The sequence below is a fragment of the Paenibacillus sp. HB172176 genome (assembly GCF_011947265.1).
In the GTDB taxonomy this organism is placed as follows: Bacteria; Bacillota; Bacilli; order Paenibacillales; family Paenibacillaceae; genus Pristimantibacillus.
Genome location: NZ_JAATHD010000032.1, coordinates 1 through 55,669, shown reverse-complemented (window position 1 = coordinate 55,669; position 55,669 = coordinate 1). Strand labels below are relative to the sequence as shown.

General features: G+C 51.0%; 71 protein-coding genes and 1 other annotated feature (1 of these 72 cut by a window edge). Of the genes, 4 read left to right on the top strand and 67 right to left on the bottom strand.

The window, feature by feature from the left end; translation table 11 throughout:
* A protein-coding gene (gene pdaB, locus HFP08_RS26255) for a polysaccharide deacetylase family sporulation protein PdaB (RefSeq protein WP_168123600.1) crosses the window boundary here: on the top strand, positions 1-134 show its final stretch. The gene continues 697 nt to the left of window position 1, outside the view; only the last 134 of its 831 coding nucleotides appear in the window; its start codon lies off the left edge, out of view; its stop codon occupies positions 132-134.
* A 53-nt stretch (positions 135-187) separates the two neighbouring features.
* Here pdaB and HFP08_RS26250 read toward each other — a convergent pair whose 3' ends face one another.
* A complete protein-coding gene (locus HFP08_RS26250) occupies positions 188-811 on the bottom strand; it encodes a KinB-signaling pathway activation protein (RefSeq protein ID WP_240941891.1) in 624 nt (207 codons plus the stop codon).
* 187 nt (positions 812-998) lie between these two features.
* On the opposite strand from HFP08_RS26250, the gene gerD reads away from it, so the two are divergent.
* Positions 999-1,676, top strand: a complete 678-nt coding sequence (gene gerD / locus HFP08_RS26245; RefSeq protein WP_168123599.1) for a spore germination lipoprotein GerD — start codon at positions 999-1,001, stop codon at positions 1,674-1,676.
* A 129-nt stretch (positions 1,677-1,805) separates the two neighbouring features.
* Here gerD and HFP08_RS26240 read toward each other — a convergent pair whose 3' ends face one another.
* The 6 genes from HFP08_RS26240 to rplM all read right to left on the bottom strand — a co-directional run bounded on the left by HFP08_RS26240 (position 1,806) and on the right by rplM (position 6,993).
* Entirely contained in the window at positions 1,806-2,906 is a 1,101-nt protein-coding gene (locus HFP08_RS26240; protein ID WP_168123605.1) for an Mrp/NBP35 family ATP-binding protein, read from the bottom strand.
* A 215-nt stretch (positions 2,907-3,121) separates the two neighbouring features.
* Entirely contained in the window at positions 3,122-3,916 is a 795-nt protein-coding gene (gene cwlD, locus HFP08_RS26235) for an N-acetylmuramoyl-L-alanine amidase CwlD (RefSeq protein WP_168123598.1), read from the bottom strand.
* A gap of 132 nt (positions 3,917-4,048) precedes the next feature.
* Entirely contained in the window at positions 4,049-5,215 is a 1,167-nt protein-coding gene (gene sat, locus HFP08_RS26230; protein ID WP_168123597.1) for a sulfate adenylyltransferase, read from the bottom strand.
* Between the two features lie 40 nt (positions 5,216-5,255).
* A complete protein-coding gene (locus HFP08_RS26225; RefSeq protein WP_168123596.1) occupies positions 5,256-5,951 on the bottom strand; it encodes a phosphoadenylyl-sulfate reductase in 696 nt (231 codons plus the stop codon).
* A 191-nt stretch (positions 5,952-6,142) separates the two neighbouring features.
* Positions 6,143-6,535, bottom strand: a complete 393-nt coding sequence (gene rpsI, locus HFP08_RS26220; protein WP_168123595.1) for a 30S ribosomal protein S9 — start codon at positions 6,533-6,535, stop codon at positions 6,143-6,145.
* Between the two features lie 20 nt (positions 6,536-6,555).
* A complete protein-coding gene (gene rplM, locus HFP08_RS26215; protein ID WP_168123594.1) occupies positions 6,556-6,993 on the bottom strand; it encodes a 50S ribosomal protein L13 in 438 nt (145 codons plus the stop codon).
* A 323-nt stretch (positions 6,994-7,316) separates the two neighbouring features.
* Here rplM and HFP08_RS26210 point away from each other — a divergent pair, with 323 nt between their 5' ends.
* Positions 7,317-8,282, top strand: coding sequence for a DUF4097 family beta strand repeat-containing protein (locus tag HFP08_RS26210; RefSeq protein ID WP_168123593.1), 966 nt, complete (start codon positions 7,317-7,319; stop codon positions 8,280-8,282).
* Positions 8,283-8,349: 67 nt separating this feature from the next.
* On the opposite strand, the gene truA is transcribed toward HFP08_RS26210, so the two are convergent.
* The 57 genes from truA to HFP08_RS25925 form a co-directional block, all read right to left on the bottom strand.
* The gene (truA, locus tag HFP08_RS26205; protein WP_168123592.1) at positions 8,350-9,159 is read right to left on the bottom strand and encodes a tRNA pseudouridine(38-40) synthase TruA; all 810 of its coding nucleotides are present in this window, start codon (positions 9,157-9,159) and stop codon (positions 8,350-8,352) included.
* Positions 9,160-9,274: 115 nt separating this feature from the next.
* Positions 9,275-9,640, bottom strand: coding sequence for a 50S ribosomal protein L17 (gene rplQ, locus HFP08_RS26200; RefSeq protein ID WP_168123591.1), 366 nt, complete (start codon positions 9,638-9,640; stop codon positions 9,275-9,277).
* 40 nt (positions 9,641-9,680) lie between these two features.
* Positions 9,681-10,625: a DNA-directed RNA polymerase subunit alpha gene (locus HFP08_RS26195; protein ID WP_168123590.1), complete on the bottom strand. Its 945-nt coding sequence runs from the start codon at positions 10,623-10,625 to the stop codon at positions 9,681-9,683.
* A gap of 126 nt (positions 10,626-10,751) precedes the next feature.
* The gene (gene rpsK, locus HFP08_RS26190) at positions 10,752-11,147 is read right to left on the bottom strand and encodes a 30S ribosomal protein S11 (protein ID WP_168123589.1); all 396 of its coding nucleotides are present in this window, start codon (positions 11,145-11,147) and stop codon (positions 10,752-10,754) included.
* A 19-nt stretch (positions 11,148-11,166) separates the two neighbouring features.
* The gene (rpsM, locus tag HFP08_RS26185) at positions 11,167-11,535 is read right to left on the bottom strand and encodes a 30S ribosomal protein S13 (RefSeq protein WP_168123588.1); all 369 of its coding nucleotides are present in this window, start codon (positions 11,533-11,535) and stop codon (positions 11,167-11,169) included.
* A gap of 17 nt (positions 11,536-11,552) precedes the next feature.
* Positions 11,553-11,666, bottom strand: coding sequence for a 50S ribosomal protein L36 (gene rpmJ / locus HFP08_RS26180; protein WP_003333770.1), 114 nt, complete (start codon positions 11,664-11,666; stop codon positions 11,553-11,555).
* 44 nt (positions 11,667-11,710) lie between these two features.
* Complete coding sequence (gene infA / locus HFP08_RS26175; protein WP_015847200.1) at positions 11,711-11,926, bottom strand: translation initiation factor IF-1; 216 nt, start codon at positions 11,924-11,926, stop codon at positions 11,711-11,713.
* A 2-nt stretch (positions 11,927-11,928) separates the two neighbouring features.
* A complete protein-coding gene (locus tag HFP08_RS26170) occupies positions 11,929-12,210 on the bottom strand; it encodes a KOW domain-containing RNA-binding protein (RefSeq protein WP_168123604.1) in 282 nt (93 codons plus the stop codon).
* A 2-nt stretch (positions 12,211-12,212) separates the two neighbouring features.
* Positions 12,213-12,977 (bottom strand): type I methionyl aminopeptidase, encoded by a 765-nt coding sequence (map, locus tag HFP08_RS26165; protein WP_168123587.1) that lies wholly within the window; start codon positions 12,975-12,977, stop codon positions 12,213-12,215.
* The gene (locus tag HFP08_RS26160) at positions 12,977-13,627 is read right to left on the bottom strand and encodes an adenylate kinase (protein ID WP_168123586.1); all 651 of its coding nucleotides are present in this window, start codon (positions 13,625-13,627) and stop codon (positions 12,977-12,979) included. Before HFP08_RS26160 ends, map begins: the two co-directional genes overlap by 1 nt.
* Before the next feature lie 92 nt (positions 13,628-13,719).
* A complete protein-coding gene (gene secY, locus HFP08_RS26155) occupies positions 13,720-15,021 on the bottom strand; it encodes a preprotein translocase subunit SecY (RefSeq protein ID WP_168123585.1) in 1,302 nt (433 codons plus the stop codon).
* A complete protein-coding gene (gene rplO, locus HFP08_RS26150; RefSeq protein WP_168123584.1) occupies positions 15,022-15,462 on the bottom strand; it encodes a 50S ribosomal protein L15 in 441 nt (146 codons plus the stop codon). It lies immediately after the preceding gene.
* Between the two features lie 44 nt (positions 15,463-15,506).
* Entirely contained in the window at positions 15,507-15,686 is a 180-nt protein-coding gene (gene rpmD, locus HFP08_RS26145; RefSeq protein ID WP_168123583.1) for a 50S ribosomal protein L30, read from the bottom strand.
* Positions 15,687-15,699: 13 nt separating this feature from the next.
* Complete coding sequence (gene rpsE / locus HFP08_RS26140) at positions 15,700-16,197, bottom strand: 30S ribosomal protein S5 (RefSeq protein ID WP_168123582.1); 498 nt, start codon at positions 16,195-16,197, stop codon at positions 15,700-15,702.
* 26 nt (positions 16,198-16,223) lie between these two features.
* On the bottom strand, positions 16,224-16,592 hold the full coding sequence (gene rplR, locus HFP08_RS26135) for a 50S ribosomal protein L18 (RefSeq protein ID WP_168123581.1): 369 nt from the start codon (positions 16,590-16,592) through the stop codon (positions 16,224-16,226).
* Positions 16,593-16,653: 61 nt separating this feature from the next.
* Complete coding sequence (rplF, locus tag HFP08_RS26130) at positions 16,654-17,196, bottom strand: 50S ribosomal protein L6 (RefSeq protein WP_168123580.1); 543 nt, start codon at positions 17,194-17,196, stop codon at positions 16,654-16,656.
* Between the two features lie 31 nt (positions 17,197-17,227).
* Positions 17,228-17,626, bottom strand: coding sequence for a 30S ribosomal protein S8 (rpsH, locus tag HFP08_RS26125; protein ID WP_168123579.1), 399 nt, complete (start codon positions 17,624-17,626; stop codon positions 17,228-17,230).
* 31 nt (positions 17,627-17,657) lie between these two features.
* Positions 17,658-17,843, bottom strand: coding sequence for a type Z 30S ribosomal protein S14 (locus HFP08_RS26120; protein WP_013312154.1), 186 nt, complete (start codon positions 17,841-17,843; stop codon positions 17,658-17,660).
* Between the two features lie 26 nt (positions 17,844-17,869).
* Positions 17,870-18,412 carry a 50S ribosomal protein L5 gene (gene rplE / locus HFP08_RS26115; protein WP_168123578.1) on the bottom strand — a complete coding sequence of 181 codons (543 nt, stop codon included), beginning with the start codon at positions 18,410-18,412 and terminating at the stop codon, positions 17,870-17,872.
* A gap of 31 nt (positions 18,413-18,443) precedes the next feature.
* Positions 18,444-18,797, bottom strand: a complete 354-nt coding sequence (gene rplX, locus HFP08_RS26110; RefSeq protein WP_240941890.1) for a 50S ribosomal protein L24 — start codon at positions 18,795-18,797, stop codon at positions 18,444-18,446.
* Positions 18,798-18,849: 52 nt separating this feature from the next.
* The gene (gene rplN / locus HFP08_RS26105) at positions 18,850-19,218 is read right to left on the bottom strand and encodes a 50S ribosomal protein L14 (RefSeq protein ID WP_168123577.1); all 369 of its coding nucleotides are present in this window, start codon (positions 19,216-19,218) and stop codon (positions 18,850-18,852) included.
* A 50-nt stretch (positions 19,219-19,268) separates the two neighbouring features.
* Positions 19,269-19,532, bottom strand: coding sequence for a 30S ribosomal protein S17 (gene rpsQ / locus HFP08_RS26100; RefSeq protein ID WP_168123576.1), 264 nt, complete (start codon positions 19,530-19,532; stop codon positions 19,269-19,271).
* A 51-nt stretch (positions 19,533-19,583) separates the two neighbouring features.
* The gene (gene rpmC / locus HFP08_RS26095) at positions 19,584-19,784 is read right to left on the bottom strand and encodes a 50S ribosomal protein L29 (protein ID WP_168123575.1); all 201 of its coding nucleotides are present in this window, start codon (positions 19,782-19,784) and stop codon (positions 19,584-19,586) included.
* Positions 19,774-20,208: a 50S ribosomal protein L16 gene (gene rplP / locus HFP08_RS26090; protein ID WP_168123574.1), complete on the bottom strand. Its 435-nt coding sequence runs from the start codon at positions 20,206-20,208 to the stop codon at positions 19,774-19,776. The genes rpmC and rplP overlap by 11 nt, the downstream gene beginning before the upstream one ends.
* Positions 20,209-20,210: 2 nt before the next feature.
* A complete protein-coding gene (gene rpsC, locus HFP08_RS26085) occupies positions 20,211-20,876 on the bottom strand; it encodes a 30S ribosomal protein S3 (RefSeq protein WP_168123573.1) in 666 nt (221 codons plus the stop codon).
* A gap of 13 nt (positions 20,877-20,889) precedes the next feature.
* Complete coding sequence (gene rplV / locus HFP08_RS26080; RefSeq protein ID WP_168123572.1) at positions 20,890-21,225, bottom strand: 50S ribosomal protein L22; 336 nt, start codon at positions 21,223-21,225, stop codon at positions 20,890-20,892.
* 43 nt (positions 21,226-21,268) lie between these two features.
* Positions 21,269-21,550 (bottom strand): 30S ribosomal protein S19, encoded by a 282-nt coding sequence (gene rpsS, locus HFP08_RS26075; protein WP_168123571.1) that lies wholly within the window; start codon positions 21,548-21,550, stop codon positions 21,269-21,271.
* Between the two features lie 72 nt (positions 21,551-21,622).
* Complete coding sequence (gene rplB / locus HFP08_RS26070; RefSeq protein WP_168123570.1) at positions 21,623-22,453, bottom strand: 50S ribosomal protein L2; 831 nt, start codon at positions 22,451-22,453, stop codon at positions 21,623-21,625.
* A 17-nt stretch (positions 22,454-22,470) separates the two neighbouring features.
* The gene (rplW, locus tag HFP08_RS26065) at positions 22,471-22,764 is read right to left on the bottom strand and encodes a 50S ribosomal protein L23 (RefSeq protein ID WP_168123569.1); all 294 of its coding nucleotides are present in this window, start codon (positions 22,762-22,764) and stop codon (positions 22,471-22,473) included.
* Positions 22,764-23,387 (bottom strand): 50S ribosomal protein L4, encoded by a 624-nt coding sequence (rplD, locus tag HFP08_RS26060; protein ID WP_168123568.1) that lies wholly within the window; start codon positions 23,385-23,387, stop codon positions 22,764-22,766. Before rplD ends, rplW begins: the two co-directional genes overlap by 1 nt.
* Before the next feature lie 26 nt (positions 23,388-23,413).
* On the bottom strand, positions 23,414-24,037 hold the full coding sequence (gene rplC, locus HFP08_RS26055) for a 50S ribosomal protein L3 (RefSeq protein WP_168123567.1): 624 nt from the start codon (positions 24,035-24,037) through the stop codon (positions 23,414-23,416).
* A 40-nt stretch (positions 24,038-24,077) separates the two neighbouring features.
* Entirely contained in the window at positions 24,078-24,386 is a 309-nt protein-coding gene (gene rpsJ, locus HFP08_RS26050; RefSeq protein ID WP_005544556.1) for a 30S ribosomal protein S10, read from the bottom strand.
* Between the two features lie 285 nt (positions 24,387-24,671).
* Entirely contained in the window at positions 24,672-25,862 is a 1,191-nt protein-coding gene (tuf, locus tag HFP08_RS26045; RefSeq protein ID WP_168123566.1) for an elongation factor Tu, read from the bottom strand.
* A 127-nt stretch (positions 25,863-25,989) separates the two neighbouring features.
* Positions 25,990-28,065, bottom strand: a complete 2,076-nt coding sequence (fusA, locus tag HFP08_RS26040; protein WP_168123565.1) for an elongation factor G — start codon at positions 28,063-28,065, stop codon at positions 25,990-25,992.
* Positions 28,066-28,094: 29 nt separating this feature from the next.
* Positions 28,095-28,565, bottom strand: a complete 471-nt coding sequence (gene rpsG / locus HFP08_RS26035; protein ID WP_168123564.1) for a 30S ribosomal protein S7 — start codon at positions 28,563-28,565, stop codon at positions 28,095-28,097.
* 66 nt (positions 28,566-28,631) lie between these two features.
* A complete protein-coding gene (rpsL, locus tag HFP08_RS26030) occupies positions 28,632-29,054 on the bottom strand; it encodes a 30S ribosomal protein S12 (RefSeq protein ID WP_168123563.1) in 423 nt (140 codons plus the stop codon).
* Positions 29,055-29,347: 293 nt separating this feature from the next.
* The gene (gene rpoC / locus HFP08_RS26025; protein WP_168123562.1) at positions 29,348-32,974 is read right to left on the bottom strand and encodes a DNA-directed RNA polymerase subunit beta'; all 3,627 of its coding nucleotides are present in this window, start codon (positions 32,972-32,974) and stop codon (positions 29,348-29,350) included.
* Positions 32,975-33,073: 99 nt separating this feature from the next.
* Positions 33,074-36,619, bottom strand: a complete 3,546-nt coding sequence (gene rpoB / locus HFP08_RS26020; protein WP_168123561.1) for a DNA-directed RNA polymerase subunit beta — start codon at positions 36,617-36,619, stop codon at positions 33,074-33,076.
* 381 nt (positions 36,620-37,000) lie between these two features.
* Positions 37,001-37,600: a class I SAM-dependent methyltransferase gene (locus tag HFP08_RS26015; protein ID WP_168123560.1), complete on the bottom strand. Its 600-nt coding sequence runs from the start codon at positions 37,598-37,600 to the stop codon at positions 37,001-37,003.
* Positions 37,601-37,763: 163 nt separating this feature from the next.
* Positions 37,764-38,126, bottom strand: a complete 363-nt coding sequence (gene rplL / locus HFP08_RS26010; protein ID WP_168123559.1) for a 50S ribosomal protein L7/L12 — start codon at positions 38,124-38,126, stop codon at positions 37,764-37,766.
* Positions 38,127-38,210: 84 nt separating this feature from the next.
* Positions 38,211-38,714 (bottom strand): 50S ribosomal protein L10, encoded by a 504-nt coding sequence (gene rplJ, locus HFP08_RS26005; protein WP_168123558.1) that lies wholly within the window; start codon positions 38,712-38,714, stop codon positions 38,211-38,213.
* Between the two features lie 51 nt (positions 38,715-38,765).
* Positions 38,766-38,925, bottom strand: a sequence feature (ribosomal protein L10 leader region).
* Between the two features lie 20 nt (positions 38,926-38,945).
* Positions 38,946-39,638: a 50S ribosomal protein L1 gene (gene rplA, locus HFP08_RS26000; protein WP_168123557.1), complete on the bottom strand. Its 693-nt coding sequence runs from the start codon at positions 39,636-39,638 to the stop codon at positions 38,946-38,948.
* Positions 39,639-39,759: 121 nt separating this feature from the next.
* Positions 39,760-40,185 (bottom strand): 50S ribosomal protein L11, encoded by a 426-nt coding sequence (gene rplK / locus HFP08_RS25995; RefSeq protein WP_168123556.1) that lies wholly within the window; start codon positions 40,183-40,185, stop codon positions 39,760-39,762.
* 65 nt (positions 40,186-40,250) lie between these two features.
* Positions 40,251-40,784 (bottom strand): transcription termination/antitermination protein NusG, encoded by a 534-nt coding sequence (gene nusG, locus HFP08_RS25990; protein ID WP_168123555.1) that lies wholly within the window; start codon positions 40,782-40,784, stop codon positions 40,251-40,253.
* A 24-nt stretch (positions 40,785-40,808) separates the two neighbouring features.
* Positions 40,809-41,018, bottom strand: coding sequence for a preprotein translocase subunit SecE (secE, locus tag HFP08_RS25985; RefSeq protein ID WP_168123554.1), 210 nt, complete (start codon positions 41,016-41,018; stop codon positions 40,809-40,811).
* An 18-nt stretch (positions 41,019-41,036) separates the two neighbouring features.
* On the bottom strand, positions 41,037-41,186 hold the full coding sequence (gene rpmG / locus HFP08_RS25980; RefSeq protein ID WP_082967189.1) for a 50S ribosomal protein L33: 150 nt from the start codon (positions 41,184-41,186) through the stop codon (positions 41,037-41,039).
* Between the two features lie 302 nt (positions 41,187-41,488).
* The gene (sigH, locus tag HFP08_RS25975; RefSeq protein WP_168123553.1) at positions 41,489-42,142 is read right to left on the bottom strand and encodes an RNA polymerase sporulation sigma factor SigH; all 654 of its coding nucleotides are present in this window, start codon (positions 42,140-42,142) and stop codon (positions 41,489-41,491) included.
* Positions 42,143-42,378: 236 nt separating this feature from the next.
* Positions 42,379-42,903: an NYN domain-containing protein gene (locus HFP08_RS25970; RefSeq protein WP_168123552.1), complete on the bottom strand. Its 525-nt coding sequence runs from the start codon at positions 42,901-42,903 to the stop codon at positions 42,379-42,381.
* Between the two features lie 2 nt (positions 42,904-42,905).
* Positions 42,906-43,661, bottom strand: coding sequence for a 23S rRNA (guanosine(2251)-2'-O)-methyltransferase RlmB (gene rlmB / locus HFP08_RS25965; RefSeq protein ID WP_168123551.1), 756 nt, complete (start codon positions 43,659-43,661; stop codon positions 42,906-42,908).
* A gap of 4 nt (positions 43,662-43,665) precedes the next feature.
* Positions 43,666-44,136 (bottom strand): Mini-ribonuclease 3, encoded by a 471-nt coding sequence (locus tag HFP08_RS25960; protein ID WP_168123550.1) that lies wholly within the window; start codon positions 44,134-44,136, stop codon positions 43,666-43,668.
* A complete protein-coding gene (cysS, locus tag HFP08_RS25955; RefSeq protein WP_168123549.1) occupies positions 44,133-45,554 on the bottom strand; it encodes a cysteine--tRNA ligase in 1,422 nt (473 codons plus the stop codon). Before cysS ends, HFP08_RS25960 begins: the two co-directional genes overlap by 4 nt.
* The gene (gene cysE / locus HFP08_RS25950; RefSeq protein ID WP_168123548.1) at positions 45,551-46,210 is read right to left on the bottom strand and encodes a serine O-acetyltransferase; all 660 of its coding nucleotides are present in this window, start codon (positions 46,208-46,210) and stop codon (positions 45,551-45,553) included. The genes cysS and cysE overlap by 4 nt, the downstream gene beginning before the upstream one ends.
* Before the next feature lie 676 nt (positions 46,211-46,886).
* Positions 46,887-47,033 carry a hypothetical protein gene (locus tag HFP08_RS25945; RefSeq protein ID WP_168123547.1) on the bottom strand — a complete coding sequence of 49 codons (147 nt, stop codon included), beginning with the start codon at positions 47,031-47,033 and terminating at the stop codon, positions 46,887-46,889.
* Between the two features lie 531 nt (positions 47,034-47,564).
* Positions 47,565-49,025 (bottom strand): glutamate--tRNA ligase, encoded by a 1,461-nt coding sequence (gltX, locus tag HFP08_RS25940; RefSeq protein ID WP_168123546.1) that lies wholly within the window; start codon positions 49,023-49,025, stop codon positions 47,565-47,567.
* Positions 49,022-49,513, bottom strand: a complete 492-nt coding sequence (gene ispF / locus HFP08_RS25935; RefSeq protein WP_168123545.1) for a 2-C-methyl-D-erythritol 2,4-cyclodiphosphate synthase — start codon at positions 49,511-49,513, stop codon at positions 49,022-49,024. Before ispF ends, gltX begins: the two co-directional genes overlap by 4 nt.
* A complete protein-coding gene (gene ispD / locus HFP08_RS25930) occupies positions 49,510-50,217 on the bottom strand; it encodes a 2-C-methyl-D-erythritol 4-phosphate cytidylyltransferase (protein WP_168123544.1) in 708 nt (235 codons plus the stop codon). The genes ispF and ispD overlap by 4 nt, the downstream gene beginning before the upstream one ends.
* Positions 50,218-50,280: 63 nt before the next feature.
* Positions 50,281-51,378: a PIN/TRAM domain-containing protein gene (locus HFP08_RS25925; RefSeq protein ID WP_168123543.1), complete on the bottom strand. Its 1,098-nt coding sequence runs from the start codon at positions 51,376-51,378 to the stop codon at positions 50,281-50,283.
* Between the two features lie 178 nt (positions 51,379-51,556).
* On the opposite strand from HFP08_RS25925, the gene HFP08_RS25920 reads away from it, so the two are divergent.
* On the top strand, positions 51,557-51,952 hold the full coding sequence (locus tag HFP08_RS25920) for a nucleoside triphosphate pyrophosphohydrolase family protein (RefSeq protein ID WP_168123602.1): 396 nt from the start codon (positions 51,557-51,559) through the stop codon (positions 51,950-51,952).
* A gap of 152 nt (positions 51,953-52,104) precedes the next feature.
* Here the strand turns inward: HFP08_RS25920 and pssA are convergent, their stop codons facing one another.
* From pssA to radA, 3 genes are all read right to left on the bottom strand, one after another.
* The gene (pssA, locus tag HFP08_RS25915; protein ID WP_168123542.1) at positions 52,105-52,848 is read right to left on the bottom strand and encodes a CDP-diacylglycerol--serine O-phosphatidyltransferase; all 744 of its coding nucleotides are present in this window, start codon (positions 52,846-52,848) and stop codon (positions 52,105-52,107) included.
* A gap of 87 nt (positions 52,849-52,935) precedes the next feature.
* Complete coding sequence (gene disA, locus HFP08_RS25910; RefSeq protein WP_481856623.1) at positions 52,936-53,985, bottom strand: DNA integrity scanning diadenylate cyclase DisA; 1,050 nt, start codon at positions 53,983-53,985, stop codon at positions 52,936-52,938.
* Positions 53,986-54,023: 38 nt separating this feature from the next.
* Positions 54,024-55,391: a DNA repair protein RadA gene (gene radA, locus HFP08_RS25905; RefSeq protein ID WP_168123540.1), complete on the bottom strand. Its 1,368-nt coding sequence runs from the start codon at positions 55,389-55,391 to the stop codon at positions 54,024-54,026.
* Between the last annotated feature and the right edge of the window lie 278 nt (positions 55,392-55,669).

Below are 55,669 nucleotides of genomic sequence, written 5' to 3'. Positions count from 1 at the left end.
AATTCGTATCGGTATCGCAATTGATCTCCCAGACGGAATCGCAAGGAGAAGCGGTACAGGATAAAAATTCGATGGACGACTCCCAGCTAAGCGCTGCAGAAATGAGCGAGTTCGCAATGGCGCTGGGCGATTAACAATACGCGGTCCCACGCGAGCATCAGAATGACATACTTGCAAACCAGGCATGCTAACTGGCCGATTTCGCAGCGCCGACTGCGGAGTCGGCTTCTGTTTTTTTCAGCAGTCGATGCATCATCATATTTTGGTACGCATTGCACAGGAACAACGGCGTAACCATAAAGATGATCGCGGCAATATTGGTCTCGCCCTGAAGAGCCGGCCATGCCTCGATAAAGGTTACCACGTACATGAGAAATACAGTCGGCACAAACGCGCTCTTGTTGGTCTGCTTCACCTTGTACCAAGCAGCGATAAGCGATGCGGCAATCAAGATGAGCGGCAGCGCCCAGAAGAACCAATTATTCGTGCGATCTTCGTAGAGCACGTAACCTAAGCCGAACACGCAAAAGGCGGTTGTGTAGCCTTGCAAAGCGTTCCATAGGTATTTTTTGCGAAAAACGCTAAGGGCAATGTAATTCAAGGTAAGATAGGCGAAAAAGCCCATTTGGCTGAACGCGCCGATCATGAGTCCCGAAATGGCCATCATCGAAGCGTTGAAGCCTGTCGCTTCCATGCCCATGAACCCAAATTCTTGATCCGACAGCATCATGATGATGCCCGCTATGATACAGCTGATCGCTCCGACAGCCATTGTGCTCCAAAATAAAAAAAACCATTTGCGCAAAGTCACGGTATGCAGCCTCCAAATGTTGATTTGCCTTTATTTTACCACGAACGCAAGAAAAAGCTAATGCCTGGTCATGATAAAACGGTGAACAATGCGCATAATAGTCATGATCAACTCAATCAAATGCAAATTGAATCATCCCTCGGGCAACTGGGTCAGATTAAGGCTTTAACATAGAAGGGAGATGAAAATGATGCGCAAGCGATGGTCTTTATTGTCGACGATTATGTTGACTGTATTCGTATTAAGCGGCTGCGGAGCGGAATCATCGGGAAACAATCAGCAAATGAGCTACAAGGACATGAAATCGATGGTCATCGACATTCTGAAAACCGAGGACGCGCAGAAGGCTTTGCAGGAATCTACCGAACAACTGTCAGGCTATACCGCTCAATCCTCCAAGCTTCTCTCCGTGCAGGATCAGGAGGAGGTCAGGCTTGCGGTCAAGGATGTCATCAGCTCGCCGGATTATGACAAGGTCATCAAAAAGCTGATGACGGACACCCGATTCGCGGGCGAATTCGCCAAGTCGGTCAATGCGCAGAACAAGGAGATTCACAAAGAGTTAATCAAGGATCCTCAATATCAAGCCGAGCTTGTGAAGACGATGCAAAACCCCGAGATGGAGAAAATCATTCTCGAGGTGCTCAAAAGCACGCAATATCGAAAAGAAGTCATGTCCCTGATGCAAGAATCGATGCAAAATCCTTTGTTCCGACTTGAAGTGCTCGATCTGATGAAGGCTGCGGTGAAGGAAGAGCTGCAGACGAAGCCGAACGAGAAGGTGGACAAGCAAGACGGCTCCGACGGCCAAGAAAGCGACAGCGGCGATTCGCAAAGTAAAGATGATCAGAGCATGGAGAGCTAGATGATCGGACTCAAAAAAAGCCCGAGCCCTCGACCGACAGCGCAGCATGAAGCTGCTCTTTGGGCGCAGGACTCGGGCTTTGATTGTTGTCGCAATCCAGCAAGCGGAAGCGAACAATTTCTTCGAGATTTATTTGCCGCAATGGGCAAGAACGCTGTCCGCCAGCTCCAAATACAATCGGCCTGTGTCCGAATCCGCTTTGTAGACGGATGGCGAGAAGTCCGGCTCCGAAACATGATTGTCCGGCGCGCCAAGCGGAATTTGCGCGAGCAGCCCGCAATGCAGCGTCTCCGCCAATCGCGCGCCGCCGCCGCGTCCGAAAACGTATTCCTTCTCCCCCGTCAGCTTCGACTCGAAGAAGGACATATTCTCGACAACGCCGATGATCTCATGCTCGGTCTTAATGGCCATGGCGCCCGCTCTGGCCGCGACAAATGCAGCCGTGGCATGCGGCGTGGTGACGATAATCTCCTTGCTGTGCGGAATAATCTGATGCACGTCGAGTGCCACATCGCCGGTTCCCGGCGGAAGATCCAGCAGCAGATAATCCAAATCGCCCCATTCGATCTCCTCGAAGAAGTTGCGAAGCATCTTGCCGAGCATCGGGCCGCGCCAGACGATCGGGGAGTTGTCCTCGACGAAGAAGCCCATGGAGATCACCTTGACGCCGAATCGTTCAATTGGAATGACACGGTCGTTCACGACCTCCGGGCGCTCCTCGATGCCCATCATATCGGGCACGCTGAAGCCGTAGATGTCCGCGTCGATGATGCCGACGCGCTTGCCCTTGCGGGCCAAGGCGACCGCGAGATTGACGGTCACCGTGGATTTGCCGACGCCGCCCTTGCCGCTGGCGACGGCGATGAATTCGGTCCCGCTGCCCTGCGACAGCAGCGGGCTCGCCAGACCGGCCCCGTGGCCCTTCACGGGGCCGCCGGAGGCGCCGGCAGGCGCCTCCTTCGCCGCTGGCGCTGGCTGCGCGCCGCCCGCGGGGGGCGCTCCCTCGGCGCTCCGAAACCGGCAGTGCACGGTTTCCGCGCCGAGGGGCGCCAGGGCCTCGCGCAGCGAGGCCTCGAGCGCGGGCTGAGCCGCGGCGCTCGCTTCCAGGACCGTCAGGGATACTTGACGGTCCCGCACCATTAGATCGCGGAAGGAGATGCCCTCCGCGGTATATCCTCCAGCCATCAGCGCTTGCTCGATGGCTTCTATTGCAGCTTCACGTGTTAACATTGGTTCTGTCCCACCTTCAAGTAATCGCATTATGCCCTTCATTATACCATAGCCGGGCGCCCGTTTCTTCTTCGCGAGAGGAATGCAGGCAATCCCGATAATCCCAACAAACCGCATCGTTTCGGCACCTGGACCAGCCGGCTTGCTCAACGAACCGCATCATCTCCGCACGGCGAACAAGCTTGAGCCCGCAATGCTGCATGCAGAGATCGCGGCTACTTCCCGTTATGCAGATCAATCTCCTCGAGCGCTCCCCCGCTCAGCTTCTCCCCCGTACTGAACCGAAGAATGCCTTGGTAGATCGAAGCGGCAACCTTCCGCTGATAATCCGCGTCCGAGAGACGCTGCGCTTCCTCCGGATTGGAGAGAAAACCAACCTCGACAAGCGCGGTAGGAACCTCCTCCAGCGCCTTCAGCAAATACACGTTATCCTTGGCCGCGGCAATACGGGTCGTGTTCTCAAGATTACGCCTGATCTCATCCTGAATAAAAGCCGCCAGCAGCTTATTGTCCGGATGATTCGACGGATAATAGAAGGTCTGGGCGCCGGACCATTTCGAAGAAGGAATGCTGTTCATGTGTATGCTGACAAAGGCCGCCGGTTTGCTCTCCTCGATCATCGAAGCCCGCTTAAGCAAATCCTCCGTCTTGCGCTTGCTATAAGCTCTGACATCATCGGAAGCCAGATCATAATCCCCCTCGCGGGTCAAGACGACCACAGCCCCGGCCTGCTGCAAATAATCGCGCAAATATAGCGCAATTGCCAGGTTCAAATCCTTCTCGATCGTGCCCTGCTTGCTCACCGCTCCGCCATCGACGCCTCCATGCCCGGCATCAATCGCAATCGTCTTGCCCGACAACGGTAAAGTCCAGTAAGACCATGTGCTTGCGGCGGGCATGCTGTATCGCAGCATGAAGCCTGTAAGCGCAATGACCAGCAAAGCGACAACGATTCGAATAACGCCTTTATAATTCAACCAAATTACGACATGTCGGCCAATCGGGCGCATCAAAAAAACCACCTCGTTCCCCTATTGAATAAGCTCTACGCTTGTTCAGTATATGGGACGAGATGGTTGTTTATGATCATCGTCTGACCGTTTCAGCTTCAGCGGTTACGAATCATTCGATTCTCGCCGCAGTTAGCCGACCGGCTGCTCCGACATGCCTTCAATCAGAATCTTCGCAACCTCGGGACGCGAGAATTCCGGCGGTGGACAGACCCCGTCGCGCAGCAAAGCGCGAACCTTCGTGCCCGACAACGTCAGATGAGCGCTCTTGTCATGCGGACAAGTCTTCGATGTCGCCATATTGCCGCAGATCGTGCAGAAAAAGCTGTGCTCGAAATAAAGCGGCGTTATGCCGAGATCCTCTGCTGGAATCGATTTTAGCAGCTCCTGCGCTTCGTATGTGCCGTAATAATCGCCTACGCCGGCATGATCGCGGCCCACGATGAAATGAGAACAGCCATAATTTTTGCGCACAAGCGCATGGAAGATCGCCTCGCGAGGTCCCGCGTAACGCATAGCGGCAGGGAACACGCCCAGAAACACGCGATCCGCCGGATAATAATTTTCCAATAGAGCCAGATAACTCTTCATGCGCACATTCGCAGGCACATCATCGGACTTCGTCTCGCCTACAAGCGGATTGAGGAAGAGCGCGTCCACGATCTCCATCGCCGTCTTCTGGATATATTCATGCGCGCGATGTACAGGATTGCGAGTCTGAAAGCCTACAACCGTATTCCAGCCCTTCTGCGCAAAGATTTGACGCGTCTGAGCCGGGTCATAATAGAATTCCTGGAACTTCTCCGGCTGCGGCCGGTTCAGCACCGTAATCTCTCCGCCCACGTAAGTCGAGGAGCGCTCCATCAGCTTCTTAACGCCTGGATGCTCAAGATCATCGGTCTTGAACACATGGAGAGCTTCCGCCTTCTGATCGACGCTGTAGATGCAATCGATCGCAATAATGCCGTAAGTAATACCGTCTTCTCCGATAAGCGCTGCGCGTTCGCCGATATTCAGCGTATTCGCCTTCGCTTCCTCGACGGCCAGCGTCACGGGAATGCTCCAGACAAGTCCATTCGCGAGTCGCATCGTATTGACAACGGAGAGATAGTCCTCTTCATTCAGAAATCCAGTCAGAGGGGAGAATGCCCCGACTCCGATCAAATCCAGATCCGAGATCGCCCAATTATTAATTGTAATTCGGGATAATCCGTTTGCTTCCTTCAGCAGCGTCTCGCGTTCTGCTCCTTCGGCAATTCGGTTGACGAGCGAGCCGCCATGTGGTGCAATTTGTGACATAATCAGTAATAGCCTCCTTGCAAGCTTTGCAGCCTACGTATTATTTATGCAAACCGCATTCCGTCTTCTCTTGTCCCGACCAGCGACCGGCGCGCGGATCTTCGCCCGGCATAACCTTACGCGTGCAATGCTCGCAGCCGATGCTTGGATAATGCTGATCATGCAAAGGATTGTAGATGACATCGTTCTCGCGGATATAGTTCCATACGTCTTCACTCGTCCAGCTTGCGATCGGATTGAATTTCACCAAACCGAATTTCACATCATATTCAATCTTCTTCGCGTTCGCGCGAGTAGGCGCCTGATCGCGTCTGATTCCTGTAATCCAGGCTTCATATTTCGAGAGAATGCTGGTCAGCGGCTTCACCTTGCGGATATCGCAGCATTTGTTCGCATCGGATTTCCATAGCTCATCGCCGAATTGCTCCGCCTGCTCCTCCGGCGTAATCTCCGGCTTCACTTCCACGAATGGAATGCCTTTGTAGCGCTCAGCCATGCGATCTCTTGTTTCATAGGTTTCCTTGAAATGAAAATCAGTGTCCAAATAGAAAATATCAGTAGTCGGGCTAATCTTCTGCAGCATGTCGACAAGTACGACATCCTCTGCGCCGAAGCTGCACGCGAACGTAATATTAGGGAATGTCTCTACAGCGAAACGAATGACGTCCTCTGGCGATGCATCTTCCAGCTCGACGGCTTTCTTCGCGATCAAAGCTTCTTTTTCGAATAAGTTCATGGATTTTTACCTCCGTTTTTAATTCCAAGTAAAGTAGTCTGTTTAATGCATTATACACCTTCTGTGCTTAATGTTCAATGCTTTGTTTAGCTGCTCGCGCCTGCAATAGAACGCTATGTCATTAGCCTATGCACTCCCATGCAAAAATGCCCTTCCCGCTTTGCAGCAGAAAGGGCATTCTGAGTAGAAAATTAACGTTTCGAGAACTGTGGAGCGCGACGTGCCGCTTTAAGACCGTATTTCTTACGTTCTTTCATACGTGGATCGCGAGTCAGGAAGCCTGCGCGTTTCAGCGCTGGGCGAAGCTCAGGATCAACTTTCAGAAGAGCGCGGGAAATACCGTGGCGAATAGCGCCGGCTTGGCCGGACATTCCGCCGCCGTTAGCGATAACAAGAACGTCGTACTTGTTCAATGTTTCTGTTAGATTAAGCGGTTGTTTTACGATCAGCTTCAATGTTTCCAGACCGAAATATTCGTTCAGATCACGCTTGTTAACAATGATTCGTCCTTCACCCGGCACAAGACGTACACGTGCAACAGAGTGTTTACGACGACCGGTTCCATAGTATTGCACTTGAGCCATGAAACTTGTCCTCCTCTTTATTACCCGCGAAGCTCGTAAACTTCAGGGTTTTGTGCTTGATGTGGATGTTCCGCACCTGCGTAGACTTTCAATTTAAGCTTCATTTTGTTGCCGAGACGATTCTTAGGCAGCATGCCGTGAACAGCAAGCTCGATCATGCGTTCAGGCTTCTTGCTTACCATCTCGTGAGCCGGAGTTACTTTCAAACCGCCGGAATACAAGGAATGACGATAGTACATTTTGTTAGCCATCTTGTTGCCTGTCAATACGATTTTCTCAGCATTGATGATGATAACGAAGTCACCAGTATCAATATGAGGCGTAAATTGCGGCTTGTGCTTGCCACGGATCAGGCTAGCTGCTTCGCTCGCCAGACGTCCAAGTGTCTTGCCTTCCGCATCGATGACGAACCATTTACGCTCAACTTCTGTTGGCTTTGCCATATAGGTGGTACGCATGGATGATCCTCCTTAGTTCTCATACATTAATCGTTTATAACAACGTAACGTTGATTTGATTATCGGGTATTCATGTGTTGCTCAGGCGGCCGTTCTTAGTCGGGGCTGTGGGATAGCCACTAAGAAAGCACAAGTTATATAATACTATAATATATAGGCAAACGCAAGTATAAATTCGCTTGCCGCTATGCCATACACACTTTCATTGCAATGCCGCCGCATCCTAGACCTAAGTCTGATGGGCGGCTACATCAGCAGCCTGTTTGCTTCCGATATAATAATTGGTAAGATAACTACATAATCAAGCAAGGGAGCGTTCAACCATGAAACGAAGAATAAAGCTTGGCACTATACTCATCATAATCGGAATGATCGGCATTCTTTATGCCATTGTATCCGGAGGCAAATCGCCGCTCGCCGGACTGTCCTCCTTCTTCATGACAGACGTTAATCAAGAACGGACTATCGATGTCAGTGAGGCAGAGGAACTCGTTATTAACTCCAAGAGCATTAATGTAGAAGTCGTGCAAGGAACGGGCGCGGAAGCGCTTGTTGCCATTAAAGGCAAAGCGAGTAAAAACATTGCCAATCAGCTAAAGATCAATGCCGAGCAATCCGGCAATCAATTGACGATCGATCCGAATCAACCCAAGGGAATCAGCTTTGGCTTCATCGGGAATCAAGTGACAATGACCGTCGCCCTTCCCGAGAAGCAGTGGAAACAAGTGCAACTCGAAATTTCCAGCGGCAATCTCGTCCTGGAGCAATTGTCCTCGGAAGCGATCAGCATCGATGCTGGATCGGGCAATGTGGCAATAGCAGATTCCGAGCTGGATTCTCTCTCGATTGATCAAGGGAGCGGCAATATGAAGCTATCCAATGTTCGTGCGAATACGATGGATCTGGATAATAGCAGCGGCAATACGAAGCTGGAAGACTACTATGCCGAGCATATCAAATTTCATTCTGGCAGCGGCAACGTCGCAATCTCGAATGGGGAAGGCGGCATAAGCGGCAACGCCGGCTCCGGCAACATCGTCGTTACGACGGATGATATCACGCAAGATACCGATTTGAAAGCAGGAAGCGGCAATATCACGATAAAGCTGAACCATGCGCCTGAGTCGCTCGCCGTCTCTTATGATGGCGGATCGGGAGACGGGGATATCTTGCTCGACGGGTTCTCCTACCATGGCGAGCATCATCACGATTCCTTTGAGGGCGTTTTCGGAAGCGGCGAGACAACATTAAAGGTCCGCACAGGCTCTGGAAATTTCACCTTGAAATAAATAGAACTGCATCTTACGCGATTACGAATCAAACAAAGCCGGCGCATGCCTCGCAGCGCTGGCTTTGTTATTCTTCGACCTCGGTCTCGGGTTCATCCTTAACTTGATCATAAGGATGGGGGAACTGGTTGTCATTCGTGCGAGCATACTCCACATCCATCAACGTCAATCCATGCGCCATCGCCGTAGGACCCGCAAGCGCGCGTGACTTGCCATCCAGTATCCGCAGCATATCGTCTGCCAGCAGCTTTCCTTCGCCAACCCATAGCAGCGTTCCCATAATAACCCGCACCATGTTGTAGAGAAATCCATTGCCGGTCACGACCAGATGGAGGAATGGCCCCTCCTCTTCCAGTCGAGCTTCATAGATCGTTCGTATATGAGAGGCCTTCGTCGAATGAATGGAGGTATAGGAGGTGAAGTCATGCTCTCCGACCAGATGCTTCAGTCCTTCGCGCATTTCCTCCACGCGAAGCGGCGTGGGATGATGGAAGCGATATTGTCTGCCGAATACATCGGGAAACTTTCCGCGATCGATGGTATAACAATATGTCTTTCGCTTCGCGGACTTCCTTGAATGGAAAGCCTCCGGTACATCCCAGGCATCCAGAATAACGATATCCTTCGGCAGCCTTGTGTTCAGCGCGATCGCCCAGCGTTCCGTCGGTATTGTGGATTCCGTGTGGAAGTTGAATACCTGTCCCCGTGCATGCACGCCGGCATCTGTCCTGCCCGAACCGAGTATAATAATGCTCTCATTCGTCAAATGCTCTAAAGCCTTTTCGATCTCGCCTTGCACCGTTCTGCCGTACGGCTGAGATTGAAAGCCGTTAAACTCGCTTCCGTCGTAACTGACCTTGCATCCAATATTGCGCATGTTTTCACCTGCAATTTCTTTGTATAACTCATCTGGAATTCCCGGCTGGCATCCTCTACGCAAATCTGCGCCAAAACAAAAAAAAGGTGGCCTCGAGGGTCCACCCTTTCTTCTCTTATGCGCGATCTACAAGCTCCAGGTAAACCATTGGAGCCGAATCACCGCGACGAGGTCCCAGCTTCAGGATACGCGTGTATCCGCCGGCACGCTCCGAATAACGGGATGCGATCTCAGAGAACAGCTTTTGGATAGCGTCCTGTCCGCCGTCGATGGATTCGCGGCGAACGTATGCTGCTACTTGACGACGAGCGTGAAGATCGCCCTTCTTCGCTTTCGTAATCAGCTTCTCAGCGATCGAACGAACTTCCTTCGCTTTCGCTTCCGTTGTTTGGATGCGCTCATATAGGAACAGATCTGTAACGAGATCGCGGAACAATGCTTTCCGCGCGCTGGCGTCACGTCCTAGTTTTTGATATGCCATTTCGTTTTTCCCTCCCTTGCTCTTTTGTTGGTTCTCGGTGCTACTCTTCCATGCGCAGGCCAAGACCCAGCTCTTCAAGCTTCTCTTGAACCTCTTCGAGGGATTTGCGGCCCAGATTGCGGACCTTCATCATATCCTCTTCCGATTTCGTGATCAGCTCTTGAACCGTGTTAATGCCTGCACGCTTCAAGCAGTTATATGAACGTACGGAAAGATCCAGCTCTTCGATCGTCATCTCGAGAACCTTCTCTTTCTTGTCCTCTTCCTTCTCAACCATGATTTCCGCATCTTTGGCTTCGTCGGTCAGTCCGACGAACAAGTCCAGATGCTCGGTCAGAATCTTAGCGCCAAGGCTTACCGCCTCTTCAGGGCGAATGCTGCCATCCGTCCATACTTCAAGCGTCAGCTTGTCATAGTTGGTAACCTGACCGACACGTGTATTCTCGACGCTATAATTGACACGAGTAATTGGCGTATAGATGGAGTCAACAGGGATGACGCCGATTGGCTGATCATCGCTCTTGTTCCGGTCCGCTTGCACGTAGCCGCGTCCTCGATTAGCAAATATACGCATATGGAGACGCGCTCCGGAAGCCAAGGTTGCAATGTGAAGATCAGGGCTCAATATTTCGACATCGCTATCAGCACGAATATCTCCTGCTGTAATATCCCCTTCGCCTTCCGCGTCAATTTCCAATACCTTCTCCTCGTCGGAATGGATTTTGAGCGATAGGCCTTTCAGGTTTAGAATGATCTCCGTAACGTCTTCAATCACTCCTGGAACCGTAGAAAACTCATGCAGTACGCCATCGATTTGAACCGATGTTACGGCCGCGCCAGGCAATGACGACAGTAAAATCCGACGAAGCGAATTTCCCAGCGTAGTCCCGTAACCGCGCTCCAGCGGCTCGACAACGAAACGTCCGTAGTTTCCTTCATCGTTCAGTTCTACGGTTTCGATTTTCGGCTTTTCGATCTCAATCACTAATAGTACCCTCCTTCAAACATCGCTCCGTTAACTAGTCGACTATTATGTCAAACCTCGTAGTATGTCAAACCTTCACAACCATTATTCACAAGTTGCAGATATTTGATACCATCGTTGACTTAACTATACGCGACGACGTTTCGGCGGACGGCATCCATTATGCGGTACTGGCGTAACATCCTTAATGAGGTTAACTTCCAATCCGGCTGCTTGCAGCGAACGAATCGCGGCTTCACGGCCTGCGCCTGGTCCTTTAACCATGACTTCTACAACGCGCATGCCATGCTCCATCGCAGCTTTCGCAGCGGATTCGGCAGCCATTTGCGCAGCGTAAGGCGTGCTCTTGCGGGAGCCCTTGAAGCCAAGGTTGCCCGAGCTTGCCCATGAAATCGCATTGCCGTGCGGATCTGTGATCGTAACGATTGTATTGTTGAACGTCGAGCGAATATGCGCAACGCCAGAGTCAATATTTTTCCGGTCGCGACGTTTTGTGCGTACGACTTTTTTAGGTTTAGCCATTGTCCATTATCCTCCCTTCTTATTTCTTCTTGTTTGCTACAGTCCGACGCGGACCTTTGCGAGTACGCGCGTTTGTTTTCGTACGTTGACCGCGAACAGGAAGTCCGCGACGGTGACGAAGACCACGGTAGCAGCCGATCTCAGTGAGACGCTTGATGTTAAGTGAAATTTCACGACGAAGGTCGCCTTCCACTTTCGTTGTTTTGTCAATGGCATCACGCAAACGAGCAAGCTCGTCTTCCGTCAGATCGCGAACGCGAGTGTCCGGATTAACTTCAGCAGCTGCGATCAGCTTTTGCGATGTTGTTTTGCCAATACCGAAAATATACGTCAGGGCGATTTCAACGCGCTTGTCGCGCGGAATATCTACACCAGCTATACGTGCCATGGGCTATTGTCCCTCCTTTATCCTTGTTTTTGTTTGTGTTTCGGATTTTCACAAATAACCATTACATTGCCTTTGCGGCGAATGACTTTGCATTTCTCGCAAATCGGCTTAACCGAAGGTCTAACCTTCATTGTGATTACCTCCCGATCTTGTCGCAAGCAGCCTCTTGCAAGGCCTACTTCCGATAGGTGATGCGCCCTCTTGATAAATCATAAGGCGATAACTGAATAACCACTTTGTCTCCTGTCAGAATACGAATGAAATGCATTCTGAGCTTGCCGGAGACATGGGCGAGAATTTGATGTCCGTTCTCCAGCTCCACCTTGAACATGGCATTCGGCAACGGTTCGATTACCGTGCCTTCGACCTCAATGACGTCTTCCTTAGCCACCGTCATTCTCCTTTCGCATGTGCATACTTCTGAATCACATAACGCAACTTGGCATTGGTCACCCTGCTTGTTTCTTGCAAGCTGTTTGTTACTTCTTGACTAATGGCGGACTGCAACTCCAGATGCAGGACGTTCTTCTTCTTCGGAGAGTCGAAGCGCCGCTTGTCTCCATCGGCAATCCAGACGAATTTCTCGTCAATGATACCGATGATTATAGCATAGCTTTCCTCTTCCTTGCCGCGAAGCACCTTGACGATCTGACCAATCTGCGGACGAGCATCCATCATCAAACCCCGGATGGCTTCGGCAGCATGGTCAAGATTTCAAAGCCGTCCTCCGTTACAGCAACGGTATGCTCGAAATGAGCGCACCAGCTGCCGTCCTGCGTTACGACCGTCCAATTATCCTCAAGCGTCCGGACATATCGTTCACCGATATTGACCATCGGCTCAATGGCAAGCACCACACCCGGCTTCAGCCGCGGTCCGCGATCGGGTATGCCGTAGTTCGGTATTTGCGGCTCTTCATGCAGATCCGCGCCGATTCCGTGCCCTACGTATTCCCGTACAACGGAGAAGCCCGCTGCTTCAATCACCTTCTGGATGGCGTGTGAAATTGTAAACAATCGAACATCGGGTCCGACGAGCGCGAGACCCGCATACAGCGATTCCTCCGTAACATGAAGCAATCGCTGCGCTTCCTCAGAGATTTTGCCCACACCGTAGGTCCAGGCCGAATCTCCGTGATAGCCTTCATACTCCGCGCCGATGTCTATGCTTATAATGTCACCTTCGTTCAACTTGCGAGAACCAGGGAATCCATGCACCAGTTCGTCGTTCACAGAAGCGCAGATGCTGGAAGGAAATCCATTGTAACCTTTAAAGGATGGCACAGCCCCTTGGCTTCTGATGAACTTGTCGGCAATGTCGTCAAGCTCGCCAGTTGTAACGCCCGGTTTGACTGCAGCTGCCATCAAACGATGCGTCTCCGCAACGATGCGACCAGCTTCCCTCATTAAACGCAGTTCCGATTCGGATTTGCATATAATCATTACAATGTACCTTTCAGGCAGGAAACAATATCCGCTGTTACGATATTAATATCCTTCTCGCCATCGACCTCACGCAGGAGACCTTTACCGTTGTAGTAGTTGAGAAGCGGTTCGGTCTTGGACGTGTATTCATCCAACCGAGTACCGACCTTCTCTTCCGTATCATCGGAACGCTGATACAGCTCTCCGCCGTCCTTGTCGCAGATGCCTTCGACCTTCGGAGGATTGAACAGGACGTGGTAGGTCGTACCGCATGACTTGCATATGCGTCTGCCTGTCAAACGGGCAAGCAGCAATCCGCGATCTACCTTCAAGTTCACGACATGGTCAATGCTTCGGCCAAGCTCGCTCAGCATCGCATCAAGCGCTTCGGCTTGCTGCAGCGTGCGCGGAAAGCCGTCCAGCAGGAACCCTTTCTTGCAATCGTCTTGCGCCAGGCGTTCCTTAACGATGCCGTTTGTAATCTCGTCTGGAACGAGCAAGCCTTGATCGATATATTCTTTGGCCTTCAAGCCTACCGGCGTGCCTTGCTTCATCGCAAGTCTGAATGCATCGCCCGTAGAAATATGCGGTATGCCGAAGTTCTCTACAATCCGCTCAGCCTGTGTGCCTTTGCCAGCTCCCGGAGGACCCATGAATAGAATGTTCATTACTGTGTTCCTCGCTTTAAACACAATAGGCTCGTTCGGGCACCGCTTCCTCTGCTAACGATAAGAACGGCAGCCCGCATTCGAACCTAATGTTATTTATTGATAAACCCTTTGTAATGGCGTTTGATCAACTGGCTTTCAATCTGCTTCATTGTATCAAGCGCTACGCCGACAACAATGAGAAGCGATGTTCCGCCAAGCTGAACCGAACGCGGCAATCCTGCCAAAGATCCGAAGAATACCGGGAGCACTGAAATCGCAGCCAAGAAGATCGCGCCCGTAAGCGTGATACGCGACATGACGCGAGTCAGATACGCGGAAGTCGGCTTCCCTGGGCGAATGCCCGGAATGTAGCCGCCATTCTTCTTCATTTGATCTGCCATTTGCACAGGATTGATCTGCACGAATGTGTAGAAGAACGTAAAGCCGATGATCAGAAGCACATACAGCACCATGCCAAGCGGCTTGTCATAGCTCATATTGTTTCTGATCCAGTCTGCCCAATCATGGCCAGCCCAGAAGCTCGCAATCGTAATCGGGAACATGATGAGCGATACCGCGAAGATTACCGGAATAACGCCGGCTCCGTTCACCTTCATCGGGATATGCGTCGATTGTCCGCCGTACATCTTGCGGCCTACTACTCGCTTAGCATATTGAACAGGAATCTTGCGTATGCCTTGCTGGATGAAGATAACGCCGACGATAATCGCGACAATCGCGATTAGAATCAGGACAACCTTCACGATGTTCAGGAACAGCTGATCTTGAGCGCCTTCGAATTCAGTCGAATAGATCGTACGAACATGACCTGGAATTGCGGCTACGATCGCCGAGAAAATCAGAATGGAGATACCGTTGCCTATGCCTCGCTCCGTAATTTGCTCGCCCAGCCACATCAGGAAAGCCGTACCCGCCGTCAATATAATCGCAATGACCAGGTAATCCGTGAAGGATGCGCCCGGAATCATTTGCTGGCTGTATTGACGGTTGAAGCCGATCGCTGTTGCAAAGCCTTGAACAAGACCCAGAATAACCGTGCCGTAACGCGTAATTTGCGCGAGCTTCTTCTTGCCGTTCTCGCCTTCCTTCGCCCATTCGGCGAACTTCGGAATAACGTCCATAGACAACAGCTGCACGATAATGGAAGCTGTAATGTATGGCGTAATTCCGATTGCGAAGATAGAGAAGTGATACAACGCGCCGCCGGAGAAGGTATTCAGCAAGCCGAACAAATCCGCTCCAGCCGAATCGTTATTCTTGAATACATCAGTATCAACGCCAGGTACCGGAATGAACGCTCCGATACGATAAATGAATAAGATGAAAAGTGTGAACAGGATCCTCATACGCAAATCCGTTACTTTCCATATGTTGGACACGGTTGTGAACAATTAGATCACCTCGGTTTTACCGCCGGCAGCCTGGATCTTCTCCACCGCAGATTGAGAGAACTTACTTGCTTTTACAGTTAAACTTACTTTCAATTCACCATTACCCAGGATCTTAATGCCAGCTAAAGGGTTTTTCACAATACCCTGCTCGGAAAGAACTTCTGGTGTGACTTCAGTACCCGCTGCAAAGCTGTTAAGATCTTCAATATTGACAATCGCATATTCCTTGCGGAACGGATTGTTGAAACCGCGTTTCGGAACACGGCGGTACAATGGGTTCTGTCCGCCCTCGAATCCTGGACGAACGCCGCCGCCGGAACGAGCGTTTTGACCTTTGTGGCCCTTACCTGACGTCTTGCCATTGCCTGATCCGATACCGCGGCCTTTGCGCTTGGGAGCGCTAGTCGAACCCGCTGCCGGAGCTAAATCATGCAATTTCATCGTTCGTGCACCTCCTTATAGATTTCGTGAAAAACAAGGCCGTTCTAAACCTCTTGCACTTGCACCAAGTGGCTGACATGGTTAACCATGCCGCGAATAGCCGGGCTGTCGTTTAGAACGACCGATTGACGAATTTTGCGAAGGCCGAGCGATTCAACCGTTGCACGCTGTTTCTCGTTGCGGCCAATCAAACTGCGAACGAGGGTAATTTGCAATTTTGCCATTCTTTTCCCCTCCTTAACCTAACAGCTCTTCGACTGTTTTGCCGCGAAGCTTTGCAACGTCTTCCGCGCGTTTCAAACGGGAAAGACCTTCAAGCGTAGCGTTCACCATGTTCAGTGAGTTCGAAGAACCAAGGGATTTCGTTAAAATATCGCCGACGCCGGCAAGCTCAAGAACAGCACGAACCGGTCCGCCCGCGATAACTCCAGTACCTTCGGAAGCCGGCTTCAGAAGAACTTCACCCGCGCCGAAATGTCCAAGTACAAGATGCGGAATCGTTGTTCCCACGAGAGGAACTTGGATCAGGTTTTTCTTGGCATCTTCAATACCTTTGCGAATTGCTTCAGGTACTTCGCCAGCTTTACCGATCCCCGCGCCGACGTAGCCTTTACCGTCGCCAACTACTACAAGTGCGCTGAAGCTGAAACGGCGTCCGCCTTTTACAACCTTCGCTACACGATTGATATGAACAACTTTTTCAGTCAGTTCTAACGTATTAGGATCTACACGCAAGTCGATTTACCTCCTTATTCGATAGTTTAGAATTCCAAGCCTGCTTCGCGTGCTGCGGTTGCCAGCGCTTGAATTCTGCCGTGATACAAGTAACCGCCGCGGTCGAATACGACCTCAGTTACGCCTTTTGCTTTGGCACGCTCTGCAATTAATGCGCCAACCTTAGCAGCAGCTTCGACGTTCCCGCCGTTGCCAATTGAGGCAGCCAGATCTTTATCCTGCGTGGATGCGGAAGCCAGCGTTACTCCTGCTACATCATCGATCAATTGAGCGTACATATGCTTGGAGGAACGGAATACAGCTAGACGCGGGCGTGCTGCTGTGCCGTTAATTTTTTTACGAACACGAAGGTGTCTTTTCAGACGAGCCTTGTTTTTGTCGCCTTTTGTAATCATACAAGGGTTCACTCCTTTCCTAATGCCTTATGAAGCTATCCTCAAGATGCGTAGCAGCATCTTATTTCTTCTTGCCGGCTTTACCTTCTTTGCGGATGATGCGCTCGCCTTCATACTTGATGCCTTTGCCTTTATACGGCTCTGGCTCACGTACGGAACGGATTTGAGCGGCAACAGCGCCTACGCGCTCTTTGTCGATACCGCGAACGGTAATCTTCGTGTTGGCTGGAACATCAAATTCGATGTTCGACTCGGGCGTAATCTCAACCGGGTGAGAGTAACCAACGTTCAGAACGATCTTTTCTCCGGATTTGCTTGCACGATAACCAACGCCAACGAGCTCCAAGTTTCTTGTGAAGCCGTCAGTAACGCCTGTCACCATGTTCGCAATCAGGCTGCGAGTCGTTCCATGCAGGGAACGATGCGTTTTATTGTCGGAAGGACGTTCCACGACGATTTCATTCTCGGATACATTCACAATCATATCCTTGTGAATTTGGCGGGAAAGCGTGCCTTTCGGTCCTTTTACAGTAATGACTGCGTTGTCCAGGTTAATCGATACTCCACCTGGAACCGCAATTGCTTTGCGACCAATACGGGACATTGTTACACCTCCTGTCTCTCTGACTTAATTGTTACCAAACGTAGCAGACAACCTCGCCGCCGGATTTAACCTGACGCGCTTCCTTGTCTGTCATAATGCCTTTGGATGTGGAAATAATCGCGATTCCAAGTCCGCCAAGCACGCGCGGCACCTCTGTGGATTGTGTGTACACACGAAGTCCAGGTTTGGAAATACGCTTCAGACCAGTAATAACGCGCTCTTGGTTAGGGCCGTATTTCAAGAAGATACGGATGATCCCTTGTTTGTTGTCCTCGATATATTCAGCATCGCGGATAAAACCCTCGCGCTTCAAAATTTCAGCGATTTGCTTTTTCATTTTCGATGCAGGCATTTCTACCGTTTCATGACGTACGACATTCGCGTTGCGAATACGCGTCAGCATATCTGCAATCGGATCTGACATAACCATTTATGTGAACCTCCTTCCCGAACTAGGCTGATTACCAGCTTGCTTTTTTAACGCCAGGAATCTGGCCCTTGTATGCTAACTCGCGGAAACAAATCCGACAAATTTTAAACTTTTGCAAAACTGAATGCGGACGGCCGCAACGCTCACAGCGCGTATACGCGCGCACTTTGAATTTCGGTGTGCGTTGTTGCTTCACTTTCATCGAAGTTTTTGCCACTTTGGTATTACACCTCCTGTAGTGGATTACTTCGCAAACGGCATGCCCATTTGGGTAAGCAATTCACGAGATTCTTCGTCCGTTTTTGCCGTCGTGACGATGACGATATCCATACCGCGCACTTTATCAACTTTATCGTATTCGATCTCAGGGAAGATCAATTGCTCTTTGAGGCCCAGCGTGTAGTTGCCGCGACCGTCGAACGCTTTGGTCGATACGCCGCGGAAGTCGCGAACGCGCGGAAGCGAGATGTTGAACAATTTGTCCAGGAAGTGATACATACGCTCGCCGCGCAGCGTCACTTTAACCCCGATCGGCATGTTCTCACGAAGCTTGAAGCCTGCGATGGACTTCTTCGCGCGTGTAACGACCGGCTTTTGTCCGGAGATGGTTTGCAGCTCTTCAACCGCAACATCCAGCACTTTGGAGTTGGAAACCGCTTCGCCAACACCCATGTTAATAACGACTTTCTCAATTTTCGGCACTTGCATAACCGAACTATAGTTGAACTTCTGCATCAATGCAGGAGTAATTTCATTAAGAAAGCGACCTTTCAATCTTGCTGTCATTGATCATAGACCTCCTTTCCTACCCTAACGATTAGTCAATCACTTCTCCGGAACGTTTTGCGAACCGTACTTTCTTGCCGTTATTCAGCACTTTGTATCCGATTCGAGTTACTTTTCCGCTCTTCGGATCAATATGCATAACGTTCGATACATGGATCGGCGCTTCCTGCTCGATGATTCCGCCTTGCGGGTTCACTTGGGAAGGACGCGTGTGCTTCTTCACCATGTTGACTCCCTCAATCAGAACGCGATTCTCACGCGGATACGCTGCGATAACACGGCCCTTCTTACCTTTGTCTTTGCCGGTAATGACGATAACCGTATCATCCTTCTTCACATGCAGCTTATTGTTATGGGATTCCAATACTTTTTTCAGCCTTGGCATTTATTACACCTCCTGCTCGCTTAAGCTATCAGGCTTATATCTGAATGGTTACTTAGATTACTTCCGGTGCAAGCGATACGATTTTCATGAAATCTTTGTCGCGAAGCTCACGAGCCACTGGTCCGAAGATACGCGTGCCGCGAGGGCTTCTATCTTCCTTGACCACAACCGCTGCATTCTCGTCAAATGCGATGTAGGATCCGTCTTTACGGCGAACCGAGCGTTTCGTACGTACGATAACGCATTTCACAACATCACCTTTTTTGACAACGCCGCCTGGTGTTGCTTGTTTAACGGAACATACGATCAGATCACCAATGTGACCTACGCGACGTCCGGTACCGCCAAGCACGCGGATGCACATCAATTCCTTGGCGCCAGAGTTGTCAGCAACTTTCAAACGCGAAAATGGTTGAATCATTTAAACGTCCTCCTTTCAGCAAAAAAATGCTTGGGCCTTACAAACGCTACTTAGAGAACAATAGCAACTTCAACGACTTCAACCAATCTGAAGCGCTTGTCTTTCGATAACGGACGTGTTTCCATGATTTTAACCGTATCGCCGATTTTCGCTTGATTGTTCTCGTCATGCGCTTTGTACTTCTTCGTGTATTTGATGCGTTTATGGTACAAATCATGTTTTTTGTAAGTTTCTACAGCCACCACGATTGTTTTGTCCATTTTGTCGCTTACGACTTTGCCGACTTGAACTTTACGGGCATTGCGTTCGCTCATGTTTTTCCTCCTTCCTTCAGCCGTGATCGTACTTTATCCACAAGGTTTGCTTTAGCTGCTGATACCGAGTTCTCTTTCACGCAAAACGGTTTTGGCGCGAGCTATCTCCTTACGCACGTCACGAATCCGAGTCGGGTTGTCCAGTTGACCTGTAGCCAATTGGAAGCGAAGGTTGAACAGCTCTTCTTTAAAACCAGCAACCTGCTGCTCGATTTCTGCAGAGGTCAGGTTACGAAATTCACTAGCCTTCATTTGCTTCACCACCCACTTCTTCGCGTTTCACGAATTTCGTCTTAACAGGCAGTTTGTGAGCCGCGAGGCGCATAGCTTCACGAGCTACTTCTTCGGATACGCCAGCCAGCTCGAACATGATTTTGCCCGGCTTAACAACGGCTACCCATTTCTCGACATTACCTTTACCGCTACCCATACGAACCTCAAGAGGCTTCTGAGTGATAGGCTTATCCGGGAAAATCTTGATCCATACTTTACCGCCACGCTTGATGTAACGAGTCATCGCGATACGAGCCGCTTCGATCTGACGGTTCGTAATCCATGATGGCTCAAGCGCCTGCAGGCCGTATTCGCCGAAAGCGACTGTCGTGCCGCCTTTTGCGCGACCTTTCATACTACCGCGTTGCTGCTTGCGGTGTTTCACACGTTTTGGCACCAACATGATTAGTTGCCTCCTTCCACTGGAGCTGCTTTCTTCTTGGTCGGAAGAACTTCACCGCGATAGATCCATACTTTAACGCCGATAAGGCCGTATGTTGTCGATGCTTCTGCTGTGCCGTAGTCAATGTCCGCGCGCAGCGTATGAAGCGGAACTGTTCCTTCGCTGTAGCCTTCCGAACGTGCGATTTCCGCTCCGCCGAGACGTCCGCTGACAGCGGTTTTGATCCCTTTGGCACCAGCGCGCATCGAGCGTTGAATCGCTTGTTTCAGTGCGCGGCGGAAAGATACACGACGTTCTAATTGTTGAGCGATGCTTTCCGCTACAAGAATAGCGTCAAGATCGGCTTGCTTGATTTCAGAGATATTGATGTGAACCTTTTTGCCGTTCGTAATTTTACCCAGCTCGTTGCGCAGGTTCTCAACCTCGGAACCGCCTTTGCCGATAACCATACCCGGCTTAGCCGTTTGAATCGTTACGTTAACGCGGTTAGCCGCACGCTCGATCTCGATATGCGATACAGCTGCGTCTTTCAGCTTCGTTTTCAGATATTCACGAATTTTAACGTCTTCCAGAAGAAGATCACCAAAGTCTTTGCCTGCGTACCATTTGGATTCCCAATCACGGATAATCCCGACACGAAGGCCGACCGGATTTACCTTTTGACCCACACGTTATCCCTCCTTATTTTTCAGATACCACCAAAGTAATGTGGCTGGTTCTTTTATTGATACGGCTTGCGCGACCCATTGCACGCGGGCGGAAACGTTTCATTGTTGGACCCTGGTTTGCAAATACTTGAGATACAACCAGCTTGTTAACGTCCAGCTGATAGTTATGCTCGGCATTAGCAATCGCAGAGTTCAGCAGCTTCTCCAGAATCGGGGAAACAGATTTCGGTGTGTGGCGCAAAATAGCGATTGCTTCACCAACTTGTTTGCCGCGAATCAGATCCGCTACCAGCTGTGCTTTGCGAGGAGCAATACGTACGAATTTGACGTGCGCCTTAGCTTCTGGCATGTGAGAACCTCCTCTCGTTCTTTAGGTAATGATAAAGGGCGGATTAACGTCTGCCCGTTTTCTTGTCATCGCTGGCATGGCCTTTGTACGTACGAGTTGGCGCGAATTCGCCAAGCTTGTGTCCTACCATGTCCTCTGTTACATAAACCGGCACGTGCTTGCGACCATCATACACAGCGAATGTGTGACCGATGAATTGCGGGAAAATAGTCGAGCGGCGGGACCAGGTTTTGATTACTACCTTCTTATTGCCTTCGTTCAGATCCTCTACCTTCTTAAGCAAGTAGCCGTCGATAAAAGGACCTTTCTTCAAACTGCGACCCATGTGTGTTCCTCCCTTCACGTAAGCGCTGAAGCGATGTGTATGCCACACCGCATGTGATATTAAGCAACGATATTACTTCGTGCGGCGACGAATAATGTATTGGCTCGATGCTTTCTTCTTCTTGCGTGTCTTGTATCCGAGAGTCGGTTTTCCCCAAGGAGAAAGCGGCGACTTGCGTCCGATTGGAGCGCGGCCTTCACCACCACCGTGCGGGTGATCGTTCGGGTTCATAACAACGCCGCGAACTTCAGGACGTTTGCCCAGCCAACGCGAACGGCCGGCTTTACCGATTTTCACAAGCTCGTGATCCTCGTTGCCTACCGAACCGATTGTAGCGCGGCAAGTGTTCAGAATGCGACGAACTTCGCCGGAGCTCAGACGGATCGAAACATAAGCTTCTTCTTTACCCAGCAATTGGGCTTCTGTTCCGGCTGCGCGCACCAATTGGCCGCCTTTGCCCGGTTTCAGCTCAATGTTGTGGATAATCGTACCTACCGGAATGTTCGCAAGCGGCAAAGCGTTGCCGATTTTGATATCCGATCCAGGACCCGATACGACTTGATCGCCTACTTTAAGTCCTTTCGGAGCAATAATGTAAGCTTTCGCGCCGTCAACGTAGTGAATGAGCGCGATGTTGGATGTACGGTTCGGATCGTATTCGATCGTAGCGACATTGCCGACAACGCCGTCCTTCGTACGCTTGAAGTCGATGATACGATATTTGCGTTTGTGTCCTCCGCCATGATGGCGAACGGTGATTTTACCTTGATTGTTGCGGCCTGCTTTTTTGAAAAGCGGAGCGAGCAACGATTTCTCCGGTGTGCTTGTCGTAATCTCTTCGAAAGTGGAAACGGACATGTTACGACGAGCAGGAGAGGTCGGTTTGTACTTTTTGATTGGCACTTGTATTCCCTCCTTTTCTAAACAGACGTTTCAAAGAACTCAAGCTCTTTGCTGTCATCGCTCAATTGAACGATTGCTTTCTTCCAATCTGGTCTGTATCCGCTATGTTTACCATAACGCTTTGGCTTACCCGCTACACGCATTGTGTTAACGCCGGTTACTTTAACATTGAAAATTTGTTCAACAGCTTGTTTGATTTCGGTTTTGTTCGAACGGATGTCAACTTCGAAGACATAACGCTTCGCAGCCATGTAATCGCTCGTACGTTCCGTAATAACCGGGCGCTTGATAATATCGCGAGGATTTTTCATTACGCAAGCACCTCCTGTACTTTCTCTACCGCTTCTTTTGTAATAATGAGCTTGTCATGCAGAAGCACGTCGCGAACATTGATGCCGTCAGCTGCGACAAACTTCACACCAGGAATGTTGCGAGCAGACAATGCAACATTATCCTCATAATTAGCCGTTACAATCAAAGCTTTGCGATCAGCTTTCAGATTGTTCAGGATGCCTGCGAATTCCTTCGTCTTCGGAGCTGCGAAAGTCAATTGATCCAGAACGATGATGTTCTCGGCGATCACTTTGGAAGACAGCGCAGATCTGATGGCAAGACGACGAACTTTCTTAGGCAATTTGAAGCCGTATGAACGAGGTGTAGGACCAAAAACAGTTCCGCCGCCAACCCATTGCGGGGAGCGAATGCTGCCTTGACGAGCACGGCCGGTTCCTTTTTGCTTCCAAGGCTTGCGACCACCGCCGCGCACTTCGGAGCGTCCTTTCGTTTTGTGCGTTCCCTGACGCTCTGCAGCTTGCTGCAGAACAACAGCGCTGTGCATAACATGTGTATTTGGTTCGATACCGAATACATTATCCGAGAGCTCAAGCTCGCCTACTTGCGAACCGCTCACGTTGAATACTGTTACTTTAGGCATTTCGTGTTCCTCCTTTCTATAAGCGTTTATTTCTTAACGGTTTGTTTTACTTTCACGAATCCGTTTTTAGGTCCAGGGATGGAGCCTTTAACGAGGATAACGTTGCGTTCCGCGTCTACGCGAATCACTTCAAGCTTCTGAATCGTAATTGTCTCATGACCCATGTGGCCTGGAAGGCGTTTGCCCTTCGGCACGCGGTTCGCTTGAATCGAACCCATGGAACCAGGACCGCGGTGATAGCGGGAACCGTGAGACATAGGTCCAGTGCTTTGTCCCCAACGCTTGATAACGCCGGCAAAGCCTTTGCCCTTCGAAATACCCGTTACGTCAACAAATTCGCCTTGCTCGAACAGATCAGCTTTAACCTGTTGGCCAACCTCATAATCTCCCAGGTTGATGCCGCGAATTTCACGAACGTAGCGCTTAGGAGTCGTTCCAGCTTTCTTCGCATGGCCCTTCTCCGGCTGGTTCGATCTCGATTCCTTCTTGTCGGCGAAACCGAATTGAACGGCTTCATATCCGTCGTTCTCCACTTCCTTCTTCTGAAGAACGACACATGGACCAGCTTCGATAACCGTTACCGGAACCACGTTGCCTTCTGGTGTGAAGACTTGAGTCATACCTAACTTTTTCCCTAAGATACCTTTCATGTTGACACCTCATTTCCTCTCTATGATCGCATTTAATTATCTACAGTTTGATTTCGATATCTACACCGGATGGCAGATCCAGGCGCATCAACGCATCAACCGTTTGCGGCGTCGGGTTCACAATATCAATCAAGCGCTTATGCGTGCGCATTTCGAATTGCTCCCTTGAATCCTTGTACTTGTGCACCGCACGGAGAATGGTGATGATTTGCTTTTCCGTTGGCAACGGAATCGGCCCGGACACTCCTGCACCGGAACGTTTTGCAGTTTCCACGATTTTCTCTGCGGATTGATCAAGAATTCTGTGATCGTATGCTTTCAAGCGGATACGAATCTTTTGCTTTGCCATATAAGTCCCTCCTTCTATCGCCCAATTTTTTAATCGGACATACTCCGTGAGAATAACCCTTCACAAGCTCCATGGCAAAGGAGCCGGGTGTGTCGGCAACCTCTCACATCAACGCAACGTCAGACCAACAGTCAATATTATATCGGATCGAGTAGGCGAATGCAACTAAAACTTGATGCAATGATGAATATTTTTTCGATTTTCAAAAAAGGTCATATATAATGAAGAAAACCTCCACTAAAGTGGAGGTTTTCCTATGCTTGAGCGATCAGAGATCGCGCTGCATTACTTGATGATTGTTGCTACTGCGCCAGCGCCAACTGTACGTCCGCCTTCACGAATGGAGAAGCGAGTTCCTTCTTCAACCGCGATTGGAGCGATCAGTTCAACGGTAACAGTAATGTTATCGCCAGGCATAACCATTTCAGTACCTTCAGGCAGGTTGATGATACCTGTTACGTCAGTTGTACGGAAATAGAATTGTGGACGGTAGCCAGTGAAGAAAGGCTTATGACGGCCGCCCTCTTCTTTGGTCAGAACGTAGATTTGAGCAGTGAAGTTTGTATGAGGCTTAACCGAACCCGGTTTAGCCAATACTTGACCGCGCTCGATGTCTTTGCGATCCACACCGCGAAGCAATGCGCCGATGTTGTCGCCGGCTTGAGCGGAGTCCATCAATTTGCGGAACATCTCTACGCCAGTTACAACGGATTTGCGAGTTTCTTCTTGAAGACCGATGATTTCAACTTCATCGCCCACTTTAACCACACCACGGTCTACACGGCCAGTAGCAACTGTACCGCGGCCTGTGATTGTGAATACGTCCTCGACAGGCATAAGGAAAGGCTTAGCTGTGTCGCGCTCAGGAGTCGGGATGTAAGTGTCAACTTGCTCGAACAATTCAACGATTTTTTCAGCCCAAGGTCCGTCAGTGTTCATCAGAGCTTCACGAGCGGAACCGCGGATGATTGGCGTGTCGTCGCCTGGGAACTCATACTCGGAAAGAAGATCACGAACTTCCATTTCAACAAGCTCAAGAAGCTCTTCGTCTTCAACCATGTCGCATTTGTTCAGGAATACGACGATGTAAGGAACGCCAACCTGACGGGAAAGCAGGATATGCTCGCGAGTTTGCGGCATAGGACCGTCAGAAGCGGATACTACCAGAATCGCTCCGTCCATTTGAGCCGCGCCAGTGATCATGTTTTTAACATAGTCGGCATGGCCTGGGCAGTCAACGTGAGCATAGTGACGGTTAGGCGTCTCATACTCAACGTGAGCTGTGGAGATTGTGATACCGCGCTCGCGCTCTTCCGGCGCTTTATCGATTTGGTCGAATGCTACTGCAGCACCGCCGTATTTTTTGGAAAGCACAGTTGTGATTGCAGCTGTAAGAGTTGTTTTACCATGGTCGACGTGACCGATTGTACCGATGTTAACATGCGGTTTTGTACGTTCAAATTTCGCTTTAGCCATTGAACTGAATCCTCCTCAATTATCCTTTGATTTAATTTATGAGTGGGCCGTCACCGTGTTAGAGTAATACGAATGGCGGCCAATTGCAAATCGTTATGCGATCCACCTGCGTGTTTCGCTTCTGAAACTACTCGCCCTTGCTCTTGGCAATGATTTCGTCGGCGATTGATTTCGGTACTTCTTCATAGTGCGAGAGCTCCATGGAGAATACGCCGCGGCCTTGCGTGCCGGAACGAAGCGTTGTGGAATAACCAAACATCTCCGAGAGAGGCACCTTGGCACGAATAATTTGAGCTCCGGAACGCGTATCCATACCTTCGATACGTCCGCGACGGGAGTTCAGCATACCCATAACGTCACCCATGTATTCCTCTGGAACCGTTACTTCAACCTTCATGATCGGCTCAAGCAAGACAGGCTTACACTTGTCTTTCGCTGCTTTAAGCGCGAGTGAACCCGCAATCTTAAACGCCATCTCCGAGGAGTCAACGTCATGGTACGAACCATCGACTACAGTCGCTTTGATATCAACCATCGGGAAGCCGGCGATAACGCCGTTCTTCATCGACTCTTCGATACCAGCCTGGATTGGAGCAATGTATTCACGCGGAATCGCACCGCCGACAATTTTGCTTTCGAAGACAAAGCCTTCTCCAGCCTCGAGCGGTTCGAACTCGACCCAACAATGACCGAATTGACCTTTACCGCCGGACTGACGAACGAATTTACCTTCAACCTTAGCGCCTTGACGGAACGTTTCGCGATAAGCAACCTGAGGTTTACCTACATTCGTCTCCACTTTGAATTCGCGACGCATACGGTCAACGAGGATTTCAAGGTGAAGCTCACCCATACCTGCGATGATCGTTTGATTCGTTTCTTCATCCGTGTGAGCGCGGAATGTCGGATCTTCCTCGGCAAGCTTGGAAATCGCGATACCGAGCTTATCTTGGTCAGCTTTCGTCTTAGGCTCGATAGCTACCTCGATAACCGGATCAGGAAAGTTCATCGATTCAAGGATAACAACATCCTTCTCGTCGCAAAGCGTATCGCCTGTGATGGTGTCTTTCAGACCAACAGCAGCAGCGATGTCGCCCGCATAAACTTCAGAGATTTCCTGACGGCTGTTCGCATGCATCTGCAGAATACGTCCAATCCGTTCACGCTTGTTCTTCGTTGAGTTCAGAACATAGGAACCGGATTTCAGAATTCCGGAATACACACGGAAGAATGTCAACTTACCAACATAAGGGTCTGTCATAATTTTGAACGCAAGCGCCGAGAACGGCTCTTCATCCGAAGAATGACGAACCGCTTCTTCGCCGTCCTCAAGCGTACCTTTGATAGCCGGTACGTCAAGCGGTGAAGGCAGGTAAGCCACAACTGCGTCAAGCATCATTTGAACGCCTTTGTTACGGTAGGAAGAACCTGCGATAACCGGGAAGATCTTCACTTCGCAAACGCCTTTGCGAAGCGCTGCTTTCAATTCCGGAATTGTGATTTCTTCACCTTCCAGATATTTCATCATCAGATCTTCATCCAGCTCGGCGACCTTCTCTACAAGCTCCATGCGAAGCTCTTCAACCTGGTCGGCGTACTCAGCAGGAATTTCAACTTGCTCGGGATCTCTTCCGAGATCATCTTTGTACTTGTACGCAACGCGATCAATCAGATCGATTACGCCAAGGAAATCATTCTCAGCGCCGATAGGCAGCTGGATCGCAACAGCATTGGCTTGCAGACGCTCGCGCATGTCTTTGACAACATTCAGGAAGTCCGCGCCGATGATGTCCATCTTGTTGATATAAGCGATCCGAGGAACGCCGTAACGGTCAGCTTGACGCCATACAGTCTCGGACTGCGGCTCAACGCCTTCCTTCGCACTGAAAACTCCAACGGCCCCGTCCAATACGCGCAGGGAACGCTCAACTTCAACCGTGAAGTCAACGTGTCCCGGGGTGTCGATAATATTGATGCGGTGTCCATCCCATTGAGCGGTTGTCGCGGCAGACGTAATCGTAATGCCGCGCTCTTGTTCCTGTTCCATCCAGTCCATCGTCGCGGCGCCTTCGTGCACCTCGCCGATTTTGTGAGTACGGCCCGTGTAGAACAAGATCCGTTCAGTTGTCGTGGTTTTACCAGCGTCAATATGCGCCATAATCCCGATGTTACGCGTATTTTTCAAGGAGAACTCTCTTGCCATGAATATGTCTCCTCTCGTGTGTGGCTATCCTACCAGCGGTAGTGAGCAAACGCTTTGTTTGCTTCAGCCATTTTGTGCGTGTCTTCACGCTTCTTAACGGATGCGCCAGTGTTGTTGGACGCATCAAGAATTTCAGCTGCAAGACGCTCTTCCATCGTCTTCTCACCGCGGTTGCGTGAGTAGTTCACGAGCCAACGGAGACCAAGAGCCGTACGGCGCTCCGGTTTAACCTCGATTGGCACTTGATAGTTAGCGCCGCCGACACGGCGAGCTTTGACCTCAAGAACCGGCATGATATTCTTCAATGCTGCTTCAAAAACTTCCATCGGTTCTTTTCCCGAACGCTCTTGAATCAGTTTGAATGCATCATATAACAGAGTTTGCGCAACGCCTCTCTTACCGTCGATCATAATGCGGTTGATCAGACGCGTAACCAGTTTGCTATTGTAAACCGGATCCGGAAGCACATCGCGTTTCGTTACAGGACCTTTGCGTGGCATGAGAAAGTCCCCCTTTCTTCTAATAGTCGCTTATTCTAGCATGTCATAATGACATCCTGTTATACCTTAAGATTTCTTAGCTTTCGGACGCTTCGTGCCGTATTTGGAACGAGATTGATTCCGATTGTTAACGCCTGCAGTATCAAGAGCTCCGCGTACGATATGATAACGAACACCCGGCAGATCTTTAACACGGCCGCCGCGAATCAATACAACGCTATGCTCTTGCAGGTTATGTCCGATACCCGGAATGTACGCTGTAACCTCAACACGGTTAGTCAGACGCACACGCGCGTATTTGCGAAGCGCGGAGTTCGGCTTCTTCGGAGTCATTGTACCTACACGAGTGCACACACCGCGTTTTTGAGGCGCGCTGATATCAGTAGCTTCGCGTTTCAGTGCGTTAAAACCCTTCTGCAACGCTGGCGATTTCGATTTTACGACCTTCGCTTGACGTCCTTTGCGAACGAGCTGGTTAATTGTTGGCATGTTGCCACCCCCTTCCCCTATTCATGTCTTTATGTTGGTAGACATATCACCCGATTTTAAGCCCACAGATCCAGGCGGTTCATAAATGGACAACAGCAGTCCAATCGCCCGGTCGTCAGGCACACTTCGATATATTATCACCTGGAGCATATGCATGTCAAGCAAGAATGAAATGAATTTCGCCGCCTTCACCAAAATACAATAAATGCTCCGGAATCCTGGCGGATCCGAAGCATTTATACTTAATACTTTATTCCTATATGCTCTAAGCGTTGTAGATCCGATTGAACAGCTTATTCAACAACGACAGCTTCTGTTGCCATTAGCTCTTCGCTGCCTTCAACCTCTTCTTCTTCAATGCCTTCGAAGCGAATGTTGCGGTAACGCTGCATGCCCGTACCTGCAGGAATCAGCTTGCCGATGATAACATTCTCCTTCAGACCAAGAAGCTGGTCGACCTTGCCTTTGATTGCCGCGTCGGTAAGCACGCGAGTCGTCTCCTGGAAGGAAGCGGCGGACAAGAAGGAGTCCGTCTCCAGTGAAGCCTTCGTAATACCGAGCAAGACCGGCTTGGCTACAGCAGGCTCTTTGTCCGCGAAGATCGCTTCGCGGTTTGCCGCTTCATATTCGTGAATATCAACGAAAGCGCCTGGCAGAAGCGTTGTATCGCCAGCGTCGACGATGCGGATCTTCCGCAGCATCTGCTTGATCATGACCTCTACGTGCTTATCGTTGATCTCAACGCCTTGGTTACGATAAACGCGCTGCACTTCTTGCAGGATATAGTTCTGAACGCCGCGGATGCCTTTAATGCGAAGCATATCCTTCGGATCGATCGAACCATCCGTCAGCTCGTCGCCAGCTTCAATCTGCTGGCCTTCCACAACGCGGATACGAGAACCGTAAGTGACTGCATATGTCTTGGATTCCGCTTCGCCTTGAACCTCGATTTCACGACGGTCCTTCGCTTCGCGAATTTCCTTAACGACGCCGTCAAGCTCGGTAATAATCGCTTGACCTTTCGGATTCCGCGCCTCGAACAGCTCCTGAATACGCGGCAAACCTTGCGTAATATCGTCGCCGGCAACGCCGCCGGTATGGAACGTACGCATCGTGAGCTGCGTTCCCGGCTCACCGATCGATTGCGCCGCGATAATACCTACCGCTTCGCCGATCTCAACAAACTTGCCTGTCGCCAGGTTGCGTCCGTAACAAATCTTGCAGACGCCGTGACGTGCGCGGCAGCTAAGCACGGAACGAATCTGCAGACGTTCTACGCCGGCATCGATAATCGCATCCGCCTTGTGCGAGTCTATCAGCTCGCTGCGGTTCACGATAATCTCGCCCGTCTTCGGATGACGGATCGTCTCGAATGCGTAGCGTCCTTCGATACGATCATAGAGATCCTCGATAACCTCTTTGCCGTCTTGAATCTTGCTGACGGTAAAGCCTTTGTCCGTGCCGCAATCATCCTCGCGCACGATCACATCTTGCGCAACGTCGACAAGTCGACGCGTGAGGTATCCGGAGTCAGCCGTACGAAGCGCTGTATCGGCAAGACCTTTACGCGCGCCATGCGTCGAGATGAAGTACTCGAGGACGGTAAGACCTTCACGGAAGTTCGATTTGATCGGCAACTCGATAATACGTCCGGACGGATTCGCCATCAGTCCGCGCATACCGCCGAGCTGAGTGATCTGCGATTTGTTACCGCGGGCCTTGGAATCCACCATAAGCATGATGTTGTTGTAGCGATCCATCGATTTCATGAGCACATCCGTAATCTCGTCTTTACATTTGCTCCAGATGCCGATGATACGGTCATAACGCTCGTCGTTCGTAATCAGACCCCGACGATACTGCGTCATAACGGTAGCGACCTTCTCATCGGACTTTTTCATGATCTCGTATTTTTCCTTCGGAATAATAACGTCGGCTACGCCGATCGTAATACCCGCTTTGGTCGAATACGTGAATCCAAGCTGCTTGATGCGGTCAAGAATAACCGCAGTTAACGTCGTATGGTATTGACGGAAGCATTCCGCAATAATAAGCGCCAGATAATCCTTGCCCACAGCGCCGGGAATCGACGCTTCTTCTGTGAACTTCTGAAGATCGGAGCCCTTCTCATACACAAAATATTTGTCCGGCGTGCCTTGAAGCAAATTCGTCTTCGTTGCTTCGTTAATGTAAGGGAAATCTTCCGGGAAGATTTCGTTGAAGATAACTTTACCGATTGTCGTTGTAAGCAGCGAACGCTGCTGCTGCTCCGTAAAGTTCTTCTTCTTCAATACCTTAACCGGAATAAAGATCCGGGCATGCAAGGAAACGATGCCGCGTTGGTAAGCGGAAATGGCCTCATTCACCGATCCGAATACGGAGCCCGATCCTTTCGCTTGATTATTATCCATTGTCAAGTAGAAGCTTCCGAGAACCATATCCTGCGAAGGCGTTACGACCGGTTTGCCGTCCTTCGGATTCAGGATATTGCCGGATGCAAGCATAAGCAGACGCGCTTCCGCTTGCGCTTCGGCGGATAATGGAACGTGAACCGCCATTTGGTCGCCGTCGAAGTCGGCGTTGTAAGCCGTACAGACGAGCGGATGCAATTTGATCGCGCGGCCTTCCACCAGAATCGGTTCGAAGGCTTGAATGCCCAATCTGTGAAGCGTCGGTGCGCGGTTAAGCAGAACCGGATGCTCCTTGATGACTTCCTCGAGCACATCCCAAACTTCAGGACTTACGCGCTCAACCTTGCGCTTTGCGCTCTTGATATTATGCGCGAGGCCTTTATTCACAAGCTCCTTCATCACGAAAGGCTTGAACAATTCCAGCGCCATTTCCTTCGGAAGACCGCATTGGTACATCTTCAGGTTAGGACCTACGACGATAACGGAACGACCGGAATAGTCAACCCGTTTGCCCAGTAGATTCTGACGGAAACGCCCTTGCTTACCCTTCAGCATATGGCTAAGCGATTTGAGCGGACGATTGCCCGGCCCTGTTACCGGACGACCGCGACGTCCATTATCGATCAAGGCGTCAACAGCCTCCTGCAGCATGCGCTTCTCATTCTGCACGATAATATCAGGCGCGCCCAGATCCAGCAGACGCTTCAGTCGATTGTTGCGGTTAATGACGCGACGATACAGATCATTCAGATCGGAGGTCGCGAATCGTCCGCCATCGAGCTGAACCATCGGACGAAGCTCTGGCGGGATGACAGGCAATACATCCAGAATCATCCACTCCGGCTCGTTGCCGGAATTACGGAACGCTTCTACAACTTCCAGACGCTTGATCGCTCGGTTGCGGCGTTGGCCTTGCGCCGTGCGGAGCTCTTCCTTCAATTGCTCGAGCTCTTTCTCCACGTCGATATCTTGCAGAAGCTTCTTCACCGCTTCCGCGCCCATGCCGGCATGGAAGCCATAGCCGTATTTCTCACGGTAGCTGCGGTATTCCTTCTCAGACAACAGCTGTTTTTTCTCCAGCGGCGTATCTCCAGGGTCGGTTACGACATAAGATGCAAAGTAGATAATTTCCTCGAGTGAGCGAGGAGACATATCCAGCGCAAGACCCATGCGGCTCGGGATGCCTTTGAAATACCAAATATGCGATACGGGAGCTGCCAGCTCAATGTGACCCATACGCTCACGGCGCACCTTGGCCCGAGTAACCTCGACGCCACAGCGATCACAGACGACGCCTTTATAGCGCACGCGCTTATACTTGCCGCAATGGCATTCCCAGTCCTTGGTAGGTCCAAAAATCTTTTCGCAGAAGAGACCTTCCTTCTCCGGTTTTAACGTCCTATAGTTGATGGTTTCCGGCTTCTTGACTTCTCCGCGGGACCACGAGCGAATTTTATCCGGCGAAGCCAGACCAATTTTCATATACTCGAAGTTGTTCACGTCCAACAAGGAGCAACCCTCCTTCGTCATGTATGACTGTGTCTTTTCAGAAGCTGAACTTCAATCGCAGTTCAATGCAAGGAACCGGATTGAAGCTCAGTTTGCTGTTTATTCAACGCCGGCTTCCGCGCCTTCCAGGTTCAGGTTCAGCTTGTCGCCGGTTGCGTCATCATCTTCATCAATTTCCTTCATTTCGATCTCTTCTTCATTCGCGCTCAGGATTTTGACATCCATGCCCAAGCTCTGAAGCTCTTTGATCAATACCTTGAACGATTCCGGAACACCAGGTTCCGGCACATTCTCGCCTTTGACAATGGATTCGTACGTTTTCACACGGCCAACCACATCATCGGATTTAACGGTAAGGATCTCTTGCAGGGTATAAGCTGCGCCGTACGCCTCAAGCGCCCAAACCTCCATCTCGCCGAAGCGCTGTCCGCCAAACTGGGCTTTACCCCCGAGCGGCTGCTGTGTAACGAGCGAGTAAGGACCTGTGGAACGGGCATGAATCTTGTCGTCGACCATATGCGCCAGCTTAATCATGTACATGACGCCGACGGTAACTTCACGTTCGAACGATTCGCCTGTACGACCGTCATAAAGCTGTGTCTTGCCGTTACGCTGCATGCCGGCCTCTTCCATCGTATCGAAGACATCATTCTCTCGCGCGCCGTCGAATACCGGCGTGGCGGCGTGAATGCCGAGCTGCTTGCAAGCCATGCCGAGGTGAACCTCGAGCGCCTGACCGATGTTCATACGGGATGGTACGCCCAGCGGATTAAGAACAACCTCTACAGGCGTTCCGTCCGGCATGAACGGCATATCCTCTTCCGGCATAATCCGGGCGATGACACCCTTGTTGCCGTGACGTCCGGCCATTTTATCGCCTTCGGAGATTTTACGCTTCTGAGCGATATACGCGCGAACGAGCTGGTTGACGCCCGGCGGCAATTCGTCGCCATTCTCGCGGGTGAACACCTTCACATCGACCACGATGCCGTCGGTGCCATGCGGAACGCGAAGCGACGTATCGCGAACCTCGCGAGCTTTCTCGCCGAAGATGGCATGAAGCAATCTTTCCTCAGCCGTCAGCTCCGTTACGCCCTTCGGCGTAACCTTCCCGACCAGGATGTCGCCAGCGCCGATTTCCGCGCCGACGCGGATAATGCCGCGCTCATCCAGATTGCGGAGCGCATCCTCGCCCACATTCGGAATATCGCGTGTAATTTCTTCCGGTCCAAGCTTCGTATCGCGAGCCTCCGATTCATACTCTTCGATATGAATCGATGTGTATACATCCTCTTTCACGAGCTTCTCGCTAAGTAAGATCGCATCCTCGTAGTTATAACCTTCCCAAGTCATGAACGCGACTACAACATTGCGTCCCAGAGCCAACTCGCCCATTTCCGTGGAAGGACCGTCTGCCAGGATATCGCCTTTCTTCACGATGTCGCCTTTGCGACACAGCGGACGCTGGTTGATGCATGTTCCCTGATTGGAACGCATGAACTTGTGAAGCTTCATCTTCACCAGATCGCCGTTAACCGGTTTCCCGTCAATTTGCTCCACGCGGCGCAGCCAGATCTCGTTTGCTGACGAACGTTCGATAACGCCGTCATACTTCGAGACGATACATACGCCCGAATCCTTCGCCGATTTATGCTCCATCCCCGTACCGACGAGCGGAGCTTTCGGAATAAGAAGCGGAACAGCCTGACGTTGCATGTTCGATCCCATCAGCGCGCGGTTGGAGTCATCGTTCTCAAGGAACGGAATGAGCGCCGTCGCAACGGACACAACCTGCTTCGGCGATACATCCATGTAGTCAACTCGGTCACTCGGCATCGTCAGGATGTTGTCGGCTTGCTTGTTGTAACGCACGATCGTGTTCTCTTCAGCGAAGGTATTGTTTTCGGTTAATACCGCATTCGCCTGCGCAATAATATAGTTATCCTCTTCGTCCGCGGTCAGATAAGAAATTTGATCGGTCACAATTCCCGTCTTCGGATCCACCCAACGGTACGGCGCCTCGATAAAGCCGTATTCGTTAATGCGAGCGAAGGTGGACAAGGAGTTGATAAGTCCGATGTTCGGTCCCTCCGGCGTCTCGATTGGACACATGCGGCCATAGTGAGAATGATGGACGTCGCGAACTTCAAAGCCCGCGCGCTCACGCGTCAAACCGCCGGGGCCGAGAGCGGACAAACGACGTTTGTGCGTCAGCTCTGCAAGCGGGTTCGTCTGATCCATAAACTGCGATAGCTGCGATGAACCGAAGAACTCCTTGATCGACGCGATGACCGGCCGTATGTTAATAAGAGCCTGCGGCGTGATGGCATTCGCGTCTTGAATCGACATTCTCTCGCGAACAACTCGTTCCATGCGGGACAATCCGATTCGGAATTGATTCTGAAGCAATTCGCCGACAGAACGCAGACGACGATTGCCCAGATGGTCGATATCATCCGTGCTGCCAACGCCATGCAACAGGTTGATGAAATAGTTGATGGACGAAATGATATCCGCGGAAGTAATATGCTTCACGGTTTTATCGATTACGCCATTCGCAATAACCTTCAAAATTTTTGTTTCGTCATCCGGAGCGAATACACTGATCGTCTGAAGTGGAATACTATCAGCATCAAGAACGCCGTTCGCAACGTGATAAGTCTTGAAGCCTACATTCTTCTCCAGATTCTCCATGATTTCATCGAGAAGACGGCGATCTACGATCTGACCGGTCTCTGCAATAATTTCGCCCGTGGAAGGATCAATCAGATTCTCTGCCAACCGTTGATTGAACAGACGATTCTTGATGTGAAGCTTCTTGTTAATTTTATACCGGCCTACATTGGCCAGATCATATCGTTTCGGGTCGAAGAAACGTGCTACCAGCAAGCTCTTGGCATTATCCAAGGTCGGCGGCTCGCCCGGACGAAGACGCTCGTAGATCTCGATCAGCGCTTTTTCCGTCGAATCCGTGCTGTCCTTATCCAGCGTATTGCGGATATATTCGTCATTGCCAAGCAGATCCAGGATTTCGGCATCGGTTCCGAAGCCAAGCGAACGCAGAAGCACCGTTACCGGAATCTTGCGCGTTCTATCGATTCGAACATATACGATATCCTTCGCGTCGGTCTCGAGCTCGAGCCATGCGCCGCGATTTGGAATAACGGTAGCCGTAAAATTCTTCTTGCCGTTCTTGTCGATTTTAGTGCTGAAGTACACACTTGGGGAGCGAACCAATTGGCTGACGATAACCCGTTCGGCGCCGTTAATAATGAACGTACCTGTTTCGGTCATCAGCGGGAAGTCGCCCATGAATACTTCTTGCTCCTTAACCTCGCCAGTCTCCTTATTGAACAACCTTACCTTTACGCGTAAAGGGGCTGCATACGTTACGTCCCGTTCTTTTGATTCATCGACCGAATACTTCGGCTCACCCAAGCTATAATCAATGAATTCAAGCGAAAGATTTCCCGTAAAGTCCGTAATCGGAGAGATGTCCTGGAACAATTCAATCAAGTCCGTCTCCAGAAATTTCTCGTACGACTTTTGTTGGATTTCAATCAGGTTAGGGACCTCCAGCACCTCGTCGATCCTGGCGTAGCTTCTGCGCGCACGCCGGCCATATTGAACAAGTTGTCCTGCCAACTTAACCTCACCCCTCATGTCTGTCTCACAGCATCGATATTTACTGCATCTTCCGCTTAGGCAGCATCAGTCGCCACATAAGAAAAATAAAGAAAAGCCCTTATCGAATAGTTCGAAAAAAGAGCATGTTCCGGCAGCTTACCAGTCGCAGCGCGGGCGATAGGTTCCATATCTAGTAATTTTGCCCAAAATGTAAACATTATACGTCTGTAGATTCAAAAGTATGCATACCGCGCCTTAAAATTCATACTTGACATTTTAGTTAACTAAAGAGATTTCAAGCAATTTTATGCTGACATTTTATAATACTACCACATGCAAAATGTCAAGTCAATTGATTTTCAGTCAAATTCAGAAAAAGTTATTGACTTTTTTGTTGATTTATTTTATAGCACGAAATATTCGATATCCCTTGTCCTTCGTCACTTCAATTACTTGAGAGAATAAAGCTTCAAGCTTCTGGAGCGTCGACGGAGCTCCTTGCTTTTTCTGAATCACCACCCACATCGATCCGCCGTTCTTCAGCAGCCCGACGCCTTCTTCATAAATTCGGTGAACAACCGTCTTGCCCGCGCGAATCGGCGGATTTGTTACAATGACATCGAAGGATCTGCCCTTCACCGATTCAAACAAATCGCTCTCTACGATCGTTGCATTTTCGATTTTATTCATTGCTGCGTTTTCTCTCGCCAATTCAACTGCGCGTTCATTAATGTCAATCATGGTCACATGACCTTCTGAAGCAAGCTTTGCGGCCGTCAATCCAATAGGTCCATAGCCGCAGCCGACATCAAGAATTTCGTCAGCAATCCCCAAATCCAAACATTCTACTAACACCTTGCTTCCATAATCGACACCCGATTTCGAGAACACGCCAGCATCAGTCGTGAATTTCAAGGGGTAGCCTCTTAGCGTTATCTCAACAACTTGTCGATCATGCTTTGCTTCAGGCGTCTTGGAGTAGTAATGATGGTTCGACATCCAGCCACCTCTTTCCTACGCAAAGTCGTTACGCTGCCGTTGCCGTCAACGTCAACAAGAGCGGTTAACATACAACGAACCCCTTGAAACTTGAAGGTTTCAAGGGGTTCTTCAGTCTGCCCCTGCTCGCGCAAGCGCAGACTGTTTTATGAAGAGAGAGCTATTACTTCACTTCTACGGAAGCGCCAGCTTCTTCAAGTTTAGCTTTAACAGCGTCAGCTTCTTCTTGAGCAACTTTTTCTTTGATTGCTTTAGGAGCGCTGTCAACCAGATCTTTTGCTTCTTTCAAGCCAAGGCCAGTGATCTCGCGAACAACTTTGATTACGTTGATTTTGGATCCGCCAGCGCTTGTCAGGATTACGTCAAACTCGGACTGAGCCGCAGCTTCAGCAGCGCCGCCGCCAGCAGCAACTGCAACTGGAGCTGCAGCCGTTACGCCGAATTCTTCTTCAATAGCTTTAACAAGATCGTTCAGTTCAAGAACAGTCATACCTTTAATTGCTTCTAAAATCGCTTCGTTAGACATGGATATACCTCCGAAATTATAGTTTTTGTTTTATTCTTTTAACACGCCGCCCTATGAGCGACATACTTTCGATAAACCTTCAAGTTAAGCCGAAGCTTCTTCCTTGTCGGCAACTGCTTTAACTGCAAGCGCGAAGTTGCGAACCGGAGCTTGCAACACGCTGAGCAACATGGAGAGCAAGCCTTCGCGGGAAGGAAGCTCTGCAAGCGCCTTGATCTGAGCGGCATCGATAACCTTGCCTTCAACCACGCCGCCTTTCAGTTTCAAGGCTTCGTTCTTCTTAGCGAAATCATTCAGAATCTTGGCTGGAGCAACAGCGTCTTCTCCGCTGAATGCAACTGCTGTAGGTCCTGTCAGAATATCATTAAGAGCGGATAGCTCAGTGCCTTCCGTAGCGCGGCGAACGAGCGAGTTTTTCAAAACCTGGAATTCAACGCCCGCTTCGCGAAGCTGCTTCCGCAGTTCAGTTACTTGCGCAACATTCAATCCGCGATAGTCAGCAACTACCGTGCTGGAGCTTTGAGCAAGCTTCGACGCGATAACGTTAACCGCTTCTTGTTTCTCTTGGATGATCTTTGCGTTAGCCAAACTGTACACCTCCTGTAATAGTATACATTCCGTTACAAGGCCTTCTCGCCTGTGGTGCATGAGAAAGGCCCTCGCAGACGATGCGAAGGCCATGACGTCGTTATTAAGCGAAGCAAGCAAGCCTGCTGTACTTTAACGTTTTATCATAACACCTCGGTAGGAAATTAAGCCTTGCGGCACCTACTGTCTACGGTATGCGTATTCGAAATTTAATGTCGTTCTCCGGTTAACTTAGCGATAGTTCGCTGCGTTGACTCGAGCGCCAGGGCCCATAGTCGAAGAGACGGCAATGTTTCTCAGGTAAATGCCTTTTGCGGTTGACGGCTTGGCGCGAACCAAAGCATCAAGCAATGCTTTCAGGTTTTCGTTCAGCTTCTCAGCGTCGAACGAAGCTTTGCCGATTGGCGCATGGATTTGACCTGCTTTGTCAAGACGGTATTCAATCTTACCGGCTTTGATTTCTTGAACGGCTTTCGCAACGTCGAACGTTACGGTACCTGCTTTCGGGTTAGGCATCAGGCCTTTACCGCCCAGGATACGACCGAGCTTACCAACTTCAGCCATCATGTCCGGTGTTGCTACGCAAACATCGAATTCGAACCAGCCTTGTTGGATTTTGTTGATCATGTCTGCATCGCCGACGAAGTCAGCTCCAGCAGCTTCCGCTTCTTTCACTTTTTCGCCCTTTGCGAAAACGAGAACGCGTTTTGTTTTGCCAGTACCGTGCGGAAGTACAACCACACCGCGAACCGCTTGATCTTGCTTACGAGGGTCTACGCCCAAACGAACTGCTACTTCGATCGACTCGTCGAATTTGGCAGTTGCCGCCTTCTTCACAAGCTCAATCGCTTCCGCAGCTTCATAAGTCGCTTCGCTGTCAATCAGCTTAGCTGCTTCCAGATATTTCTTGCCGTGTTTAGCCATTGTCATTTCCTCCTTATGTGGTTTATAACGGAACTCCTCTTGGGGCGCTCCTCCCACTTGCGAAGACCAGCTTCGCAAGACGCGACTAACATTCGATATGTCCAAGCGGACCTATTCGGAATTAGTCAACGATTGTTACGCCCATGCTGCGGGCTGTACCTTCAACCATACGCATTGCCGCTTCGATATCGGCCGCGTTCAGATCCGGCATTTTCGTTTCAGCGATTTCGCGAACCTTGTCGCGTTTAACCGTTGCAACCTTCTTCTTGTTCGGCTCGCCCGAACCTTTCGCGATACCAGCCGCTACCCGTAGCAATACTGCCGCCGGCGGCGTCTTCGTCTCGAACGTAAAGGAACGATCTTCGAACACAGTGATCACGACTGGAATAATCAAACCTGCTTGATCCGCGGTACGAGCGTTGAATTCTTTACAGAATGCCATAATGTTAACGCCAGCTTGACCTAGTGCCGGACCAATTGGAGGCGCCGGATTCGCTTTGCCTGCAGGAACTTGCAGCTTGACCATCTTGATGACCTTTTTTGCCATGACTCACACCTCCTTGCCCTGATATACAGACCTATTGATTAGGTCTGCTTTGAGAAACCGCGAATTTAGATTTTCTCTACTTGAGTATAATCCAATTCAACCGGGGTTTCCCTGCCAAACATGTTAACATGAACCTTCAACTTCGCTTTCTCAAGCAAAATCTCTTCAACCGATCCAACAAAATCGGCAAAAGGACCTTCCTTGACGCGAACAGTCTCCTTCAGCTCGAACTCGATCTTCGGCTTCGGCTCTTCCATGCCCATGTGCTTGAGAATTTGCTCAACCTCATCGGGCAACAGCGGAGTCGGCTTCGAGCCCGATCCAGTCGATCCTACGAATCCCGTTACGCCGGGCGTATTCCGAACAACATACCACGAATCATCCGTTTGAACCATTTCCACCAGAACATAACCAGGGTAGACCTTGCGTTGAACGGTTTTCTTCTTCCCGTCCTTCTCTACGACCTCGTCTTCCATCGGAACCAGCACGCGGAAGATCTTGTCTTCCATGCCCATCGATTCGACACGGCGCTCGAGATTGGCTTTCACCTTGTTCTCATAGCCGGAGTAAGTATGCACGACATACCATCTTTTTTCCATCATAAATCCACCTTTGGTCCCTTCTTATACAATGAGCTGAACCAATTCCGAGATTCCGATGTCAAGAAGCCAAAAGTAAATCGTCACAACGATTACCGTGATTAAAACTACGGCGGAATAACTCGTCAACTCTTTACGACTTGGCCAGCGAACCTTCTTAAGCTCCGCCCAGCTGTCGCCAAAAAAACTAAACGTATTCCCAAAGCCTTGCTTCAGTCTTGACAAAAAAGCCACGGTTACACCTCCATTGGACTATCGCGTCTCGCGATGAGGAGTCTGCTCGTTACAGAACTTGCAAAACTTCTTCAACTCGATGCGGTCGGGGTGGTTGCGCTTGTTTTTTGTTGTCGCATAGTTTCTTTGCTTGCAGTTTGTGCATGCCAACGTGATAATAACCCGCATTGAATTACACCTCCCGAACTGCTCAAAAATACGAATCATAAAACTCTATATCATGAATTTCATTGATTCCGTCCCCAATACGAAAAAAAACCTCGAATTAGGCCTACCCAAACACTTTATCACAAGGCATATCCCGTGTCAATGAAATTCATGCTTCTACGACATGCGAAATACTGGAATCGCTCATTGGTTCATACTAGTATAGTCGAAGATGACTTTCTTCAAACCAACGGACTGTCTTAAGGGTCTGAAAGAGTCAGACAGCTAAGACAGTCCGTTGCGCCTTCGGGGAAAGAGTCCCTCTATAAATTGCCAAAATCCCTGATTTCCAAATACTTCTCAAGCTTGCGTTTCACGCGCTGCAATGCATTGTCAATCGATTTCACATGTCTATCGAGATCGACCGAAATCTCCTGATAGGATCTGCCGTCCAGATAGAGCATCAGAACCTTGCGTTCAAGATCGCTTAGAATCTCGGACATCTTATCTTCAAGTCCGACGAACTCTTCTTGATTAATAATCAATTCTTCCGGATCGGAAACGCGAGTGCCGCAAATGACATCGAGCAGCGTGCGGTCGGAATCTTCGTCATAGATAGGCTTGTCTAGCGAAACATAAGAATTAAGGGGAATATGCTTCTGACGAGTAGCTGTCTTGATCGCGGTAATGATCTGGCGGGTAATGCACAATTCGGCGAAAGCTTTGAAGCTTGCCAGCTTGTCTCCCTTGAAATCCCGAATCGCCTTGTAAAGCCCGATCATTCCTTCCTGTACGATATCCTCTCGGTCAGCGCCGATCAGAAAGTAGGAGCGCGCCTTCGCTCTCACGAAGTTCTTATATTTGTTAATCAAATATTCCAGCGCTATGCTGTCTCCGTTGCGTACAGCCTCTACAATGTCCTCGTCTGTGCTGCATTCATATTCGAGCGTACTCCATTCTTTGAGGTCGATACCCACACACTATCCCTCCGGCCTGCAAGGCGTACACCGCGCTAGATTCATAATCATGATAGAGATTTTTCAAAACATGCCAATAGGAAAAAAACGGCTGTCTCGTCCTAAACATAGAGTCAGTATACATTATGTAACCTTGCACCGTCAACCGATCAGGCATGCGAATACTATCGATTTACTAGAAAAAATGTAACTTTGTGCCATCACCCCGAGGGGCAAGTCGAAATGGGCGAAAAGCTTTATTCGTCGCCCCTTCGAAGTCGTTCAAGCTTCGTTCTCACATCCAGACTGACCTGCTCGTCCAGCGTATTGCGGCCGCCCTTCTTCTCCTGCCCGATCGATTGCTCGATCTGTTTGCGATTCTGAGAAATATCGATAAGCAGTTCTCTGGCGGACAAACGAAGAGCCCCTTGTCCAAACGCCACGTGCTGCTCAACCAAATCCGAGGTAGCGACATAGATATGACGCCTTCTCGCATAAAGCTCCGCGCACAGACGTTCGATGCATTCATCCGCCGTTTCCTTCTCTTTCGTATAGACAATATGGAGCTTGTGCTGCTTGTATGCCGCACCTAGACCCGTCACCTGATGCGCGTCGAAAATAACATACACCTGCGTGCCGGTATAGCCCTGATAATCCGCCAACATATCAAGCAGCTTGTCGCGCGCATCCTCCAGGCTCTGTTCCTTCAGCTTCTCGAGCACGGGCCACGCGCCGATAATATTGTAGCCGTCAACCAATAAGACATCCTCGCGCCGATTCACGACTAGTCACTCCGGCGCTGCCTGATTACCTCATACATCAGAACGCCGGCCGCCACGGAGGCGTTGAGCGAATTCAGCTTGCCGAGCATCGGGAGCTTCACGAGAAAATCGCATTTCTCCTTGATCAGTCTGCCCATGCCCTTGCTTTCATTACCGATGACCACCGCCAGCGGCATGTCGAATTTCATCTTGTACACATCTTGCGTCGCCCCCAGATCCGTGCCGGCGACCCAAATGCCGGATTCCTTCAGCTTGTCCATCGTCTGAGCGATATTTGTCACTCGCGCGACCGCCACATGCTCGGCTGCGCCCGCCGATGTCTTCAGCACCGTCGCCGTCAAGCCCGCGGAACGCCGCTTCGGAATAATCACGCCGTGCACGCCCGTACACTCCGCCGTCCGCAGAATGGAGCCCAGGTTATGCGGATCCTCGATTTCGTCCAGAATGAGAAGGAACGGCGTTTCGCCTCTCTCCCGCGCAATAGCCAGAATATCCTCCACCTCGACATAGTCATAGGCCGATGCCTGCGCGATGACGCCTTGATGCGCCACGCCTCCAGCCATGCTGTCAAGCTTGCGTTTGTCCACGAATTGCACCACGATGCCCAGCCGCTTCGCTTCCGCCGTAATCGGCTGCGTCAAGCTTTTCTGTGCGCTGTCCGCAATCCATATCTTATTCATGCCCCGACCGGAGCGCAACGCTTCGAGCACCGGATGCTTGCCCGCGATCAGCTCATCTTCATGTATAACCTCCGACATCTCCTCAGCCCTCCTTATTCCTGCTTTCTTGATGCGTCTCCGCTTCTTCCACGCTTGGAAACGACGACGTGAATAATTCGCCCAACCGCTCCAGCTTATTCTCAAAATACAAGTGTCCCACCAAACATTCCAGCGCAGTCGCGTGGCGATAATCCGCCGGATCGGCATTTTTCGGCGGATTGCCCGACTTGGCGTTCCTGCCCCTGCGCACGATATCCGCCTCTTCCTCCGTCAGCAGCGGCTGCCAGCGCTCAAGCAGCTGCCGCTGCGCCTTCGCCGACACAATCTTCGTCGCCTCCTTATGCAGATGATGCGACTTATGATTCGGCATCGCAATCAGATATTGCCGCACGAGCAGCTCGAACACCGCATCCCCCATATAGGCCAGCACGACGGGATTGATGAAATTCGTCTGCTTCGCCGGCCTGTGAATGGAAAGAGCGTTCAACTGCGCTTCCTCACGTCCGCCGCTCATTTGCGCCGCCAACGAATGCCCTGCGGCGTATCTTCAACGACGATTTCCATCTCGTTCAGCAAATCGCGAATTTCATCCGCGCGCGCCCAATTTTTCGTCTTGCGCGCTTCCGTCCGCTCCGCGATCAATTGCTCTATCTCCGCATCAAGAGCCCCGTCCTCTGCCTTAACGGGCAGCAAGCCGAGAATTCCGTCCAGCTTCTCCATACATGCCGCAAGCGCTCTTAAGCCAGCTGCTTCGGCATCCTTCCGACTCATATATTGATTGGCTTCCGCCACGAGCTCGAACATCGCCGTTATCGCGTCAGGCGTATTGAAATCATCCCGCATCTTGGCATGAAACTGCGCTTCGATCGCCGCCAGTCTCTCTTGCAGCGCCTCGTCGGCTTTCGCTCCTGACGCAGCTTCCGATCCAGCCATATCCGCCGCCAATCTATGCAACACATTCGAATAACAATTCGCGATGCGCTCCACGCTGTTCTCCGCTTGCGCGATCGTATCGTCGCTGAAGTTGAGCGGACTGCGATAATGCGTCGCCAGCATGAAATAACGGATCGCCTGCGATTTCACCCGCTTCACAAGCTCATGCACCGAGATGCCGTTGCCGAGCGATTTCGACATTTTCTCATTGTTAATGTGTATATAGCCGTTATGCATCCAATAATTCGCAAACGGTTTGCCCGTCAGCGACTCCGACTGCGCCACCTCGCATTCATGATGCGGGAATTGCAGATCATGCCCTCCGCCATGGATATCCAGCGTATCTCCCAAATACTTGCGAGCCATCGCGGAGCATTCGATATGCCAGCCCGGCCGCCCCTCTCCCCAAGGGCTGTCCCACTTGATCTCTCCGGGCTTCGCTCCCTTCCAGAGCACGAAATCCTCCTGGCTCTCCTTGCGTCCGTCCACCTCGATGCGAATGCCGAACTGAAGCTCGCTGATCGATTGATGGGACAGCTTGCCGTATTCCTCGAACCGCGAGGTGCGGAAGTAGACATCCCCTTCGCTCGGATAGGCATAGCCCTTCTCCACGAGCTCGCCGATGAAAGCGATAATTTCGTCCATATTGTCCGTGACCCGCGGATTCAGCGTTGCCTTGCGTACCCCGAGCGCATCGATATCGGAGTAGAACGCCTCGATATACTTCTCCGCTACCTGCGGCACGGTTGAGCCGAGCTCCTCCGCCTTGCGAATCAGCTTGTCGTCCACATCCGTGAAATTCACGACATAGTCTACAGCATTCCCTTCCATCTCCAAATAACGCCGCACCACATCGAAGAAAATAATCGGTCTTGCGTTGCCGATATGAATATAGTCGTACACCGTCGGGCCGCAAACATACATTTTGACCTCGCCCGGCGTTTGAGGCACGAATTTCTGCTTCGCTCTCGTCAGCGAATTGTAAATTTCGATTGTCATCTCCATTGTCCTCCATCCTTCACGCTTTTCAAATCGGCGACCTCGAGCCGCAGCTTCTCAAGTTCTTGCTGCATATCGCGGAACATCTCTACCACGGGATCAGGCAGCTTCGCATGATCGAGCCGATCATTCACCCGCTCGCCGTTGCGCTTCACGACTCTGCCGGGATTGCCTACCACTGTCGAATTCTCCGGCACCTCTCGCAAGACGACGGCATTCGATCCGATATTGGAATTATCGCCCACCTTGAACGAGCCTAATACTTTCGCGCCGGATCCGATGACCACATTGCTGCCAATCGTCGGATGACGCTTCCCCTTCTCCTTGCCTGTTCCCCCGAGCGTGACGCCTTGATAGATTACCACATCATCCCCGATCTCGCAGGTTTCCCCGATGACCACGCCCATGCCGTGATCAATGAACATTCTGCATCCGATGACGGCGCCGGGATGAATCTCGATTCCCGTCATAAATCGGCTGAATTGCGAGATAACACGCGCCAGCGTGAACCATTTTCTCTTATACAGCGCATGCGCGACGCGATGCGCCCAGATGGCGTGAACGCCGGAATAGGTGAATATAACCTCGAACCGGCTTCGCGCAGCCGGATCATTCTCGAATACCGTCTTCACATCCGAACGAAATTGGCTGAACATAAGCACGCCCTCCCTCCATGGTGCTAAGCACATCTTCTCTTTCTATCTAAACATACTCTCTGGCCCATACTTGGTGCTGCTGCAAAGCTGGTTTTCAGTGCTATAACGCCCCTCTGGCCCGTTCCGGGTGCTGCAACGCTGATTTTCAGTGCCGCAATACCGCTCCCTAGCCGTTTTACCACCTGGCATATCTTTCCTATATTTCGAGAAAAACGACTGATGGCGTCCTTTGAAAGCAGCGACCTGTTCTAACGGACTTTTTGTCCTCTTAGACGCCGTTTTTCAACACTCGCTTGCTCTAACGGACTTTTTATCCTCTTAGCCAACCAAACAAGCGAAAAAACAACAGGATTAACCCGCTAAGAGGCGAAAAGGTCCGTTAAAAATCCAGGCTAGCTAAAAAGAGCTTCTAAGGGTCGAAAAAGTCCGTTACAGTTGCAGGTATTTACTCCCCAACTCCATACTTTTGGCCTTTTAGAGTCGGCCACCTAAAGCTTTGCAGTGCAAAGCAGCCTTGTACGCACATTAAGATTTTATTTGTCATTTCCCATGTCCCCGGAACTTATACGCTTGTAGAGCAAAAAACCTCTGCAGCATCGAATGCTGCAGAGGCGTGTCAATTCGCGGTCCCACTCTGCTTGAACACGTTGAAGCCAGCTAAGCGGCGACCCTGTGTTCATCTCATCGTCTTTAACGCAGACGTTACGTTGCCGCCTACCCTGCATGCCATCGCAGCCGTCTCTTCGCGGAAATCTGTTTGCGAAGCGGCGGCCGCGACAGCGGCAGCTCGGAACAAAGCTCCCAGGTGCATGCTTCCGTTCATGCGGATGAGGCAACTTTCAGCCGATCTTCCTGCCGCCCGTGCGAGCTCGCTCGCATACCGCAGCACAGAAGCCGGTTGCCCTCTCTGGTCATTCGCAACTTAACGTACTTCTCCTGTTCAAGGCCGATTCATCATTCATAATAGTCATAGTATACCCGTTTGCATAAAAAGTGCAAGCGAAATCCTGCTCTTGCACCTCGCGCAGCTCCCAGCGCGCGGTAGGGTGGAACGGGTGTCGCCACACGCCCCTATACTAGGTGCAGCGGCTGCTACATCCGTTAAATGCGGGGCGAATAACATTTCGCCATCATTTGGCATCATCCTAAGTAATATAAGGAATAACCAGGAGAAATTCCAGCCTATTCACAATCATCGTTGCCTTTTGCCGATTAAACTGGAGCATTTCCAGTCCAGACCAGACCATCACATCATGACAATTGTATTCAGTAACCCTGTCTTATACAGGCAATCGGGCAGTGAATCAGCCTCTGTCCGCAGTTAAAGATTTCCCGGAGCCTTTAGCCTTTTTCCCTAAGCCAGCCGCTCGCGCAGTCGCGCGGCGACCTTCTCCCGCCCAAGCAGCGCGATGGACTGATTCAAATCCGGACCATGCGTCTGACCGGTAACCGCCGCGCGAATCGGCATGAACAGAGCTTTGCCCTTGCAGCCGGTTTCCTTCTGCACGGCTTTGATCATCGCCTTGACGCCGTCAGCGTCAAACGACTCCCCGTCTTCTTCGATCATGCGCAGGAAGGCGCTCAGCACACCAGACACCCCCTCACCCGCAAGCACTTCGAGAGCTTCTTCTTCGTCGACAACCTTGTCGCTGAAGAACATCTCCGCCAGCGGCACGATATCGGCGGCGCAACGCAGCTTTTCCTGCAGCAAGCCTACCAAGACCGCCGCCCATTCGCGGCCCGCCTCATCGAGCTCCCCGGGCAGCAATCCCGCGCTCTGCAGATGCGGCAAGCAGAGATCCACGATGCGCGGAAGCTCCGCTTGCTTGATGTATTCGCCGTTCATCCAGCTCAGCTTCTGCGTATCGAACACGGCCGGGCTCTTGCTCAGCCGCTTGGCGTCGAATACCTCCACGAGCTCCTCTCGCGAATAGAGCTCCTGCTCGCCCTCCGGCGACCAGCCGAGCAGCGCGATGAAGTTGAACAGCGTTTCCGGCAAGTAGCCCAGCTTGTCATATTGTTCTATGAATTGAACGATCGACTCGTCGCGCTTGCTAAGCTTCTTCTTCTGTTCGTTCACGATCAGCGTCATATGGGCGAACACCGGCGGTTCCCAACCGAATGCTTCGTAGATCATGAGCTGCCGCGGCGTATTCGATACATGATCCTCGCCGCGCAGCACATGGCTGATGCGCATAAGATGATCGTCGAGAGCGACCGCGAAGTTATAGGTCGGAATTCCGTCCTTCTTCACGATGACGAAATCGCCCATCTCCGACGTATCGAAGGCAATCGAGCCTTTCACCATGTCGTCGAACGCGTAAGTCTTGTTCTGCGGCACCCGGAACCGAATGCTCGCAATGCGCCCTTCCGCCTCGAAGGCCTGTTCTTCCTCTGGAGTCAGATTGCTGTGTTTGCCGGAATAACGAGGCGTCTCGCCTCTTGCCGTCTGCTCCTCCCGCTCCGCCGCAAGCTCCTCCTCCGTGCAGTAGCAACGATAAGCGAGTCCCTTGTCAAGAAGCTCCTGCCAATACCCCTGATAAATATCGAGCCGCTCGGTCTGACGATACGGACCGTAGCCGCCTCCGATATCCACGCTCTCGTCCCAGCTCATGCCGAGCCATTTCAGGTAGGTCAGCTGACTCTCTTCGCCGCCCTCCACATTGCGCTTCACGTCCGTGTCTTCGATGCGAACGATAAATTTGCCTCCCTGACTCCGTGCGAACAAATAATTGAATAAGGCCGTTCTGGCGTTCCCGATATGCAAGTGCCCCGTCGGCGACGGCGCGTAGCGTACACGAACCTCTGTCGTCATGCTCCGAATCCCCCTTCTCGTACTAAACAAACAACCGCCTGCGCGGCAATGCCCTCACCTCTGCCGGTGAAGCCCAGTTGCTCGGTCGTCGTCGCTTTCACGTTTACCTGCGAAACATGCGCGCCAAGCTCCCGCGCGATAACCACCACCATATCTCCGATATAAGGAAGCATCTTCGGCTTCTGCGCAATAATGGTAGCATCCATATTGCCAAGCTCAAAGCCCTTCTCTCGAACAAGCTCCCAAATTCGCCGCAGCAGCACGACGCTGTCGGCATCCTTGTAAGCGGGATCCGTATCGGGAAAATGCTTGCCGATATCACCTAGTCCCAGAGCGCCTAGAATGGCATCGCTTATGGCATGCAGCAGCACATCCGCGTCCGAATGACCAAGCAGGCCTTTCTCGTAAGGAATATGTACGCCTCCGATGATGCAAGGTCGTCCCTCTACAAGCTGATGCACATCAAAGCCTTGTCCAACCCGAATCATAGCGTTCCTCCCCCTTCCAGCCGCCTTCTCTCCAGCAGCAGCTCCGCCATCGGCAAATCCTCCGGCGTCGTAATTTTGATATTCGCATAATCGCCTTCCGCCACATGCACGGCAACGTCGAGCCGCTCCACAAGCGAAGCGTCATCCGTTCCAAGAAAACCATCCTGCCGCGCCTTCTCATGCGCCTCCAGCAGCGTGCTTCTGCGGAAGGCCTGCGGCGTCTGGATCGCCCACAGCGTGCTGCGATCCGGCGTAGACACAATCCTGCCCGTTTCATCGACCTGCTTGATCGTATCCTTCACAGGAACGGCAAGCACAGCCGCCCCATTCCGAACAGCGGCGTTACAGCATGCCTGGATCGACGCCTCGGTCACAAGCGGCCTTACTCCGTCATGCACCATAACCCAATCCGCGGAAAGCGCCTGGAGCCCGCACATGACAGAATGCTGCCGTTCTCCGCCGCCTGCAAGCACGGCTGCCACCTTATCGAGTCCAAATTCCCGCACCCAGCCATTGCACCGATCCAGATCCTGCTTTCCCACAACAAGGGAAATTTCCGCAACAAAGTCCATACGCTGGAATAACGAAAGCGTATGGACCAGTATAGGCTTGTCCGCCAATTGCAAATATTGCTTGCTTTCCTTCGTCCCCATCCGGGTGCCGCGTCCTGCCGCGACGATGACGACGCCCCACTTCTCTTCCATGCCCTTACCTGCCTTAAGCGCGCTTTCACCTATTCGTGAAGGCTTTCTCCCTATCATACCTTGTTAGAGCGCTTTTTCCAACAGCTTGGGCTTGGCGAATATCATTCTGCCCGCAGACGTCTGCAGCACAGAGGTGACCAGCACCTCCATCGTTGTGCCAATATACTCCCGGCCTCCCTCCACGACAATCATCGTGCCGTCATCGAGATAAGCCACGCCTTGTCCATGCTCCTTGCCGTCCTTGATCACTTGCACGACGATCTCTTCGCCGGGCAATACAACCGGCTTAACCGCATTGGCCAAATCATTAATATTGAGCACCGACACGCCCTGCAGCTCGCACACCTTGTTCAGATTGAAATCATTCGTAACCACCTTGCCATGCAGCGCCTTCGCCAGCTTCACCAGCTTGCTGTCCACCTCGCTGATTTCCTCATAGTCGCCTTCATAGATCAGCACTTTGACATCCAGCTCTTTCTGTATCTTGTTGAGAATATCGAGTCCTCTGCGTCCGCGGTTGCGTTTCAGCAGATCCGATGAATCCGCGATATGCTGCAGCTCCTCGAGCACGAATTCCGGAATAACAAGCGTGCCTTCAATAAAACCCGTCTTGCAAATATCGGCGATTCGGCCATCGATAATGACGCTCGTATCCAAAATTTTATGCTCCTCGTAGCCGCCCGCTTCTTCAACGATCGGCACAACGCGCTGCTTCTCCATCCATGCAGCGAAGCCATCCGCTATTTCGTCCTGCTTCGCAAGTCCGATACACATGCCGATATAACCCAGCACGAACGCCATCGCTGCCGGCAGCAAGCCGCCCAGCCCTCCCAGATTCGCTACCGCCGGATACAAGAGCGCCGCTAGCAGCAAGCCTGCCATGAGTCCTCCCGCTCCTATGAATAATTGCCGAAGCGGCATCTCCACCGTCTTATCCACGCCGCGCTGCATGAACTTCATTACCGGAGCGGACAGCAGAGACGCAGCTATTAAGCCCAATACAGCTCCAAACGCAACATTCATGTAATAAGTGCCGGATTGCTGCAGCAGATTCGATGTCTGGCTCGCCCATGCCGCCGTTCCGTTCATTTCGCTGTATAATTCGCTGCCTGCCATTCCTCCGAACAACAAACCCATCAATTGAATTAATTTTCTAACCATGATTAGTCACCTCCATTACAATTATGTTCCAATTTTTCGGGCTCTAACCGTGGGGACGAGCTTAAATTTGAAAGAATTCATTTTGGCATCTCTCTCCATGATGTGGCATTCATTGGAACAGAGGTTTATAATGAAGAAGACTAAACTTAATCAAAGGTGGGTGAATAAGTTGGAATCCATGAATGCTCCTTCTTTGGAACAATTTCAACAGCAAGTATCCGAGCTTCTGCTCAGACATCGCAGCCTGCTTGACGTCTTGTCCAAGCTGGGTCAAGCCGGCGCATCCGTGAATCGGGCCGTCACGAAAGCCATTACCGACTGCGGCTGCATCGAGCTTAATGCCCGAAAGCAACAATATTCCGCCGAGCTTGATCTGGAGAACGCGAAGGAAACCCTGCAAAGCCATCTGACCGGCTCATTATGCGAGAATTGTAATGAAGCGTTGAAGACCGAGCTGGGGCGCAACTTATTTTATATGACAGCCTTGTGCAACCATCTTCACATCGAATTAGACGAAGTTATTAAGGATGAATATGACAAATGCTCGACGCTTGGATTATTCAATCTGACCTAAGCGGAGGCAGCTTTCAGCTTCACGATTAAACCGAATATCATGCGCTTTCCAGTATGCAAAAGAACGCTCCCGCAGCCGGCGACAGCTGCAGGAACGTTCTTTTTCAATTCTATCTCGCGTCATTGCGTATAGGATGCAGAAAAGAAGCCGGCTTAAGCCGGCTTCTCCGAGTTAACAGTCTCTTCCGCATCTTCCGCCAAAGCGCGTCTCTTGCGCGATTTCGGCAAGCGGCGGTCAACGTTTTTTTTTAGCCCATACAGCGCGTACAGCAATAACGGAACGAACAGAATCTTCGATAATTGCGATTCGAACAGAAGTCCCAGAATAACCGACACAACGACTATGATCGGAACGACCCAAATGGCGCTTTTCGGTATACCCACTTTCTTAAAGTTGGGATAACGAATCGTACTCACCATTAATATCGACAGCACCAATGTGCTTGCAAGCAAGACCGATACCGGAATATCTTCCTTGAACAACGCCATCGTCGCGAGAACTCCACCCGCTGCCGGTATAGGCAAGCCGATGAAATAGCCGACCGAGCTGGTCACCACATTGAAGCGCGCCAGTCTCAGCGCTCCGCATATCGGGAACAAAGCTGTAATAATATAAGCCAGCGCAGGACTCAAGTCCTGGAAGGCAACGACGTACATAATGAAAGCGGGAGCGGCTCCGAAGGAGATGACATCGGACAAGGAATCAAGTTCTTTGCCGAACTCGCTCTGCGCGTTGAGCGCCCGGGCGACTCTGCCGTCCACGCCGTCGAGCAGCATGGCGATGAGCACCATCATAGCGGCAAGCTCCGGCTTCTCATTGAACACGAGAATGATCGATAGGACTCCCAAAAATAAATTACCAACCGTGAGAAGGCTCGGTATCGATTTTGCAATCATCTATTCCACCTCTTCTCTACTATGCCCCATAACAGTCAGCCAAAGCTGGGAAAAAAGTCGGAACACATTCAATCAATTGTATGGGATTTAAATTTGTCTGTCAATGAACATTTGCGCTTGAATGCGCTTCAGACCATCCTTGATTGCCCTTGCCCGCACCTCGCCGATGCCGTCCACCTCGTCCAATTCCTCGATTGTCGCCATTAGTATGTGCGGCAGCGTGCCAAACCGATCTACCAAATTATTCATAATGACAAGCGGAAGCCTTGGAATCTTGTTCAGAAGCCGGAAGCCGTGCGGCGACACCGATTCCTCCGTCATGTTATTCGTGTGCGAATAGCCGATTAACCGTACGATCGGCGTTGCGTCAAGCAACTCGTCGGAGCTTAGCTTCTTCAGATTTTTTCTGATTTCCTTAATCTTCTCATCCGAATTATCCTTCGCATAATCCTTGAGCAGGTACCAGGCGTCCTCTTCCACGCCCCCCACAAGCTCATCCATCTGCATGCTGACGAGGCGCCCTTCCGTTCCCAGCTCATTAATGTAGCGATTAATTTCCATCTTGACTCTGAGCACCATCTCGACTCGTTGAATCACATAGCCAACCTCTTGCAGCGTCACAAGCTCCTCGAATTCGGACGCGGATAAATTCGTGAACGACTGCGTGAGCACCGCTTTGTATTTCTCCAGTGTCTGAATCGCCTGATTCGCCTTCGTCAGAATAACGCCCATGTCCTTGAGTGAATAGCGCAAATTGCCTTGGTACAACGTTATAATATTCCGCCGCTGCGAGATCGAGACCACAAGCTTGCCCGTCTGCTTCGCCACGCGTTCAGCCGTCCGATGTCGGATTCCCGTTTCAATGGAAGGAATCGTGCTGTTCGGAATCAACTGCGTATTCGCATATAGAATGCGGCGCATATCCTCGCTCATAATGATCGCGCCGTCCATCTTCGCCAGCTCGTATAAGTAGTTCGGCGAGAAATCGCAATTAATGGAGAAGCCGCCGTCCACGACCTCCATCACCTCTGGACTATAGCCGACTACGATTAACGCTCCCGTCTTGGCTCTAAGCACATTCTCCAGTCCCTCGCGAAACGGGGTGCCTGGCGCAACTAATTGCAAGAGCTGATTCATCACTTCCTGTTGTGTTGGTTCCTTCACTCGTATGCCCCCTATCCAAACGCTGCTTTCAGTGCTTCCGCCACTGAATTCACACCGATCAATTCAATTCCTGCCGGCGCCTTCCAGCCCTTCATGCTCTTCTCCGGCATGATGACCCTCTTGAAGCCCAGCTTCTCCGCTTCCTTCACGCGCTGCTCCGCACGCGATACCGCTCTCACTTCGCCCGTCAAGCCCACTTCTCCGAAAATAACATCATAAGGCTTCGTCGGAGCATCCCTGAAGCTCGAAGCCAGGCTGACCGCGGCCGCCAAATCTACCGCGGGCTCGTCGAGCTTCACACCGCCGGCCACATTGACATAAGCGTCCTGCGTCTGCAAGAACATGCCGTTTCGTTTCTCCAGCACGGCAATGATCAGCGCCATCCGATGATGATCGATGCCCGTCGACATTCTGCGCGGAGACGGGAAATTCGTCGTAGCCACAAGCGCTTGTATTTCGACAAGCACGGGGCGCGTGCCTTCCATGCTCGCCACTACGGTCGATCCCGCCACACCGAGCGGTCTCTCGGACAAGAACAGTTCGGAGGGATTCGATACCTCGCGCAAGCCGTCTTCGTTCATTTCGAATATTCCGATTTCATTGGTCGAACCGAAGCGGTTTTTCACCGCCCTCAGCAGACGATAGGTGTGATGCCGCTCCCCTTCAAAGTAGAGCACGCAATCGACCATATGCTCGAGCAATCTCGGACCGGCGATCGCGCCTTCCTTCGTCACATGGCCGACCAATACGGTCGCTACACCCTTGATTTTCGCCACGCGCATGAAATGCGCCGTGCATTCCCTGACTTGCGATACGCTTCCCGGCGCCGATTCCACCCTCGGATCGAACACCGTCTGAATCGAATCGATGACCAGAAAGTCGGGCTCCACCGATTCGATCGCATCATTAATTTGCTCCATATTGGTCTCGCATAATACATACAAGGTTTCAGACAAGGCGCCAAGACGATCGGCACGAAGCTTTGTCTGTCTGACGGATTCCTCGCCGGAGATGTACAGTACCTTGAGTCCTTTGCTGGCAAGGGCATGCGAGGTTTGAAGCAGCAGCGTCGATTTGCCGATGCCGGGATCTCCTCCGACCAGAATGAGCGAGCCCGGCACAACGCCGCCGCCGAGCACGCGGTTCAGCTCGGCCATGCGCGTTTCAATTCTAGGCTCCTGCCCACTTTCTATATGTATGATCGATTGCGGCTTTTCTTTCGTATGGATCGAGGATAATCCGACGCCTTTGGTCTTGATGACCGTCTCTTTCTCCTCGACCATCGTGTTCCATTCCTGACACACGGGGCATTTGCCCATCCATTTCGGCGATTCCGCGCCGCATTCGGTACAGACGAACTTTAATTTGATTTTGGCCATAGGTACTCCTTCTCACAATTCTCATCTCTTAGAGTTTACCACTATATAGGGAATGGAGGAAGAAATATGGCCGGGAATATCCAAATTCGTGACTCTGCTCCCACATTGTCATGATCTGCGCAATTGAAATATGAGAAAACCTCTATCGAGGCCTTTCGAAGATGAGCGACCGCGTTTAGAGGTAGGTTTAATACGAAAATAAATGCTGCATAATGGATGGTATGGTGGTTACGAGCAAAAAAAAGCCCCACCTCCCGAAAATCTGATGTTTCAAAAAA

Bases quoted from the DNA above. Each gene is read 5' to 3' on its own strand.
- gerD (WP_168123599.1), top strand. From the start codon at position 999: ATGATGCGCAAGCGATGGTCTTTATTGTCGACGATTATGTTGACTGTA.
- HFP08_RS26240 (WP_168123605.1), bottom strand. From the start codon at position 2,906: ATGTTAACACGTGAAGCTGCAATAGAAGCCATCGAGCAAGCGCTGATG.
- cwlD (WP_168123598.1), bottom strand. From the start codon at position 3,916: ATGCGCCCGATTGGCCGACATGTCGTAATTTGGTTGAATTATAAAGGC.
- sat (WP_168123597.1), bottom strand. From the start codon at position 5,215: ATGTCACAAATTGCACCACATGGCGGCTCGCTCGTCAACCGAATTGCC.
- HFP08_RS26225 (WP_168123596.1), bottom strand. From the start codon at position 5,951: ATGAACTTATTCGAAAAAGAAGCTTTGATCGCGAAGAAAGCCGTCGAG.
- rpsI (WP_168123595.1), bottom strand. From the start codon at position 6,535: ATGGCTCAAGTGCAATACTATGGAACCGGTCGTCGTAAACACTCTGTT.
- rplM (WP_168123594.1), bottom strand. From the start codon at position 6,993: ATGCGTACCACCTATATGGCAAAGCCAACAGAAGTTGAGCGTAAATGG.
- HFP08_RS26210 (WP_168123593.1), top strand. From the start codon at position 7,317: ATGAAACGAAGAATAAAGCTTGGCACTATACTCATCATAATCGGAATG.
- truA (WP_168123592.1), bottom strand. From the start codon at position 9,159: ATGCGCAATATTGGATGCAAGGTCAGTTACGACGGAAGCGAGTTTAAC.
- rplQ (WP_168123591.1), bottom strand. From the start codon at position 9,640: ATGGCATATCAAAAACTAGGACGTGACGCCAGCGCGCGGAAAGCATTG.
- rpsK (WP_168123589.1), bottom strand. From the start codon at position 11,147: ATGGCTAAACCTAAAAAAGTCGTACGCACAAAACGTCGCGACCGGAAA.
- rpsM (WP_168123588.1), bottom strand. From the start codon at position 11,535: ATGGCACGTATAGCTGGTGTAGATATTCCGCGCGACAAGCGCGTTGAA.
- rpmJ (WP_003333770.1), bottom strand. From the start codon at position 11,666: ATGAAGGTTAGACCTTCGGTTAAGCCGATTTGCGAGAAATGCAAAGTC.
- HFP08_RS26170 (WP_168123604.1), bottom strand. From the start codon at position 12,210: ATGGATGCTCGTCCGCAGATTGGTCAGATCGTCAAGGTGCTTCGCGGC.
- map (WP_168123587.1), bottom strand. From the start codon at position 12,977: ATGATTATATGCAAATCCGAATCGGAACTGCGTTTAATGAGGGAAGCT.
- HFP08_RS26160 (WP_168123586.1), bottom strand. From the start codon at position 13,627: ATGAACATTCTATTCATGGGTCCTCCGGGAGCTGGCAAAGGCACACAG.
- rplO (WP_168123584.1), bottom strand. From the start codon at position 15,462: ATGAAATTGCATGATTTAGCTCCGGCAGCGGGTTCGACTAGCGCTCCC.
- rpmD (WP_168123583.1), bottom strand. From the start codon at position 15,686: ATGGCAAAATTGCAAATTACCCTCGTTCGCAGTTTGATTGGCCGCAAC.
- rplR (WP_168123581.1), bottom strand. From the start codon at position 16,592: ATGATTACAAAAGGCGACAAAAACAAGGCTCGTCTGAAAAGACACCTT.
- rplF (WP_168123580.1), bottom strand. From the start codon at position 17,196: ATGTCCCGTATTGGTCGCAAAGCAATTGCGGTTCCAGGTGGAGTATCG.
- rpsH (WP_168123579.1), bottom strand. From the start codon at position 17,626: ATGGTTATGTCAGATCCGATTGCAGATATGCTGACGCGTATTCGCAAC.
- rplE (WP_168123578.1), bottom strand. From the start codon at position 18,412: ATGACAGCAAGATTGAAAGGTCGCTTTCTTAATGAAATTACTCCTGCA.
- rplX (WP_240941890.1), bottom strand. From the start codon at position 18,797: ATGCCAAGGCTGAAAAAAGTATTGGAATCCCATAACAATAAGCTGCAT.
- rplN (WP_168123577.1), bottom strand. From the start codon at position 19,218: ATGATTCAACCATTTTCGCGTTTGAAAGTTGCTGACAACTCTGGCGCC.
- rpsQ (WP_168123576.1), bottom strand. From the start codon at position 19,532: ATGAGCGAACGCAATGCCCGTAAAGTTCAAGTCGGCAAAGTCGTAAGC.
- rpmC (WP_168123575.1), bottom strand. From the start codon at position 19,784: ATGAAGGCTAGTGAATTTCGTAACCTGACCTCTGCAGAAATCGAGCAG.
- rplP (WP_168123574.1), bottom strand. From the start codon at position 20,208: ATGTTGGTGCCAAAACGTGTGAAACACCGCAAGCAGCAACGCGGTAGT.
- rplV (WP_168123572.1), bottom strand. From the start codon at position 21,225: ATGCCAGAAGCTAAGGCGCACGTCAAATTCGTACGTATTGCTCCTCGC.
- rpsS (WP_168123571.1), bottom strand. From the start codon at position 21,550: ATGGGTCGCAGTTTGAAGAAAGGTCCTTTTATCGACGGCTACTTGCTT.
- rplW (WP_168123569.1), bottom strand. From the start codon at position 22,764: ATGAAAAATCCTCGCGATATTATCAAGCGCCCGGTTATTACGGAACGT.
- rplD (WP_168123568.1), bottom strand. From the start codon at position 23,387: ATGCCTAAAGTAACAGTATTCAACGTGAGCGGTTCGCAAGTAGGCGAG.
- rplC (WP_168123567.1), bottom strand. From the start codon at position 24,037: ATGAAAGGTATCTTAGGGAAAAAGTTAGGTATGACTCAAGTCTTCACA.
- rpsJ (WP_005544556.1), bottom strand. From the start codon at position 24,386: ATGGCAAAGCAAAAGATTCGTATCCGCTTGAAAGCATACGATCACAGA.
- tuf (WP_168123566.1), bottom strand. From the start codon at position 25,862: ATGGCTAAAGCGAAATTTGAACGTACAAAACCGCATGTTAACATCGGT.
- fusA (WP_168123565.1), bottom strand. From the start codon at position 28,065: ATGGCAAGAGAGTTCTCCTTGAAAAATACGCGTAACATCGGGATTATG.
- rpsG (WP_168123564.1), bottom strand. From the start codon at position 28,565: ATGCCACGCAAAGGTCCTGTAACGAAACGCGATGTGCTTCCGGATCCG.
- rpsL (WP_168123563.1), bottom strand. From the start codon at position 29,054: ATGCCAACAATTAACCAGCTCGTTCGCAAAGGACGTCAAGCGAAGGTC.
- HFP08_RS26015 (WP_168123560.1), bottom strand. From the start codon at position 37,600: ATGTCGAACCATCATTACTACTCCAAGACGCCTGAAGCAAAGCATGAT.
- rplL (WP_168123559.1), bottom strand. From the start codon at position 38,126: ATGTCTAACGAAGCGATTTTAGAAGCAATTAAAGGTATGACTGTTCTT.
- rplA (WP_168123557.1), bottom strand. From the start codon at position 39,638: ATGGCTAAACACGGCAAGAAATATCTGGAAGCAGCTAAGCTGATTGAC.
- rplK (WP_168123556.1), bottom strand. From the start codon at position 40,185: ATGGCAAAAAAGGTCATCAAGATGGTCAAGCTGCAAGTTCCTGCAGGC.
- nusG (WP_168123555.1), bottom strand. From the start codon at position 40,784: ATGGAAAAAAGATGGTATGTCGTGCATACTTACTCCGGCTATGAGAAC.
- rpmG (WP_082967189.1), bottom strand. From the start codon at position 41,186: ATGCGGGTTATTATCACGTTGGCATGCACAAACTGCAAGCAAAGAAAC.
- rlmB (WP_168123551.1), bottom strand. From the start codon at position 43,661: ATGTCGGAGGTTATACATGAAGATGAGCTGATCGCGGGCAAGCATCCG.
- HFP08_RS25960 (WP_168123550.1), bottom strand. From the start codon at position 44,136: ATGAGCGGCGGACGTGAGGAAGCGCAGTTGAACGCTCTTTCCATTCAC.
- cysS (WP_168123549.1), bottom strand. From the start codon at position 45,554: ATGACAATCGAAATTTACAATTCGCTGACGAGAGCGAAGCAGAAATTC.
- cysE (WP_168123548.1), bottom strand. From the start codon at position 46,210: ATGTTCAGCCAATTTCGTTCGGATGTGAAGACGGTATTCGAGAATGAT.
- HFP08_RS25945 (WP_168123547.1), bottom strand. From the start codon at position 47,033: ATGAACGGAAGCATGCACCTGGGAGCTTTGTTCCGAGCTGCCGCTGTC.
- gltX (WP_168123546.1), bottom strand. From the start codon at position 49,025: ATGACGACAGAGGTTCGTGTACGCTACGCGCCGTCGCCGACGGGGCAC.
- ispF (WP_168123545.1), bottom strand. From the start codon at position 49,513: ATGATTCGGGTTGGACAAGGCTTTGATGTGCATCAGCTTGTAGAGGGA.
- ispD (WP_168123544.1), bottom strand. From the start codon at position 50,217: ATGGAAGAGAAGTGGGGCGTCGTCATCGTCGCGGCAGGACGCGGCACC.
- HFP08_RS25925 (WP_168123543.1), bottom strand. From the start codon at position 51,378: ATGGTTAGAAAATTAATTCAATTGATGGGTTTGTTGTTCGGAGGAATG.
- HFP08_RS25920 (WP_168123602.1), top strand. From the start codon at position 51,557: ATGAATGCTCCTTCTTTGGAACAATTTCAACAGCAAGTATCCGAGCTT.
- pssA (WP_168123542.1), bottom strand. From the start codon at position 52,848: ATGATTGCAAAATCGATACCGAGCCTTCTCACGGTTGGTAATTTATTT.
- disA (WP_481856623.1), bottom strand. From the start codon at position 53,985: ATGAATCAGCTCTTGCAATTAGTTGCGCCAGGCACCCCGTTTCGCGAG.
- radA (WP_168123540.1), bottom strand. From the start codon at position 55,391: ATGGCCAAAATCAAATTAAAGTTCGTCTGTACCGAATGCGGCGCGGAA.